General features: G+C 64.9%; 58 protein-coding genes and 1 pseudogene (2 of these 59 running past the window's edge). 25 read left to right on the top strand and 34 right to left on the bottom strand.

Annotated elements, in window-relative coordinates; genetic code table 11:
* The 7 genes from yajC to ABD687_RS02315 form a co-directional block, all read right to left on the bottom strand.
* A protein-coding gene (gene yajC / locus ABD687_RS02345) for a preprotein translocase subunit YajC (protein WP_310287594.1) crosses the window boundary here: on the bottom strand, window positions 1-232 show its 5' portion. The gene continues 224 nt to the left of window position 1, outside the view; only the first 232 of its 456 coding nucleotides appear in the window; it begins with the start codon at window positions 230-232; its stop codon lies beyond the left edge, outside the window.
* Window positions 233-407: 175 nt separating this feature from the next.
* On the bottom strand, window positions 408-1,466 hold the full coding sequence (ruvB, locus tag ABD687_RS02340) for a Holliday junction branch migration DNA helicase RuvB (protein WP_302266152.1): 1,059 nt from the start codon (window positions 1,464-1,466) through the stop codon (window positions 408-410).
* A gap of 9 nt (window positions 1,467-1,475) precedes the next feature.
* On the bottom strand, window positions 1,476-2,096 hold the full coding sequence (ruvA, locus tag ABD687_RS02335; RefSeq protein WP_310287597.1) for a Holliday junction branch migration protein RuvA: 621 nt from the start codon (window positions 2,094-2,096) through the stop codon (window positions 1,476-1,478).
* 122 nt (window positions 2,097-2,218) lie between these two features.
* Window positions 2,219-2,827, bottom strand: coding sequence for a crossover junction endodeoxyribonuclease RuvC (gene ruvC / locus ABD687_RS02330; protein ID WP_310287599.1), 609 nt, complete (start codon window positions 2,825-2,827; stop codon window positions 2,219-2,221).
* Between the two features lie 9 nt (window positions 2,828-2,836).
* Window positions 2,837-3,592, bottom strand: a complete 756-nt coding sequence (locus ABD687_RS02325; protein ID WP_264268990.1) for a YebC/PmpR family DNA-binding transcriptional regulator — start codon at window positions 3,590-3,592, stop codon at window positions 2,837-2,839.
* Window positions 3,593-3,594: 2 nt separating this feature from the next.
* Window positions 3,595-4,266 carry a pyridoxal 5'-phosphate synthase glutaminase subunit PdxT gene (gene pdxT / locus ABD687_RS02320; protein WP_310287602.1) on the bottom strand — a complete coding sequence of 224 codons (672 nt, stop codon included), beginning with the start codon at window positions 4,264-4,266 and terminating at the stop codon, window positions 3,595-3,597.
* Window positions 4,267-4,401: 135 nt separating this feature from the next.
* On the bottom strand, window positions 4,402-5,664 hold the full coding sequence (locus ABD687_RS02315) for a CapA family protein (RefSeq protein WP_310287604.1): 1,263 nt from the start codon (window positions 5,662-5,664) through the stop codon (window positions 4,402-4,404).
* A gap of 79 nt (window positions 5,665-5,743) precedes the next feature.
* Here ABD687_RS02315 and ABD687_RS02310 point away from each other — a divergent pair, with 79 nt between their 5' ends.
* Both ABD687_RS02310 and ABD687_RS02305 read left to right on the top strand, forming a co-directional pair.
* On the top strand, window positions 5,744-7,765 hold the full coding sequence (locus ABD687_RS02310; protein WP_310287606.1) for a M3 family metallopeptidase: 2,022 nt from the start codon (window positions 5,744-5,746) through the stop codon (window positions 7,763-7,765).
* The gene (locus ABD687_RS02305) at window positions 7,762-8,517 is read left to right on the top strand and encodes a GNAT family N-acetyltransferase (RefSeq protein ID WP_264268994.1); all 756 of its coding nucleotides are present in this window, start codon (window positions 7,762-7,764) and stop codon (window positions 8,515-8,517) included. Before ABD687_RS02310 ends, ABD687_RS02305 begins: the two co-directional genes overlap by 4 nt.
* A gap of 793 nt (window positions 8,518-9,310) precedes the next feature.
* Here the strand turns inward: ABD687_RS02305 and ABD687_RS02300 are convergent.
* Entirely contained in the window at window positions 9,311-9,580 is a 270-nt protein-coding gene (locus ABD687_RS02300; RefSeq protein WP_310287610.1) for a hypothetical protein, read from the bottom strand.
* Window positions 9,581-10,311: 731 nt separating this feature from the next.
* Window positions 10,312-10,737 (bottom strand): hypothetical protein, encoded by a 426-nt coding sequence (locus tag ABD687_RS02295; protein ID WP_310287612.1) that lies wholly within the window; start codon window positions 10,735-10,737, stop codon window positions 10,312-10,314.
* Window positions 10,738-11,533: 796 nt separating this feature from the next.
* Here ABD687_RS02295 and ABD687_RS02290 point away from each other — a divergent pair.
* On the top strand, window positions 11,534-11,707 hold the full coding sequence (locus ABD687_RS02290) for a hypothetical protein (RefSeq protein WP_310293556.1): 174 nt from the start codon (window positions 11,534-11,536) through the stop codon (window positions 11,705-11,707).
* 41 nt (window positions 11,708-11,748) lie between these two features.
* On the opposite strand, the pseudogene ABD687_RS02285 reads toward ABD687_RS02290, so the two are convergent.
* The 6 genes and pseudogenes from ABD687_RS02285 to thrS all read right to left on the bottom strand — a co-directional run.
* Window positions 11,749-11,874 (bottom strand): annotated as a pseudogene (locus ABD687_RS02285) (RHS repeat-associated core domain-containing protein); the annotation flags it as partial.
* A 228-nt stretch (window positions 11,875-12,102) separates the two neighbouring features.
* Window positions 12,103-12,297 (bottom strand): hypothetical protein, encoded by a 195-nt coding sequence (locus ABD687_RS02280; protein WP_310287615.1) that lies wholly within the window; start codon window positions 12,295-12,297, stop codon window positions 12,103-12,105.
* Window positions 12,298-13,327: 1,030 nt separating this feature from the next.
* Window positions 13,328-13,762 carry a hypothetical protein gene (locus tag ABD687_RS02275; protein ID WP_310287616.1) on the bottom strand — a complete coding sequence of 145 codons (435 nt, stop codon included), beginning with the start codon at window positions 13,760-13,762 and terminating at the stop codon, window positions 13,328-13,330.
* Between the two features lie 432 nt (window positions 13,763-14,194).
* Complete coding sequence (gene pdxS, locus ABD687_RS02270) at window positions 14,195-15,109, bottom strand: pyridoxal 5'-phosphate synthase lyase subunit PdxS (protein WP_264268996.1); 915 nt, start codon at window positions 15,107-15,109, stop codon at window positions 14,195-14,197.
* Between the two features lie 292 nt (window positions 15,110-15,401).
* Window positions 15,402-16,010, bottom strand: coding sequence for an HIT family protein (locus ABD687_RS02265; RefSeq protein ID WP_264268997.1), 609 nt, complete (start codon window positions 16,008-16,010; stop codon window positions 15,402-15,404).
* A gap of 5 nt (window positions 16,011-16,015) precedes the next feature.
* Entirely contained in the window at window positions 16,016-18,019 is a 2,004-nt protein-coding gene (gene thrS / locus ABD687_RS02260) for a threonine--tRNA ligase (protein WP_310287618.1), read from the bottom strand.
* A gap of 258 nt (window positions 18,020-18,277) precedes the next feature.
* On the opposite strand from thrS, the gene ABD687_RS02255 reads away from it, so the two are divergent.
* Together ABD687_RS02255 and ABD687_RS02250 are read left to right on the top strand one after the other, a co-directional pair.
* Window positions 18,278-18,529, top strand: a complete 252-nt coding sequence (locus tag ABD687_RS02255; protein WP_310287620.1) for a hypothetical protein — start codon at window positions 18,278-18,280, stop codon at window positions 18,527-18,529.
* Window positions 18,530-18,583: 54 nt separating this feature from the next.
* Complete coding sequence (locus ABD687_RS02250) at window positions 18,584-19,036, top strand: carboxymuconolactone decarboxylase family protein (RefSeq protein ID WP_264269000.1); 453 nt, start codon at window positions 18,584-18,586, stop codon at window positions 19,034-19,036.
* Here the strand turns inward: ABD687_RS02250 and ABD687_RS02245 are convergent.
* Both ABD687_RS02245 and ABD687_RS02240 read right to left on the bottom strand, forming a co-directional pair.
* Window positions 19,033-19,683 carry a LuxR C-terminal-related transcriptional regulator gene (locus ABD687_RS02245; RefSeq protein ID WP_264269001.1) on the bottom strand — a complete coding sequence of 217 codons (651 nt, stop codon included), beginning with the start codon at window positions 19,681-19,683 and terminating at the stop codon, window positions 19,033-19,035. The two genes, ABD687_RS02250 and ABD687_RS02245, sit on opposite strands and share 4 nt — an antisense overlap.
* Window positions 19,671-21,632 (bottom strand): sensor histidine kinase, encoded by a 1,962-nt coding sequence (locus tag ABD687_RS02240; protein ID WP_310287623.1) that lies wholly within the window; start codon window positions 21,630-21,632, stop codon window positions 19,671-19,673. The genes ABD687_RS02245 and ABD687_RS02240 overlap by 13 nt, the downstream gene beginning before the upstream one ends.
* Window positions 21,633-21,786: 154 nt before the next feature.
* Here ABD687_RS02240 and ABD687_RS02235 point away from each other — a divergent pair, with 154 nt between their 5' ends.
* Window positions 21,787-22,527: a hypothetical protein gene (locus ABD687_RS02235; protein ID WP_310287625.1), complete on the top strand. Its 741-nt coding sequence runs from the start codon at window positions 21,787-21,789 to the stop codon at window positions 22,525-22,527.
* Window positions 22,528-22,690: 163 nt separating this feature from the next.
* Here ABD687_RS02235 and ABD687_RS02230 read toward each other — a convergent pair whose 3' ends face one another.
* Entirely contained in the window at window positions 22,691-23,068 is a 378-nt protein-coding gene (locus ABD687_RS02230) for a glyoxalase superfamily protein (RefSeq protein WP_264269004.1), read from the bottom strand.
* 216 nt (window positions 23,069-23,284) lie between these two features.
* On the opposite strand from ABD687_RS02230, the gene ABD687_RS02225 reads away from it, so the two are divergent.
* Window positions 23,285-24,394 carry an ATP-binding protein gene (locus ABD687_RS02225; protein WP_310287627.1) on the top strand — a complete coding sequence of 370 codons (1,110 nt, stop codon included), beginning with the start codon at window positions 23,285-23,287 and terminating at the stop codon, window positions 24,392-24,394.
* 18 nt (window positions 24,395-24,412) lie between these two features.
* On the opposite strand, the gene ABD687_RS02220 is transcribed toward ABD687_RS02225, so the two are convergent.
* From ABD687_RS02220 to ABD687_RS02210, 3 genes are all read right to left on the bottom strand, one after another.
* The gene (locus tag ABD687_RS02220) at window positions 24,413-27,985 is read right to left on the bottom strand and encodes a DNA polymerase III subunit alpha (RefSeq protein WP_310287629.1); all 3,573 of its coding nucleotides are present in this window, start codon (window positions 27,983-27,985) and stop codon (window positions 24,413-24,415) included.
* Between the two features lie 258 nt (window positions 27,986-28,243).
* Window positions 28,244-29,608: a dihydrolipoyl dehydrogenase family protein gene (locus tag ABD687_RS02215; protein ID WP_310287631.1), complete on the bottom strand. Its 1,365-nt coding sequence runs from the start codon at window positions 29,606-29,608 to the stop codon at window positions 28,244-28,246.
* A gap of 142 nt (window positions 29,609-29,750) precedes the next feature.
* Complete coding sequence (locus tag ABD687_RS02210) at window positions 29,751-30,062, bottom strand: hypothetical protein (RefSeq protein ID WP_217387869.1); 312 nt, start codon at window positions 30,060-30,062, stop codon at window positions 29,751-29,753.
* A 204-nt stretch (window positions 30,063-30,266) separates the two neighbouring features.
* Here ABD687_RS02210 and ABD687_RS02205 point away from each other — a divergent pair, with 204 nt between their 5' ends.
* On the top strand, window positions 30,267-30,707 hold the full coding sequence (locus ABD687_RS02205) for a VOC family protein (protein WP_264269008.1): 441 nt from the start codon (window positions 30,267-30,269) through the stop codon (window positions 30,705-30,707).
* Between the two features lie 45 nt (window positions 30,708-30,752).
* On the top strand, window positions 30,753-31,475 hold the full coding sequence (locus tag ABD687_RS02200) for an AAA family ATPase (RefSeq protein WP_310287633.1): 723 nt from the start codon (window positions 30,753-30,755) through the stop codon (window positions 31,473-31,475).
* Window positions 31,476-31,525: 50 nt separating this feature from the next.
* Here the strand turns inward: ABD687_RS02200 and ABD687_RS02195 are convergent, their stop codons facing one another.
* Window positions 31,526-31,696: a hypothetical protein gene (locus ABD687_RS02195; RefSeq protein ID WP_310287637.1), complete on the bottom strand. Its 171-nt coding sequence runs from the start codon at window positions 31,694-31,696 to the stop codon at window positions 31,526-31,528.
* 86 nt (window positions 31,697-31,782) lie between these two features.
* Window positions 31,783-32,592 carry a DUF1206 domain-containing protein gene (locus tag ABD687_RS02190; RefSeq protein ID WP_344761014.1) on the bottom strand — a complete coding sequence of 270 codons (810 nt, stop codon included), beginning with the start codon at window positions 32,590-32,592 and terminating at the stop codon, window positions 31,783-31,785.
* Window positions 32,593-32,757: 165 nt separating this feature from the next.
* On the opposite strand from ABD687_RS02190, the gene ABD687_RS02185 reads away from it, so the two are divergent.
* On the top strand, window positions 32,758-33,153 hold the full coding sequence (locus ABD687_RS02185) for a VOC family protein (protein ID WP_310287640.1): 396 nt from the start codon (window positions 32,758-32,760) through the stop codon (window positions 33,151-33,153).
* 60 nt (window positions 33,154-33,213) lie between these two features.
* Here the strand turns inward: ABD687_RS02185 and ABD687_RS02180 are convergent, their stop codons facing one another.
* Both ABD687_RS02180 and ABD687_RS02175 read right to left on the bottom strand, forming a co-directional pair.
* The gene (locus ABD687_RS02180; RefSeq protein WP_310287643.1) at window positions 33,214-33,600 is read right to left on the bottom strand and encodes a VOC family protein; all 387 of its coding nucleotides are present in this window, start codon (window positions 33,598-33,600) and stop codon (window positions 33,214-33,216) included.
* Between the two features lie 71 nt (window positions 33,601-33,671).
* Window positions 33,672-34,892 (bottom strand): glycosyltransferase, encoded by a 1,221-nt coding sequence (locus ABD687_RS02175; RefSeq protein WP_344760955.1) that lies wholly within the window; start codon window positions 34,890-34,892, stop codon window positions 33,672-33,674.
* Between the two features lie 104 nt (window positions 34,893-34,996).
* On the opposite strand from ABD687_RS02175, the gene ABD687_RS02170 reads away from it, so the two are divergent.
* Window positions 34,997-35,707: a TetR/AcrR family transcriptional regulator gene (locus tag ABD687_RS02170; protein WP_310287649.1), complete on the top strand. Its 711-nt coding sequence runs from the start codon at window positions 34,997-34,999 to the stop codon at window positions 35,705-35,707.
* 98 nt (window positions 35,708-35,805) lie between these two features.
* Here ABD687_RS02170 and ABD687_RS02165 read toward each other — a convergent pair whose 3' ends face one another.
* Together ABD687_RS02165 and ABD687_RS02160 are read right to left on the bottom strand one after the other, a co-directional pair.
* The gene (locus ABD687_RS02165; protein ID WP_310287652.1) at window positions 35,806-36,294 is read right to left on the bottom strand and encodes an anthrone oxygenase family protein; all 489 of its coding nucleotides are present in this window, start codon (window positions 36,292-36,294) and stop codon (window positions 35,806-35,808) included.
* Window positions 36,291-37,133 (bottom strand): Rossmann-fold NAD(P)-binding domain-containing protein, encoded by an 843-nt coding sequence (locus ABD687_RS02160; protein ID WP_310287655.1) that lies wholly within the window; start codon window positions 37,131-37,133, stop codon window positions 36,291-36,293. The genes ABD687_RS02165 and ABD687_RS02160 overlap by 4 nt, the downstream gene beginning before the upstream one ends.
* A gap of 80 nt (window positions 37,134-37,213) precedes the next feature.
* On the opposite strand from ABD687_RS02160, the gene ABD687_RS02155 reads away from it, so the two are divergent.
* Window positions 37,214-38,227 carry an AraC family transcriptional regulator gene (locus ABD687_RS02155; protein ID WP_310287658.1) on the top strand — a complete coding sequence of 338 codons (1,014 nt, stop codon included), beginning with the start codon at window positions 37,214-37,216 and terminating at the stop codon, window positions 38,225-38,227.
* Window positions 38,228-38,278: 51 nt separating this feature from the next.
* The gene (locus ABD687_RS02150; protein WP_310287661.1) at window positions 38,279-38,476 is read left to right on the top strand and encodes a hypothetical protein; all 198 of its coding nucleotides are present in this window, start codon (window positions 38,279-38,281) and stop codon (window positions 38,474-38,476) included.
* A gap of 348 nt (window positions 38,477-38,824) precedes the next feature.
* Here ABD687_RS02150 and ABD687_RS02145 read toward each other — a convergent pair whose 3' ends face one another.
* Both ABD687_RS02145 and ABD687_RS02140 read right to left on the bottom strand, forming a co-directional pair.
* On the bottom strand, window positions 38,825-39,226 hold the full coding sequence (locus ABD687_RS02145; RefSeq protein WP_310287664.1) for a VOC family protein: 402 nt from the start codon (window positions 39,224-39,226) through the stop codon (window positions 38,825-38,827).
* Window positions 39,227-39,400: 174 nt separating this feature from the next.
* Entirely contained in the window at window positions 39,401-39,814 is a 414-nt protein-coding gene (locus ABD687_RS02140) for a helix-turn-helix domain-containing protein (protein ID WP_310287666.1), read from the bottom strand.
* Between the two features lie 159 nt (window positions 39,815-39,973).
* Here ABD687_RS02140 and ABD687_RS02135 point away from each other — a divergent pair, with 159 nt between their 5' ends.
* On the top strand, window positions 39,974-40,543 hold the full coding sequence (locus ABD687_RS02135; protein WP_310287668.1) for a winged helix-turn-helix domain-containing protein: 570 nt from the start codon (window positions 39,974-39,976) through the stop codon (window positions 40,541-40,543).
* Window positions 40,540-41,793, top strand: coding sequence for an MFS transporter (locus ABD687_RS02130; RefSeq protein WP_310287672.1), 1,254 nt, complete (start codon window positions 40,540-40,542; stop codon window positions 41,791-41,793). Before ABD687_RS02135 ends, ABD687_RS02130 begins: the two co-directional genes overlap by 4 nt.
* Window positions 41,794-41,809: 16 nt before the next feature.
* Here the strand turns inward: ABD687_RS02130 and ABD687_RS02125 are convergent, their stop codons facing one another.
* Window positions 41,810-42,379, bottom strand: coding sequence for a DapH/DapD/GlmU-related protein (locus ABD687_RS02125; RefSeq protein ID WP_310287675.1), 570 nt, complete (start codon window positions 42,377-42,379; stop codon window positions 41,810-41,812).
* A gap of 286 nt (window positions 42,380-42,665) precedes the next feature.
* On the opposite strand from ABD687_RS02125, the gene ABD687_RS02120 reads away from it, so the two are divergent.
* On the top strand, window positions 42,666-43,484 hold the full coding sequence (locus ABD687_RS02120) for a helix-turn-helix transcriptional regulator (protein WP_310287678.1): 819 nt from the start codon (window positions 42,666-42,668) through the stop codon (window positions 43,482-43,484).
* 600 nt (window positions 43,485-44,084) lie between these two features.
* The gene (locus tag ABD687_RS02115) at window positions 44,085-45,518 is read left to right on the top strand and encodes an exodeoxyribonuclease VII large subunit (RefSeq protein ID WP_310287681.1); all 1,434 of its coding nucleotides are present in this window, start codon (window positions 44,085-44,087) and stop codon (window positions 45,516-45,518) included.
* On the opposite strand, the gene ABD687_RS02110 is transcribed toward ABD687_RS02115, so the two are convergent.
* Window positions 45,515-46,270, bottom strand: a complete 756-nt coding sequence (locus ABD687_RS02110; RefSeq protein ID WP_310287683.1) for an SOS response-associated peptidase — start codon at window positions 46,268-46,270, stop codon at window positions 45,515-45,517. The two genes, ABD687_RS02115 and ABD687_RS02110, sit on opposite strands and share 4 nt — an antisense overlap.
* A 35-nt stretch (window positions 46,271-46,305) precedes the next feature.
* Between ABD687_RS02110 and ABD687_RS02105 the strand changes: the two genes are divergently transcribed.
* The 4 genes from ABD687_RS02105 (at window position 46,306) to ABD687_RS02090 (ending at window position 49,186) form a co-directional block, all read left to right on the top strand.
* Window positions 46,306-46,578 carry a glutaredoxin domain-containing protein gene (locus tag ABD687_RS02105; RefSeq protein WP_310287686.1) on the top strand — a complete coding sequence of 91 codons (273 nt, stop codon included), beginning with the start codon at window positions 46,306-46,308 and terminating at the stop codon, window positions 46,576-46,578.
* Window positions 46,579-46,693: 115 nt separating this feature from the next.
* Entirely contained in the window at window positions 46,694-47,779 is a 1,086-nt protein-coding gene (locus ABD687_RS02100) for an S-(hydroxymethyl)mycothiol dehydrogenase (RefSeq protein WP_310287689.1), read from the top strand.
* A complete protein-coding gene (locus tag ABD687_RS02095) occupies window positions 47,779-48,408 on the top strand; it encodes an MBL fold metallo-hydrolase (protein WP_302266361.1) in 630 nt (209 codons plus the stop codon). Before ABD687_RS02100 ends, ABD687_RS02095 begins: the two co-directional genes overlap by 1 nt.
* Window positions 48,409-48,652: 244 nt before the next feature.
* Window positions 48,653-49,186: a hypothetical protein gene (locus ABD687_RS02090; RefSeq protein WP_264269026.1), complete on the top strand. Its 534-nt coding sequence runs from the start codon at window positions 48,653-48,655 to the stop codon at window positions 49,184-49,186.
* Window positions 49,187-49,508: 322 nt separating this feature from the next.
* Here the strand turns inward: ABD687_RS02090 and ABD687_RS02085 are convergent, their stop codons facing one another.
* On the bottom strand, window positions 49,509-50,630 hold the full coding sequence (locus tag ABD687_RS02085; RefSeq protein ID WP_310287695.1) for a zinc-binding dehydrogenase: 1,122 nt from the start codon (window positions 50,628-50,630) through the stop codon (window positions 49,509-49,511).
* Between the two features lie 282 nt (window positions 50,631-50,912).
* On the opposite strand from ABD687_RS02085, the gene ABD687_RS02080 reads away from it, so the two are divergent.
* Window positions 50,913-51,200 carry a hypothetical protein gene (locus ABD687_RS02080; RefSeq protein WP_310287698.1) on the top strand — a complete coding sequence of 96 codons (288 nt, stop codon included), beginning with the start codon at window positions 50,913-50,915 and terminating at the stop codon, window positions 51,198-51,200.
* A gap of 9 nt (window positions 51,201-51,209) precedes the next feature.
* Here ABD687_RS02080 and ABD687_RS02075 read toward each other — a convergent pair whose 3' ends face one another.
* Window positions 51,210-51,947 carry a lipoate--protein ligase family protein gene (locus tag ABD687_RS02075; RefSeq protein WP_310287701.1) on the bottom strand — a complete coding sequence of 246 codons (738 nt, stop codon included), beginning with the start codon at window positions 51,945-51,947 and terminating at the stop codon, window positions 51,210-51,212.
* A 37-nt stretch (window positions 51,948-51,984) separates the two neighbouring features.
* On the opposite strand from ABD687_RS02075, the gene ABD687_RS02070 reads away from it, so the two are divergent.
* Together ABD687_RS02070 and ABD687_RS02065 are read left to right on the top strand one after the other, a co-directional pair.
* Entirely contained in the window at window positions 51,985-52,596 is a 612-nt protein-coding gene (locus tag ABD687_RS02070; RefSeq protein ID WP_310287704.1) for a uridine kinase family protein, read from the top strand.
* Window positions 52,597-52,699: 103 nt separating this feature from the next.
* Window positions 52,700-53,311 carry a hypothetical protein gene (locus tag ABD687_RS02065; RefSeq protein ID WP_310287707.1) on the top strand — a complete coding sequence of 204 codons (612 nt, stop codon included), beginning with the start codon at window positions 52,700-52,702 and terminating at the stop codon, window positions 53,309-53,311.
* Here the strand turns inward: ABD687_RS02065 and ABD687_RS02060 are convergent.
* Window positions 53,280-54,110 carry a thioesterase family protein gene (locus ABD687_RS02060; protein ID WP_310287710.1) on the bottom strand — a complete coding sequence of 277 codons (831 nt, stop codon included), beginning with the start codon at window positions 54,108-54,110 and terminating at the stop codon, window positions 53,280-53,282. The two genes, ABD687_RS02065 and ABD687_RS02060, sit on opposite strands and share 32 nt — an antisense overlap.
* 208 nt (window positions 54,111-54,318) lie before the next feature.
* Here ABD687_RS02060 and poxB point away from each other — a divergent pair, with 208 nt between their 5' ends.
* Window positions 54,319-54,555 carry the beginning of a ubiquinone-dependent pyruvate dehydrogenase gene (gene poxB / locus ABD687_RS02055; protein ID WP_310287714.1) on the top strand. The gene runs 1,488 nt beyond the window's last position, so the window shows 237 of its 1,725 coding nt (coding positions 1-237); the start codon lies at window positions 54,319-54,321; the stop codon falls past the right edge of the window.

Here is a 54,555-nt window from a genome sequence, read left to right as displayed (position 1 = left end):
TGTTCTCATCGGTGTCGATGCTCGAGATGGTGCCGAAGAGACCGAACTGGGTCATCACCTCGGCGCCCGGGGCAAGATTCGAGCGGATTTCCTCCTGAGCCTTGGCCGCCTTCTTACGGCCACGCATCATCATGAAGATCAGCAGGCCAAAGGCGGCGAGCATGATCAACATGGTCGGGTCGAACGGGGCCGCTCCGCCGGCAGCGGCTTGGGCCAAAACGTTTTCGGTCACGAGATAATACCTGTTTCTAAGTCATGGTCAACGGCGCGCACAATCGCAATTGCGCAGCCGGTGGGCTTTTCCATACTATAGGGACTTTCTGGCCAAACCCCGACCGCGCAGGCGTTTTGGCCTGCGAATGTCCTCTGAATCATGGCTCGCGCCGGCGCGGGGCATTGGCCGTCGCCTATTCCTCGTCGTCAGCGTCGAGCTCGAAGCTGGCCTGCCCGGCAAATACGGCATCGGCGGGCATCCGGAGTCCCAGGTGGCTCCAAGCCTCCGCGGTGGCGATGCGGCCCCGCGGGGTTCGCCCGAGCAGGCCCTCGCGGACCAGGAACGGCTCGGCGACGGTCTCCACCGTCTCGGTCTCCTCGCCCACGGCAATCGCGAGTGTCGAGAGGCCCACCGGTCCCCCGCCGAACTTGGTGCACAGGGCATGGAGCACTGCACGGTCCAGGCGGTCCAGACCGCGGGCGTCGACCTCGTACATGTCCAGGGCGGCGGAGGCTGCGCGGGCGTCGATGCTTTCGAGCCGGTTCACCAGCGCCCAGTCGCGCACCCGGCGCAGCAGCCGGTTGGCGATGCGGGGGGTGCCGCGCGAGCGGGAGGCGATTTCGTAGAACGCCGCGGAATTGACCTTCAGCGAGAGCATCATCGCCGAGCGGCGCAGCACCAGCTCGAGTTCCTCGACGCTGTAGAACTCCAGGTGGCCGGTGAAGCCGAACCTGTCGCGCAGCGGCCCGGGCAGCAACCCGGCGCGAGTGGTGGCACCGACCAATGTGAACGGGGGAAGCTCAAGCGGAATCGCCGTCGCACCGGCACCCTTGCCCACGATGATGTCGACCCGGAAGTCCTCCATGGCCATATAGAGCATTTCCTCGGCCGGGCGGCTCATCCGGTGGATCTCGTCCAGGAACAGCACCTCCCCCTCGGTGAGCGAGGAGAGGATGGCGGCCAGGTCGCCGGCATGCTGGATCGCCGGGCCGGAGCTGATGCGAAGCGGCGCGTTCATCTCGGCGGCAATGATCATCGACAGCGTGGTCTTGCCCAGGCCAGGCGGGCCCGAGAGCAGCACGTGGTCGGCGGTGCGTTCGCGGATCTTGGAGGCCTCGAGCACCAGCGAAAGCTGCTGGCGCACGCGGGCCTGGCCAACGAAGTCGTCCAGGTTCTTGGGGCGCAACGCCGCCTCGAGCACCCGCTCCTCGGGTTCCGAGCCGGCGTCGGTCAACGCACCGGTTTCTGCCATGGCCTACTCCTAGTTTCCCGGCCGGTTGCCGCGCCCCAGGGAACGCAGCACCGCCCGCAGGATTTCCGGCACGCTGCCGCTTGCAACGATTTGCGGGTCGTTCTTGGTCAGGGCGTCCAGGGCCTTTACCGCATCCTTCTCCGTCCAACCCAGGCCGGTCAGCGCCTCGAGGACCTGCGGTTCCCAGGACCTGGCGGCCACGGGGCTGCCTGCCGGCACCGGGGCCCCGGTGGGGACGAGCTTGCCGTTGAGTTCCAACACGATGCGCTCGGCGCCCTTGGGTCCGATGCCCGAGACCTTGGTGAAGGCCTTGGTGTCCTTGGTGCTCGCGGCAATGCGGACCTCTTCGGGGGTGTGCACCGAGAGGATCGCCAGCCCGGTGCGCGGCCCGATGCCCGAGACCCCGGTGAGAACCTCGAAGATCTCGCGCTCGTCCCCGCTGGCAAAGCCGAAGAGCGTCATCGAGTCCTCGCGCACCACCATGGAGGTGTGCACCAGCGCTTCGCGGCCCACCTGCAAGGTGGCCAGCGTCTGCGGGGTGGCTTGGATCAGCATGCCGAAGCCGCCGACCTCAATGACCGCATTGTTCAGGTTGACCTGTTGCGGCACTCCTCGCAGCGTGCTGATCATGTGGGTATTCCTCCGTGGTACCGGGCTGCGCGGTGGTTCCCGGACACGCAAGCCATGCGAATATATCTACGAACAGCTTACAGGTTCGGAGGGCGCCTCCCGCGGAGGCGCCGCCCTCCGGGCTACCGGGCCTTGACCGAACGGGCCTTCGCTTCGGCGGCAATCCATGCGCGCTGGGCGGGGGTCAGCCCCGAAGACCCGCCTGCGGGGCGTGAGCCCGAGGCGGAGGCGGCGGCACCGGCGGCGCCAAATGCGGCACCGCGCCAGCCGTGCGTGATGGCCAGGGCCGCGGCGTCTGCCGCGTCGGCGGGCGACGGAGGCGCATCCAGGCGCAGGATCTTGGCCACCATCTTGCCCACGGCGTCCTTGTTGGCTCCTCCGGAGCCGGTCACCGCGGCCTTGACCTCGGTGGGGGTGTGCAATGCGACGGGGATGTTGCGTCGTGCCGCGGCAACGATGACCACTCCCGAGGCTTGGGCGGTGCCCATCACGGTGCTCACGTTCAGCTGGCTAAAGACCCGCTCGAGGGCCACCACGTCGGGTTTGTGCTCGTCAAGCCACGCATCGATGCCATCGGCGATGGCCAACAGTCGTTGGTCCAGCGGGGTGCCCGGAGGGGTACCCACCACCGATACATCAATCAGCGTGGCGCGACGGTTGGGCTCGACGTCGACCACGGCCAGACCGCAACGGGTCAGTCCGGGGTCGACGCCAACCACTCTTAAGGGCATGGAAGAGGACTAGTCCTGTTCGAGTTCTGCCATGACCTCGGCACTGATGTCGGCGTTCGAGTAGACGTTCTGGACGTCGTCCAGTTCCTCGAGCGCGTCGGCCAGCTTCAGGAACTTGCGGGCCGAGTCGGCATCCAGTTCCACCTGCATCGAGGGAACGAATTCGATTTCGTCGCTCTCGTAGGCGATGCCGGCTTCCTCAAGTGCCGCAACAATGGCGCGCAGGTCGGTGGGTTCGGAGTGGATCTCGAAGGATTCCCCGGCTTCCTTGACCTCGTCGGCACCCGCGTCGAGCACTGCCATCAGCACGTCGTCTTCGGTCAGGCCGTTCTTCGGCAGGCCCACGACGCCCTTTCGGGTGAACATGTAGGCCACGGATCCGGGATCGGCGATTGATCCACCGTTGCGGGTGATTCCCAGGCGGACCTCGGAGGCGGCGCGGTTCTTGTTGTCGGTCAGGCACTCAATGAGCAACGCCGAACCCTGCGGGCCGCGGGCCTCGTAGATGATCTCGGTGTAGTCAATGACCTCACCGGTCAGGCCGGCGCCGCGCTTGATGGCGCGATCGATGTTGTCGCTGGGGACCGAGGTCTTCTTGGCCTTGGATACCGCAAGTTCAAGGCCCGGGTTTCCGGCCATGTCGGCGCCGCCCGCGCGGGCGGCGACCTCGATGTTCTTGATCAGCTTGGCGAAGGACTTGGCACGCCTGCTGTCGAGGATAGCCTTCTTGTGTTTGGTGGTAGCCCATTTGGAGTGGCCGGACATGCTTACGCGTCTCCTCTGATCATTTGGATAAAGAGTTCGTGGATCCGACGCTCTCCGCCCACCTCTGGGTGGAAGGAGGTCGCCAGCAAATTTCCCGAACGTACTGCAACAATTCTATCCACCCGAAGCCCATCCGCGCCCAAGGGCGTGTTTTCGGCGGGGACCTTGGCCAGTACCTGCACCGATTCGCCCACGCTTTCGACCCACGGTGCGCGGATGAATGCCGCCCGCACCGGTGCTGTCACCCGGTTCGGGTCCTGGCTTGGAAGTGATTCGAGCCCGCGGATCGCCAGGTCCACCTCGAAGGAGTCGACCTGGCGCCCGAAGGCGTTGCGCTTGACCACCATATCGATTCCCCCGAAACTTTGCTGGGGTTCGCCCTTGAGGTTGCTTGTCGGGTCGGCGATGGTGTCGGCCAGCATGATCATTCCGGCACACGACCCGTAGACCGGGAACCCGTCGGCGATCCTGGCCTTGAGCACCTCGGCCACGCCGTACATGCGCGAGAGCTTGTCGATCACCGTTGATTCGCCGCCGGGAATGACCAACCCGTCAAGGTCTGCCAGCTCGCGCGGGGACTTCACCGGCAACGCCAGCGCGCCCAGTGAATCAAGTGCGGCCAGGTGTTCGCGTACATCCCCTTGCAGGGCAAGAACCCCAATACGTGGCGCCATCGTGGATCACTTTCTGGTTCGTGGAAATCAATGGTGGGTGGCCGGCGCACCGCGATGGAGCACGTGGACAGCTCAGCGTAAACCCGGGCGGCCTTCCGGCAATATTTTGATGACGCTCTCGGGCGCGTCGGACGGCTACGGCTGTGGCAACGACCACATTTTCGCGCCATCGGTGCGTGCGTTCATGGAGTTCACGGTGTCGGTGGTGCGCTTGAGCGAGGCGCTGTCCTGGCGCTTGGTGGTGCAGGGTTCCCCGTCGGCGGCGGGCAGCGCGCACCACCGCAGCGGGTCCTGCTTCATGATGTGCGGTGCCCACGCCAGCTTCCCGGGACTCCAGCTTTTCCCGGTGCGCACGAATTGCATTTTCACCGTGAGGCCCTCTTGGTTCAGCACCGTCCTGGTTGCGTGCTTGGCCACCGAATTCCCCAGTCCGTAGACGATCCAGGTGCCCTGGTGCTTCTCGATCGGCAGTACCGAGTGGGTGTGGTGGGAGTAGATGAAATCGAATTCTCCGCTCTCGGCCAGCGAGCGATTCAGCGTGATTTGGGATGCGGTGGGCTCGCTGCTGTATTCGGCCCCGTCGTGGAGCGCCGCCATGACGATGTCGGCGCCGGCCGCACGTGCGGCCTTTGCCCGGGAGAGCAGCGAGGCCTTGGCGATGTCGTCCACCCGCCACGGAGCATCCTCCGCGACCCCGTTGAGCGAGAAGGTGCCGGCAATGACGGCGACCCTTGCGGTACCGACCTCAACCATCAACGGCTTCGCGGCCTCGGCTGCGCTGCGGTACGAACCGGTGGAGACCAGCCCCGCCGCATCGAGCGCATCCAGGGTCCGTTTGACCCCTGGCACGCCGGCGTCCATGGAGTGGTTGCTGGCGGTGGTGCAGCCGTCGTAGCCAACGTCCTTCAGTGCGGGGATGACCGATGGCGGAACGCTGAACATGGGGTACCCCTTGAACGGCCCGCCCGGGGCCGCGACCGGGGTTTCCAGGTTGCACAGCGCCAGGTCGCTGTCCGCCAGGTACGGTTCGATACCCTCCAGCAGCGGCCCGAAGTCCATGGCACCCTTCCCATCCTCCTCCGCCTGGTCCCACAAGGCCGGGTGCAGCAGGATGTCGCCGGCCACGGCCACCCCGATGCACTCATCCCCCGGGCAATCAGGGTCCTTCGGGGACGCCGACGCGGCATTGGGCGGGGTCCCCGGCGCGCTCGCAGCTGCGGTTGGCGCAGGCTGTCCGGTGGGAGCGGAGAGGCTTGAAGCCGTCGCCGCGGTGCTTCCGGAGGGCCCCGGCGAAGGCGGCGCCGGGGCGCAGGCACCCAACGCGGAGACGAGCAGCAACGCCGCGCACAGGGCTGCGCGTCTTCGGACAACGGTGCCGCGCACGAATCGATGAGACATAGCCAAAAGCCTAACCCTGCGCCGGGTCTTGCGGCGCGGGAAACGGACAGCACCGCGGGCTTATGACAGGGTTAACAGCATGCATAATCCGTTGCTTGAGCGAAGCACCTTGCCGTTTGAATTCCCAGATTATTCAGCCCTGGAAGCTCCCCACTACCTGGACGCGGTCCGGCACGGCGTGGACGGTCAGCTGGAGGAACTCCGGGCCATTGCACAAAACCCCGAGGCACCAACCTTCGAGAACACCTTCGTGGCCATGGAACGCAGCGGCGCGCTGCTGCGCCGGGCCCTGATGGCGTACTGGACGGTGTTCTCGGCACACGGCACCGATGAGTTGCGCGAGATCGACCCCCAGCTTCAGGCGCTGGTCTCGGCGCACGAAGATGCCATCCACCTGGACGAGGAACTTTTCGCCCGGTTGGTCTCCCTGGATGCCGCCGGGCTGGTGGGCGAGGATGCCCGGCTGGTCTCCGAGACCCTGCGCACCTTCCGTGCCGCCGGCGCCGAACTTGATGCCGAAAGCAAGGCACGACTGCGTGCCCTCAACAGCGAGGTCACCGACCTATCCAGCGAATACTCGCGCAGGCTGCTGGCCGCCATGAACGAGGCAGCTTTGCACTTCGCCGATGCCGCGGAACTGGCGGGGCTCAGCGACGGGGAACTTGCCTCAGCGGCCGATGCAGCCCGGGCCGCCGGCCACGCTGACGGCTACCTACTGACCCTGGTGCTGCCCACCTCCCAGCCGTTGCTGGAGCGGCTGGAGCGTTCCGGTTCCCGCCGCCGCCTTTTTGAGGCGTCGCTGAACCGCGGGCTGGAGGGCGAGAACCAGACCTTGGAGCTGGCGTCCCGGATGGCGTCGTTGCGTTCGACCCGGGCCCGGCTGCTGGGCCACGACACCCATGCGGACGTCGTGCTGCAGGAGGCCACCGCCCCGGGCCTGGACGCGGTGCGCGCACGTCTTGCCGAACTCATTGCCCCGGCAGTGGCAAATGCCCGCGCCGAGGCCGAGGAGCTGGAAAAGATCTCCGGCTCCCCCATCATGCCCTGGGACTGGGCCTTCTACTCGGCCGCCGTGGCGCGCGAACGCCACGCGCTGGACACCGTGGCGCTGCGCGAATACTTCGAGCTCGATGCGGTGATCGAGCGCGGCGTGTTCGCCGCCGCCACCCGGCTGTACGGGCTGAGCTTCACCGAGCGCTTCGACTTGCCGACCTACCACCCTGACGTGCGCACCTGGGAGGTCTTCAACGAGGACGGGTCGACCCTCGGCTTGTTCCTGGGCGACTACTTTGCCCGATCCACCAAGGCCGGCGGCGCGTGGATGAACTCCATCCGCGAATCCGCGTCACTGCTGGGCGAGCTTCCGGTGGTCACCAACACCCTGAACATTCCCAAGCCGGCGGCGGGCGAGCCTGCCCTGGTGAGCCTGGACGAGGTCAACACGCTTTTCCACGAGTTCGGGCACGCGCTGCACGGGCTCTTTTCCAATGGCGTCTACCCCTCGCTGGCCGGTACCAGCGTCCCGCGGGACTTCGTCGAATACCCCTCGCAGGTCAACGAGATGTGGGCCCTGCACGCCGAGGTGCTGCCAGGCTATGCCGCGCACACCCGCACCGGGGACCCGCTGCCCGACGGCACGGTCGAGGCGCTGGAGGCCGCTGCCCTGTGGGGCGAGGGCTTTGCCACCACCGAGTACCTCTCCGCCGCCGTCCTGGATCTGGCCTGGCACTCGCTCACGGACGGCGAACTCGTCGAAGATCCGCTCGCATTCGAGCAGCGGGCGCTCACCGAGGCCGGGCTGATCCCGGACTTGGTCCCTTCGCGCTACCGCACCGGGTACTTCAAGCACATTTTCGACGGCGGATACTCGGCCGGGTACTACTCCTACATCTGGTCCGAGGTGCTCGACGCCGACACGGTTGAATGGTTCACCGAGAACGGCGGGCCGAAGCGGGAGAACGGGGAAAGGTTCCGCACGGAGCTGCTCTCGCGCGGCAACACGCGGGACCCGCTGGAATCCTATGAGATCTTCCGCGGCCGCCCGGCACTGATCGAACCGTTGCTGCTTCGCCGCGGCCTGGCAAAGGAAATCAAAGCGTGACAACCATTAGTTTTGCCCAGGAGGCGCTCTCCCACTGGCACCAGGCGGTAGCCATTGCCACGGGCGGCAAGCTGTTCACCACCCACGGATGTTCGTGGGCCTGGCAGCCGGCCCGAGCGCGGCTGGTTTTGCTGTTCCCAGCCCACGCGCAGGAAGCCGGACTGCGCCCGGGCCTGGCCGAGGGAACCCGCCTCGGTGCACGCCGGGTGGATGCCTGGGTCAATTCCGGTGCACCCTCGGGCCCGCTGGAGGCAGCCGGCTTCTCCGATGCCGCACAGATTTCCTGGCATGCCGGGGAACTGGTGGGACCCGAGGAGCCCTGGGACGGGCGCGTGCGCCTGGGAACGGACATCCCCGAGGCCGTCGGTCCCGATGCGAAGGAACTCCAGGTCGCCAACCTGTGGCGCGATCCGGCCACCGCGGGCCTCAGCGCCGGACACCCGGCGTTGCGCCGCGTCGAGCAAGCCACCGCACGCACCCTCGAGGGCGATCTGGTGGGCCGCGCCTTTGCCCAGCAGGCATTCGGCGGCCAGTTGGCCATCCACGGACTGGCTGTCTCGCCTGCGCATCGCCGGCTTGGCATTGGATCGGCCCTGCTCAATGGGCTGGCCCGCGGCATGGTCAACCCGCTGGGGCTGGACGAGGAATCAAGCATCGAACTCATAGCCGCCGCTTCCCCGCGCTCGGCACCGTTCTTTGAGGCCAACGGCATGCGCCTGCTCGGCCGCGGACGGCACCTCGTGCTGCGCTGACATCCAGCCTCGACAAGTGGTACACGAAGAACGGCTCCGGGCGCAACACATGGGCCCGAAGTTCGTTCTTCGTGTACCGCTGCGGCGGGGCTCAGAGACGTCTGCTCGGTGACAAGGCCAATGCGCCGATGGGCTGCCGCAAGATGGCCTTTGATCCGGAAGAAACCGGGGTCTGGGAGCGGGCGTCGCCTTCACAGGTGTTTAAGCTTTGCAAGGTGCAATCCCGCGTTCGTTTCTCGAGGAGCCCCCTCGCTTCCGGCTCATCACTGACACCACCTTCGCCTGCCCGCGCTTGAGAGGAATCCGCGAAATTCTCGGCGGCCGGAATATGGAGCAGGAGTTCATCCACCCGTACTTCGTGGGCCAACCGAAAAGTCGATCGACCGCACTGCACCTGGACCAACGAATGTATCTTTGCGTGCTCCCGCACATCGAACCCAGACGGCACAGCTGTCCCAGTCAACCTGGCTTGACCACCACAACACCCCAGACAGAACCTACCTCAGCATCGGCGGCGACGGGGCTGCCCGATTAATTGGACCACGTCGGCAACTGCGAAAAGGCCTCGAAGGAATCGCTCTCCTTCTTGCCGCAAGAAAGCGCCTTCACAACAAGGCCTGGGGCACTCGCGAGCAATTTTGCGAATAGCATTCGTATACCAAATGACCGGACCTTCCACCTCAGCATCCGCAATTGTGCCATGAACGGTTGGTCCCAATAAATATCGAGTCTTGAAGAACCGAGAACCCTTCCGTCGCGGCCGAACCGAAGCTGCCACCTATCCGTTCAAGCGTTAAGAAACAAAAAACACCGGACCCGAATTTCCGAATTTACGTTCCTCAGAGATTCCGTCATGCGGCCACCAGGAAAATGATCGATACCTGTCTAGTTTCAAAGCAGGAAACTTTTCAAAGCCCGTCTTGACAATATCCAAGTCGCCTTGAAAAATCAGCTGTCGCCCGCCTTCAAGCTCAATCCTCAGACCATTTGCCGTATCTTCAGCAAGCGTTAGTGAAAAGAGCGAATCGAAAGGTCGCCCGTACCAACCGTCCGGCAGGACCAAACTGGCTCTTCTATGCTTCGAAAAGTAGCCCTCAACCTTTTTGGCTGGTGATCTTAAAATCATCGTACGCACCGAGTCGTCAGGAACTGTACCGTCAATGTACAGATGGTCATCCCCTCTCTGCAGGGTGTTCTCGTCGTCTCATTTCTTGGTTATCGCCCGGATTCATGGTGCACGATGCACACCTCGCTACAGCTCCCGAAATGACCACACCGAAACGCTCCATCCAATTGATCCGGCAATTGACATTGCCGCCTTGGAAATCTTCCCGACTTGAAACTCATAACGGCTATCAAGCTCGAGATTCTCTGCCACGGATTTCCAATTTTCGAATGTCACTCCGTCCGAGAATCTAAGTTGGCCACACTCTTGTGTGTTGATTAGGATGGAAGTTCCTGTGCGAGGACCGACCTCTTCTTCGACACTGGAAACGGTGCACACTATAGAGTCCAGATTATTCCGGTCATACGCGAATAATGCCGGCAATCCCACTATAATTAATAGTCCAAGAAGTACGATTATTCCCAAAATCGAGAAGAACGTTATCTTGCTCTTCACACTTGGTCGCTCACCGCGTCTGGAAGGGTTGACCACTTTCCCTCATTTCGTAAAAACCATCTTGAAGTAAACCGGGCATCGACCTGATTCTGCGATACGCCATCAAGGAAGGGTCTTGGGGTGAGCCGAGTTACTTGGGTTCAAACCACCGAGGTCCGGACCCCCGAATCATTTCACCCCGCGAGATATCCCCCCTCGACGAGAATCCCTTCCGCAAAAACGAAATGATAATAAACACATACGCCTACCAATATGGTTCCAATAATATATGCAGCCACCCTTGCGCCCTTGCCCATATGATGCGCGTCCGGTTTCTTCCCAGTTCGCCACAGAAGGATGAGAGCGATCGGGAACAGAACCAGCGTGATAGGCATTGGAACCCCACCCCCACCACGGTTGTATTTCCCGTCGTAAGGGACTGAAGTATCCAGTGGAACGCTAATAAAGACAAAAACTGCCACTGCCATGCAAACCGTAAAAGCGGCAACGCAAATCGTCCTCATATATTTCGTGACTTTCTTACCGAGAATCAAGTCCTGCTCAGTAAGAACGTCTTCCGAAGCCTCATTTTTCTGCCCAGAATCTTCGCTCTTGCTCACCACGGCTCTACTCCTGTCCATCTCTCAATAACTTCTCCACCCACGAATTTCGCGCTTTCAACAATAGCGCCCGCGTGGGCCCCACCGTACGCAGCAAACGAGTGCGTCATCCAACTCGGGTTCGAGCCCAAATTCGAGCCCAAATCGGAAGCACCCGGGAACCGTGAAAGAAGGAGTCCACCAGCAATGTCGTACCCTTTTTCCATCCCGTCGTAATCTTCCCCCGTAATGGCATGCTCGAGGTACCCGCCGGCCCAGCTTCCCCCTCCGCCCGTAACGTATTGGGCAGCGCGCAGGATTCGACCTGTTGCGCGAGGGAAGAGATACCCGCCTTGGCCACCGACCGCACCGCCTAGGAACCCGCCCGCAGCGGCTCCCAAACCGCCCCGCGTCGACCAATCCTTTCGAGGTGTGTGTCCCGTAGTACATTCCCGTGTTGACCGCGCCTCCGCCGATGCCGTTGGAGACCGCAGACCTGACCATCTGCCGTCCCGGCAACCTCGCGACGTAGCCCCCAACACTCGAACCGACACGCGAGACACCCGAAGCCACCGCAGAACCAGCCCGCGAGGAAACCGCCGAGACGGCCGCACCCGCCCGGCTTGCCCCCGAAACCGCTGCGGAGCCGATGCGGCCCGCAGCCGGCAGCAACCGCGAGGTCACCGCGGTCCCGGCACGTCCGACTCCGGAAGCGACAAGGCCATCCACCCGTCCGGCCAAAGGGCCGGCAACCAGCCCGACAGCTCCCGTCAGGGCCACCTGCCCCCAGTTCACATCGCCGGTCGTGGCCTTCTGAATGATCGTGTCCGCACCGGCACCGATCAGCATCATCCCCACCGGCCCCCCAACACCGGTGGCCATGAGCGCGCCGCCGGCAACCACCATCGCACCCCCGGCGACATACTCCCAGTTGCCCTTCCACCAATCCCCCACCGCGGAAACCACACTGCCGCCGACCGATCCGTCGTAGGCCTTCAACTCAGCGTCGGTCAGCGGACGCTGCCCCGTCGGATCCGTCGCATTCAGCGGATTATTGCCCGCATAGGCATACGGGTTGCCATCCCACCCCGCACCCAGGACCGGCGCCAAGGGATCAGTCGACAGAAAACCGCGAACGGACGGGTCATACGCACGCACCCCCTGGCACCAGGCCGCGCTCCGAGGTTCCTCGCACAATAACGAACGTGCGCCCGGCGGATCAGTAACGGGACCGTGCCGGGGGTCGATGGGTCATCAACCCCGTCCTTGCCCGTAGGGATCGGCGGGCGGCTGCCAAAACGGCAGATCCGTCTGTCTCTGATGGCCACCGCCGGAATCATCCACGGGGTCAGGGTCGACCACGGGGCTTACCCTGGTTGCCCTCGCTCAGGGCACCAGGCGATACTCCTGTGCAGACAGGCCTTGGTCGAAGCTTCCCTCCATAATGACCCGGGAGAACCATCCAATGTCGAACTCATACTCATCACCGGCCGTGAAGGAAGCCGCAACCTCCTCCTGGTTATCGAAGTTGACGCCGCGGTCGACGTAGATATCCCCGCAATTCGACGTGTTGACCAACACCCCTGCCCTCGACACCGAACCCCTCGAGCCCCGAGCTCGTCCGCGGCTCCGCAGACACCACCTCGCACTGAATTGCCTCGACCCCAATTGAGTTCCACAGAGGGATTAACAGAACGCCGGCAGCGCCAAAAATCGTGAAAATTGCAGCGATTTTCCAGAACCACTTGGATCGTTGCCCGCCCGCCTTTTGAGCCGGCCTCTCGCTAGTCATCAATATCCCTCTACAACTCGTTTCACCAACCGCTAGAATGACGGCCAGTCGCTGGCCCGCTGCCTCCCATGACAAATCCCTGGACTCCACCGTTCCAGAGATCCTCGCGTTCCGGGACACCAGGATGCAACTCGGTATTCACCCGACCAACAGCAATGCCTCCAACTCGGTCTGCCCCTTGCTCGGTCAGGAATCGCGTGTCAGCACGAGTGCTGGGCGCTACATCGCGAGGTTGCCGGGACGACAGATGGGCAGGTCTGCGGTCTCCAACGGAATCGGCGGAGACACTGTCAACACGGGAATGCACTACGGCACCACCCCTCGCAAGGACTGGTCGACGCGGGACGCCTTGGGAGCGCTAGCGGGCGGGATTCTCGTCGGTTCGGCGGATCCTCACAGCAACCGGCGACATCGATCCCACTGCCCCGGGCTTCCTGACGACCCCCTGGCCGCGGCGCCCATGGGCCACGAGATGGCGCGGTCGCCGAGCCATGCCGAAACCTGACCGAGACCCAGACCCGCTACGCCGGCACCGGCCGGGTCCTGCGCCACACCATCCGGGAACGGCCGTGCGTCGACACGAATCACTTCGACCCCGCCACCCAAGTCCAGACCCTGGGCCGACTGACGATCACCCTGGATCCGATGACGACGAAGCGTGAATCTCCTGCTTTCGAGGAACCATGCCTGAGCCTCACCGTGACCCACACCCGATACCCGGGCATCGACCTGATCCTGCGACACGCCATCAAGGAAGGGTCTTGGGGTGAGCCGAGTTACTTCGGTTCAGACCACCGATGCCCGGACCCCAGAATCACTTCACCCCGCAAGGTATCCCCCTTCAACGAGAATCCCCTCCGCAAAAACGAATTGAAAATAGACGCTTACTGCCATCAAGGCCGGCCCAAGGATATACAAGCCAATTCTTGATCCTTTACGCATATGATGAGCGTCAGGTTTCTTGCCTGTTCGCCAAAAAATAACAATGAATATCGGAGACATAACCAACGCAATCGGCATGGGAATTCCACTTCCACTGCGATCATATTTTCCATCGTAAGGCATTCTGGTGTCCAATGGAACGTTCATAAAAACGAAAATTGCAACTAATATGCTTACGACAAAAGAAATGATACAAATAATGTCTACAAATTTCGAGGCCTTCCTTCCAAGTAGTAGATCCTGCTCAGTGAACTCAGTATCCGGATCCGGATCCCGCTTATCCGCACCCGCACCATCATTTTTTGCTACCACGGCTCTACTCCTGTCCGTCTCTCAATAACTTCTCCACCGACAAATTTCGCGCCTTCAACAATAGCGCCCGCGTGGGCTCCACCGTACGCAGCAAAGGAGTGCCTCATCCAATTCGGGTTCGAGCCCAAATTCGGGCCCAAATCGGAAGCGCCCGGGAACCGTGAAAGAAGGTCACACCGGCATCCGAGGTAGCAAGAACGGTCACACCGGACATCCTCGCAGCAGCAGCGTTTCGCACCAAGAATCAAAGTACTCGGCTCGAGTTCGCCGTCGTACTTCAGTGGTGCGATGAGGTAGGCAGGAAGGCCTGTGAACGGTGCATGGGGTGAAATCCTTACTTAAAAGCGAAAGTGGCCGGGCCCGCCGAGACAAAGGTCTCGACAGGCCCGACCACCGGCAAAACCGGATCTACCAACAGGTGAGCGTCAGGTGTTACCAGCCGCGCTCGGCCAGGCGGTGCGGCGCCGGGATGTCTGAGACGTTGATGCCGACCATGGCCTCGCCCAGGCCGCGGGAGATCTTCGCCAACTCGTCCGGGTCGTTGTAGAAGGTGGTGGCCTTGACCACGGCGGCTGCACGCTGTGCCGGGTTGCCGGACTTGAAGATGCCCGAGCCCACGAAGACGCCGTCGGCGCCCAGCTGCATCATCATCGCTGCGTCGGCCGGGGTGGCGATGCCGCCGGCGGTGAAGAGCACGACCGGGAGCTTGCCGGTGGCCGCGATTTCCTTGACCAGCTCGTACGGGGCCTGCAGTTCCTTGGCGGCCACGTACAGCTCGTCCTTGGGCAGGGCCGCCAGCTTGGCGATCTCGGCGCGGATCTTGCGCATGTGCCCGGTGGCGTTGGAGACGTCGCCGGTGCCGGCCTCGCCCTTGGAGCGGATCATGGCAGCACCTTCGTTGATGCGGCGCAGTGCCTCACCGAGGTTGGTGGCGCCGCAGACGAAGGGGACCTTGAACGGCCACTTGTCGATGTGGTGCTCGTAGTCGGCCGGGGAAAGGACCTCGGACTCGTCGATGTAGTCGACACCCAGGGACTGAAGGATCTGGGCCTCGACGAAGTGGCCGATGCGGGCCTTGGCCATGACGGGGATCGACACGGCATCGATGATGCTGTCGATCATGTCCGGGTCGCTCATGCGAGAAACGCCGCCCTGGGCGCGGATGTCGGCCGGGACGCGCTCGAGCGCCATGACGGCGACGGCGCCTGCGTCTTCGGCGATGCGGGCCTGTTCGGCAGTGACAACATCCATGATGACGCCGCCCTTGAGCATTTCCGCCATGCCGCGCTTGACGCGGTCGCTACCTACGGTAGTTGCGGGGGTCGAGACGCCTTCGTTTTCAGACACCTTGGTTTCCTTTCAATAAGGTGAGCAGTATGCGAATCATCGTAGGACGGGGACGTAATAAAGACCTCGGTCATGTCGTCACAAATGAATATCAGTAGATAAGTCCCCTATATTTTTCGGACTGCCCGCCTACCAGCAAAACATCGTTTTCCGCTGGATCATAGGGTTTTGTCGGCGGCGCACAGGAATCCCGCCGAGCGCAAGACCAAGTCCACTTAGGGGCGCCCGGGACTTAACTGAATGGACCGCCGCGCACACGCACGGCAGTCCATTCATGGATTTCTATTCGTCTTTAGTCGATCTCAAGCCAACCGGCGGCCAGGTCCTCACGGATGTCGCTCAAGGTGGCGGGGATCGCCTTGGTCTGGGCGATGATCGGGAAGAAGTTCCCGTCCCCCGCCCAGCGCGGCACGACATGCTGGTGCAGGTGTGCGGCGATGCCGGCTCCTCCGGTGACTCCCTGGTTCATGCCCAGGTTGAATCCAGTGGGACGGGAGACGTGGCGCAGCACCCGCATGGACTTTTGCGCCAGGGCCGCCATCTCCGCGGTTTCCTCCTCGGTGATGTCCGTGTAGTCCGGAACGTGCCGGTACGGGCAGATGAGCAGGTGCCCCGGGTTGTAGGGGAAGAGGTTCAGGATCACATACGCGGTCTTCCCGCGGTGCAGGATCAGCGCATCCTCGTCGCTGCGGGTCGGCCCAACACAGAACGGGCAGGCCTCCTCGCCCTTGTCCCGGTTTTGGCCGGCCTTGATATAGGCCATCCGGTAGGGAGTCCACAGGCGCTGGAAGGAATCGGGCACCCCGGCGATCTCGAAATCGTCGGTGATGGCCGCGTCCTGTTCCTCCTGCGAAATACCGCGCGGTGCTTCGATGGCGTGTTCGCGTGTGGACTCCCCCATGGGTTCTAGGCTTCCCGGTTCTTCACCGCGGCGACAATGCGTGCCACCGCTTCGTCCACCGGCACGCCGTTGTCAGTGCTGCCGTCGCGGAAGCGGAAGGACACCGCACCTGCCTCCGCGTCCTCGCCGCCGGCAATGAGCACGAACGGGATCTTGTCCTTGGACGCGGTGCGGATCTTCTTCGGGAAACGATCCGAGGAGATGTCGGCCTCGGCCCGGATGCCCGCGGCCTTGAGCTTGTCGATCACATCGAACATGTACTCGTTGAAGGCCTCGGCCACGGGGATGCCCACGACTTGAACCGGGGAGAGCCAGGCCGGGAAGGCGCCGGCATAGTGCTCGGTGAGCACGCCCATGAAGCGTTCGACCGAGCCGAAGAGCGCACGGTGGATCATCACCGGGCGCTGGCGGGTGCCGTCGGCGGCCTGGTATTCGAGCTCGAAGCGCTCGGGCAGGTTGAAGTCCAGCTGGATGGTGGACATCTGCCAGGTGCGGCCAAGCGCGTCCTTGGCCTGGACGGAGATCTTCGGACCGTAGAACGCCGCTCCTCCCGGATCCGGGACCAATTCCAAGCCGGAGGCCTCGGCGACCTCGGCGAGGGTGCGGGTGGCTTCGTCCCAGATGGCGTCGTCGCCGACGAACTTTTCCGGGTTCTTGGTGGAGAGCTCCAGGTAGAAGTCGTCCAGCCCGTAGTCCTTGAGCAGCCCCAGCACGAAGTTCAGCGTTTCGGTCAGCTCATCCTTCATCTGCTCCTTGGTGCAGTAGATGTGCGCGTCGTCCTGGGTCATGCCGCGCACGCGGGTCAGCCCGTGGACCACGCCGGACTTCTCATAGCGGTAGACCGAACCGAATTCGAACAGGCGCAGCGGCAGTTCGCGGTAGGAGCGTCCGCGGGAGCGGAAGATCAGGTTGTGCATCGGGCAGTTCATCGGCTTGAGGTAGTAGTCCTGGCCGGGCTTGCGCACCGTGCCGTCTTCATTGAGCTCGGCGTCCACGTGCATCGGGGGGAACATGCCGTCGCGGTACCAGTCCAGGTGCCCGGAGACCTCGTAGAGGTGGCCCTTGGTGATGTGCGGGGTGTAGACGAACTCGTAGCCGGCCTCGACGTGGCGTGCACGGGAGTAGTCTTCCATTTCCTTGCGGATGATGCCGCCGCGCGGGTGGAACACCGGCAGGCCCGAACCCAGCTCGTCCGGGAAGGAGAAGAGGTCCAGCTCGACGCCGAGCTTGCGGTGGTCGCGGCGCTCGGCCTCGGCGATGCGCTCCTGGTAGGCCTTCAGGGCATCCTTGGTCGGCCAGGCCGTGCCGTAGATGCGCTGCAGCTGCTGGTTGTCCTGGTTGCCCAGCCAGTAGGCGGCCGAGGTGCGGGTCAGCGCGAAGGCGTTGGAGATCAGCTTGGTGTTGGGCAGGTGCGGGCCGCGGCACAAATCGCACCAAACCACGTCGCCGGATTTGCGGTCGACGTTGTCGTAGATGGTGATTTCGCCGGCACCGACCTCGACGTTGACGCCCTCGCCGGCGGAATCTGCCTCGTTGGCCTTGTTCAGCAGCTCGAGCTTGTACGGCTCGTTGGCCATGGCCTTGCGGGCCTCGTCCTCGGTGACGACGCGGCGGGCGAACTTCTGGTTCTGGTTCACGATCTTGAGCATCATCTTCTCGAGGGTCTTCAAATCCTCGGGGGTGAACGGCTCGGCGACGTCGAAGTCGAAGTAGAAGCCATCGGTGATGTACGGGCCGATGCCCAGCTTGGCGTCCGGGCGCAGCTGCTGCACGGCCTGGGCCATCACGTGCGCGGTGGAGTGGCGCAGGACCTCGAGCCCGGCGGGGGAATCGATGGTGACGCGTTCGACGGCGGTTCCGGCCTCCAGTGGGCGGGCCAAATCGCGCAGCACGCCATCGACGTGCATGACAACGACCTCGCGGTCGTCAAAGTACAGCTCGGCCCCGGTAGTGCCGGCATTCACCTCGCGTTGTTCCCCATCGACGGTCAGTGTGATTTGCTCAAGCACTACGGTTCCTCGTTTCGTGGTTCGGCTTCAGGGCTTGTGGCGTACGGTGGCCACAGCCAGCCAACCACCAGCTTAACCGACGCCCGCGCGTGCCAACCAATCGAAAACCGTGCATGTCATCGTGTCCTGGCAGGGCAGTGCGAGTCGCGGGCACGCTCCCGATGCACGGGCGGGACAAGGTTGGGGAGCCAACCTTGGTCAACACAGCCGCTATCCAATGGAGTCAGCCAAGGTTAGGGCCTGAACCCTGGCCAACCCTTGCTCGCGGTCGGAACGACCGCGCGGCTCCTGAATCCCAGCGAAACCGCCGCCAACTCGGGGATCCAGAAGCTCGTTGATGCGGGAGCCCTCAAATTCGGTGGGCGCGGGAAACGCGATCAAGCGTGGAGCCCCGCCGGCGTCACCGCGGAGGCAGAGGGCCTCGTGCAGCGCATCGGCGAATATCGCCAGGACCTGTTGATGCCCAATGTACGGGCCCATCTGTCCAAACGCGGGCTGCCGGGTTCCTGAGGCCGGCATTCAGCCCCTCTACTACTTGTCGACAAGCCGGGCTAGCATCTAGGCATGGAACCCAGGGTTAATCTCAGCAAGTCCGATCCTGCTGCGTATGCGGCGCTGCTCGCCATGAACAAGGCCGCCAGCGATTCCGCCGATGCCGCGGGAATCGATCCCAAGCTTCGCGAGCTGCTCAAGGTGCGGGCCTCGCAAATCAATGGCTGCACCTATTGCCTGCGCATGCATACCCGCGACGCCCTGAAACTCGGCGAGAGCACCGACCGCCTGGCCTTGGTCTCGGCGTGGGCCGACTCCGAATACTTCACGGCGGTGGAACGCGCGGCCTTGGCATTGTGCGAGTCCATCACCTTGGTCTCGGTGGACCACGTCCCGCATGGGGTGTACACCATGGCCAGGGCGGTGCTGTCCGACGAACAGATCTCCGCGGTCGCCTGGCTGAGCGCGGCGATCAACATGTTCAACCGGGTTGCGATCACGTCCCGCTACCCGGTCAAGCCCTAGGTGCGTCCCTGCGCCTGCAGGTAGGCGATGACCGCCAGGACCCTGCGGTGGTCCTGCGCGGCCACGGGCAGCTCGAGCTTGGCCAGGATGTTGCCCACATGTGTCTCCACGGTGCGTTCGGTCAGCCACAGGCGCTGGGCAATGCCCAGGTTGGTGCGCCCCTCGGCCATCAGCGCCAGCACCTCGCGCTCGCGCAGGGTCAGGGATTCCACGGTGCGGTTCGTGCGTGCCGCGCCGATGAGTTCGAGAACCAGTTCCGGATCCAGGGCACTTCCACCCTCCCGCACCCGGCGCAGGGTGTCCAGGAATTCATTCACGTCCAGCACCCGGTCCTTGAGCAGGTAGGCAAAATATCCACCGGGGACCAACCGTGCAGTGTGTTTGGTTTCGATGCGCTGGGACAGCAGCACAATGCCAAGCCGGGGAAACTCGCCGCGCAGCACCACGGCGGCGCGCGCGCCGTCGTCGCTGAGATCCGGCGGCATGCGCACATCGCAGATCAAGACATCGGGTCCCAGGGCCCTTGTTTGCAACACTGCCGCCTCGGCATCGCCGACGGCCGCGAGCACCTCGTGCCCGGCATCCACCAGCAGGTTCGCAAGCCCCTGGCGAAAGAGCGCGGAGTCCTCGGCAATCACCAGCCGCATGGCAGCACCGCCTCGATGGTGGTGCCGCAACCGCTCTCGCTGCTGACAACCAATTTTCCGCCCAACGCGTTGACCCTGTCGTCCAGCCCGGCAAGTCCCCCACCCGGGGTGCTCCGGGCTCCGCCGCGGCCATCATCACTGACATACAGCCTGATGGCCTGCCCCTCCGACCCCAGTCGCACGGTGATGCGCTGCGCCGCGGCATGCTTGTTCGCATTGTGCACCGCCTCCGCGGCCACGAAGTAGGCCGTCGCGCCAACAACCTCCGGCACGTCGGCCAGGTGCCCGTCAATGTGCAGCGACACGGGGGTCGGGGACCTGCCGCTGAGTTGGCGAAGTGCGGTCTCGAGCCCCTCGTCCAGGGCGCTGGGCCTGATGCCGTGGGCAATTTGCCGCAATTCGGCTACCGCGGTGGCCAGTTCGGCGACCGCGGCGTCAAGCTGGGCGGCAAGTTCCTGGCCGTTGGCCGGCAGCCGCCGCTGCATCAGCCGAAGTCCCATGCCCAGGGCAACCAGCCGTTGCTGCGCGCCGTCGTGCAGGTCTCGCTCGAGGCGCTTGCGTTCGGCGAGCGAGGCCAAGAGCAGGCGCGTGCGGCTGGCATCAACTTCGGCCAGCGCCCCGGAAAGTTCAACCTGCTGCCGCCCCATCTCCAGCATCAGCGCCAGCGCCCTGGTGGCCTCGGCGTTGAACACCCGGCCGCGCCCCGGACCCGGAATGAGGATCCCGGAGACCTTCCCGGACAGGGCCACGGGTATCCCGGAGTCCGCCCCAAGCCGGGAACCGCTCGCATCGCAAAAACCGTCGCCGGACGAGAGGGCATAGCCGATCCGCAGCAGGGGGTCGGCGGTGGCGGCGCGCAGGATCCCCTCGAGGTCCGCAGGCCGTGCCGCATTGGTGAAGACCCGGTTTTCAAACGCCTTCAGGGTCTCGACGAGGCGCTCGTGCTCGGCGTAGACCAGGCGGCCGATCAGGCGTTGGATGCGTGGCCGCAGCGCCATCAGGACCACTGTCCCCGCGGCGGTGCCGGCCACGACCAGTGCCATGGCCGGCCGGGACCCAGTCCCGGGCCACCACATCAGCAGCACGGCCAAGGCCACGACGGCACCGAGCACCGCACCCACGCCCATCGCCGAGACCAGCACGCGCCCGGCGTCAAAGAGGTCCTCGTGCAGAATCGCCAGGCCGATGGCAGCGGGGATGAACAGGTACATGGCCGCCAGCCCGACCATCACGATGGATTCGTTGCGGTTCACCAGATACCCGGCCCAACACAGCAGCAGGGTTGCGGGAATGCCGGTCCCGGCCAGCGCCAGCCAGCGGATCTGGTTTCTTTCGGCGGGATCGGCCCGCCTGAATCGCCTGCCTAGGTCTACGACGCTGAGCACCAGGAGGGCCAGAAAGCCCGGCAACAGGGCGACGGCGGCAATGTCTGCACCGGGCACCGAACCCAGCCCCCGGTGCTGCTGAAATGGATCTCCATAGGGTGCGGGGCTCAAGGCTGCCAAGACCCCGAAGACCGCGGCGACTGCCGTAAGCCCGGCAGCCAGTCGCCGGGCGGACCGATCACCCAGGATTCCAGAGGGAAACACCAGGAGCATCAGCGCCCACGGCAGGTAGAGCAGCATCCAGGCACCCTGGGCCAAGGAGATCCACAGGCCGTTCACCGGGAGGGCACTGGATGCTTTCGCGGCCGCGAGATAGGTGTCGGTGCAGCCCACGGCGAGGATCACCAGCCCTGCGCAACCCAGGAGCGCGCCCACGCCCTGGCGCGGCAGGCGACGGGTGATGAGGTGCCCCAAGACGAGCGCGGGCAGGGACATGAAGATGCAGAGCCCCAGCCAACGTGCGGCGGGCGCATCCACGCCGGAAGTCAGCGCCCATGCCGCCAACGACAACGACACCGCCGCCAGCGGAAGCACTGCAATCGAAACCGCGCGGGCCCATGCCATGGGCACAGCATAAGCCCGGATCCATGGTTGGGCCCTCCGTGCCAGCACCGAGGTTTTTCAGGTGCCCTCCACGATTCGTGCTGCTCCGCATCCGCCCATGCTGGGGTTGTGGCTGACGAACCCATCGCCGCCCCCTATCAAGGAAGGCAAGACCATGACACGGATGAACGAGGTGCGCGCCGAGTCTTCGTCGCTGGCTGCGGCGCGGGACATGCGCACCTTTTGGCGGATCGCCGCCGCCCTGGTCATTACGCTCGGCCCGCTGGGAATCCTCGTGATCCGAGCCATCATGCCGTACTGGACCACCGATGCCCCGGCGTCGGTGGTGGCCCAGTCCCTGGCCCATGGGTCGACGTTGGACTTCATGGTGTGGTCCGGACTCTTCTTCGCCCCGGCATTGCTGTTTGGCGTTGTGGCGATCGCATATGTGGCCAGGCGGGGATCGCCTGCCTTGGCCACCATTGGCGGCGCGCTCACGTTTGTTGGATGGAGCATGGGTGCGACCACGGTCAACATGGACTATTTGGTCTCGCAATTGGGTGCCAGCGGTTTCGGCCAACCGAGCATTACCGCGATCGGTGTCGCACTCCAAGACAGCACTTTCGCGGCCGTGGGAGGAATCATCTGGCTCATTGGACACATCGGGGGCATGGTGCTGATTGGCATTGCGCTGGGGCGGGCCGGAATCATCAAATGGTGGGCGGCCATTGCCCTGATGGTCTCCCAACCGTTCCATTTCATTGCGGCAGTGGTGATTCCCAGCAGGCTGCTTGACGTGACGCTAGGCTGGGGCTTGACGACCGTGGCGAGTTTCATGGTGAGCCTGGCCGTCCTGCGCATGGGCAACGGCGAATGGGACCTGCCGCCCAGCAAGCGGGTTACCGGCCGACGCTAAGTTGGACGCGAAATTGACGGATCGCCCCGGTCTTCACCGTCCTGGTGAGGAATCGGGGCCTTCCTATTGCTGCGGCTCGTTCCTGCGAAACCGCAGTTCCCGCTCCGTCCCTCGAAGAACCCGCAACAAGGGCCTGACCGGCAATTTACTGCCGGTTGAGTGGCTATCCGTTCGGCCGCTGCGGCAGGTATTGCACCGCCCACTTGTTCCCGTCCGGATCGGCAAAGTGAACGAAATGCCCCCACGGCTGGATGTCGATGTCGCTGACATCCACGCCGTTGGCCTTGAGCTGGTCGTGGGCGACCTGGATGTCGCTGACCACCATCTGCAGGCTGGGTGCGGTCCCGGGCGCAGCATCGTTCAGTCCCTCGCCAATGGTGATCGAGCAGGCCGACCCCGGCGGGGTCAGCTGGACGAAGCGGATCGACTCGGTGGGCCGCTCGTCGTAGTCGGCATTGAACCCGACCTTGTTCACGTAAAAATCCTTGGCGCGGTCCACATCGGACACGGGGACAAACACAAGCTCCAGTTTCCAATCCATGCTGCACACGCTAACGCCGCCACGAAACCCGTGTAAAGAGGTTGCGGGATTCACCGAACCCGTGCGCGGCGAAGCACTCGATGGCGGCGTCGCGCAACCGGGCCCATTGGGTCAGATCCTCGCTGCCCGGTTGTATGGTCAGGCTGGCTGCGTTATGAATAGATGTGTAAAGTGTGAATAAATAGAATTCACACCATTTCACCGGCAGGAGATCCGATGTCAGGCTTGCAAAACCCGTTCCGGCCGACCTTCGGCAGGACTCCCCCGGAGCTGATTGACCGAAACGACACCTTGGAAGAGTTCGAATACGGTCTGCGCATCCGGTCCGGCGTCCTGGGTTTGCTGAGCATCATCACCGGGGCCCGCGGCGTGGGGAAGACCGTCATGCTCAACGAGGCGCAGGGGCTGGCGCAGGAGCAGGGCTGGGCCGTCATCTCCGAGACTTCCACCGCAGGCTTCCTGGCAAGGATCGCAGACTCCGCACTCCTCATCGATGAGGAATTGGGTGACGGCCCGCCACCCAGGAAAATTCTTGCGTTCTCGGCCGCCGGCTTCGGGGTCACCACGCAGCTTCCCCGGGAGCGCCAGGTCGAGTTCCGCAATCTCGGGGCGAAGCTCTTGCATCGCCTGGATGAAAATGGCACCGGGCTGTTGATCACGCTGGATGAAATCCAGGACGCCGACCGCAGTGAATTGCTGCAGCTGGCCGCCGTCATCCAGCACTGGGTGCGGGACGGGCTGCCCATCAGCTTCGTTTGCGCCGGCCTGCCGGCTGCGATCTCCGACATCCTCAACGAAGGCGTGGCGACCTTCCTTCGCAGGGCCGACAAGATCGACCTGCACTCCGTCGAGGTTAGGGATGTCAGGGATTCCTACGCGCGGCAATTCTCGGCGGCCGGGATCCGGTTTCCCGACGGGTTCCTGGAAGAGGCGGCCGAGGCGAGCTTCGGCTACCCGTTCCTCATCCAGCTGATCGGCTACTTCCTGTGGAAGGAAGCCGAACGGGGTGGGGGCGCGGTTGACCGGGAATCAGCGGACAAGGCAGTTGCCGCGGCCCTGAAGCGAAACATCCGCATGGTTGTCGGCCCGGCCATCTCCAAGGCCTCCGACCGGGACATGGACTATCTCCGGGCGATGTCCCGCGACAACGGCCCGTCCAGCACCGCCGCGGTGGCCCAGCGCATGAAGGCCTCGCTGCAATTGGCCGCCAACTACCGCGCCCGCCTCATTGAGGCCGGGCTGATCGAACCGGCCGGACGCGGCGAAGTCAGGTACTCGATTCCTGGATTGCGCGAACACCTGCGCAACGGGGAACGTCTCGGCTAACCAATAACCCCGGCGCAATCAGGCACCCAGATAGCCGCGGGTGTCCAGGTCCTCGGCGGCCATGCGTTGGGCCAACGACATCCCGGTGTGCTTCACGGCAGGCCCGGCGGCGGAGGACCCGAAGTCCTCGTTGCGCGCCCTGGCGGGGTCGGTCAGGTAGCCCGGAGCCGGCAGCGTGCCCTTTTCCGACAGGTCCCAGGCATCGAGCGCCTGCAGGCTGATGCCGCGGGGCCCGGTGCGGCGGGTGAGCCCGTGGATCAGCAGCAGCCGGGTGGAGAAGAGCAGCGGGCCGCAACGCCGCTGGGCCTCGTGGAAGAACGTTGCATCGACGCAGCCGGTGCCGTCGTCCACCGAGATGAACACGACCCGTCGCCCGCCGCGCATCGGCGGGGTCTGCGTGGCCACCCGCACCCCGGCCACCAGGACCTCGGTGCCGTTGCGCATGCCCAGCAGGTCCTGCGCGCGCGAGACGCCCAGGGAGTCCAGCAGCGGGGCGTGGGATTCCATCAGGTGCGCACTGACATCGATGGACATCAGGTCCAGCTCGGTGCGCACCACCTCGTCCAAGGGCGTGTGCGCCGCCCCGATCGCCATGTTGGAAAGCTCCACGTCCCCCAGCGGCAGGGCAAGCTGCCCGGGAATCGGCCGGTAGCGCTGCGGCAGGGCCTTTCCCGGTCCGGCACGCAGGTGCTCAACCAGGTCGGCACGGTTCCCGCGCCCGACATCGGCCTGCAGCGAATCGAAGGCGCCCAGCGCGGCAAAGTGGTTCAGCGAGGTGCGGGTGAGCCCGGAGCGGGCCCGCACGTCGGCGATCGAGTCGTAGGGCTGTCCGGCCGCCACCCGGGAAACCTCGCGTTCGGAGACCCCGCGGATCCCGCGCAGCGAGATCCTGATGCCGTACCGCCCCGGGGGCGCCGCCCCCACGGCCCGCGGCACCACCGGCAACTGCGCCGGAGGCAGCAGCCCGTCGAGCCTTTCCACCTTGTAGCCGGGCGCGGAGCGGTTGATGTCCAGCGGCAGGATTTCGATGCCCATGCGCCGGGCCTCGGCCACCAGCAGGCGCTTGGGGTACATGCCGGGGTCGTGTTCCCAGATGCCGGCCAGGAAGGCCTCGGGGTGGTGGGCCTTGAGCCAGGCCGAGTGGTAGGTGGGCACGGCGAAGGCCGCCCCGTGGGCCTTGCAGAACCCGAAGGACCCGAAGGCCGCCAGCGTGTGCCAGACCTCGTCGATGACTTCCAGGGAATAGCCGCGCCCCAGTGCCCGCGAGCGGAAGAGGGACTCCACCGCCGGCTCCGCCTTCGGGTTGCCCAGCAGCCTGCGGTAGACATCGGCCTTGGCCAGCCCGCAGCCTGTCATCACGTGGAAGATCCGCAGCACCTGTTCGTGGAAGACGGTGACACCGTGGGTCTCGGCGAGCGCGGGTGCCAAATCCGGGTGGGGGTATTTTTCGGGTGCGAATCCGTGGCGGTTTTCCAGGTAGGGCTTGACCATGTTGGATTTCATGGGTCCGGGGCGGAAGAGGGAGATGTCGATGATGAGGTCGTTGAATTCCCTGGGCGCGAGCTTGCCGATGAGTTCGCGCTGTCCGGGTGATTCGATCTGGAAGCAGCCCAGGGTGTGGGTGGAGCGGATGAGTTCGAAGGTGGGTTCGTCGTCCAGTGGGACCAGGGCGAGGTCGATGGCGCCGTTGGGCAGGATGTAGTCGGGGATTTCCCCGGGCTTGGCTCCCTGGTGTCCCCCCGCCTTGGCGACTGCCTGTGCGTCGGGGTGGAGGCGCTGGATCTCTTCGAGCGCGTAGGTGATGGCCGATTGCATGCGCACCCCCAGCACGTCGAGCTTGAGCATGCCCATGGGGTCCATGTCGTGCTTGTCGAATTGGCTCATGGGCAGCCCGATCCCGCTGGGTTCCACGGGGGTGCGTTCGAGCAGGTGCGCGTCGGAGAGGATGACGCCGCAGGGGTGCATGGAGATGTGGCGGGGCAGCCTGTCGAGGCGTTCGGTGAGGTCCACGAGCAGGTCGAGCTGTTTTTCGGTGCCGAGGCGGTCGGCGAAGGGGGCGAGTTCGGGTTTTTCCTCCAGGGCTTCGCGGAAGGACGAGGCGGAGAAGCGCCAGAGCTGCTTGGCGATCACGTCGATGTCTTCCTCCTCCATGCCAAGGGCCTGGCCGGCGTCGCGTACAGCCCCCCTGGCTCGGTATCCGTTTTGCATGCTCATGAGGCTGACGCGTCGGTGCCCGAAGCGGTCGAAGATCTTTTGGTAGATGTTGTGGCGTTGGGCGGATTCGACGTCGATGTCGATGTCGGGCAGGGTGGCGCGGTCGCGGGAGAGGAAGCGTTCGAAGAGCAGGTCGTGGGCCAGGGGGTTCACCTGGCTGATGCCGATGAGGTAGTTGACCAGTGAGGAGGCGCCGGACCCGCGGGCGGCGGAGCGTATCCCCATCCCCGTGATCATGGAGCTGACTTCCGCGACGGTGAGGAAGTAGGGGGCGAAGCCGAGGTCGGAGATGGTGGACAGTTCGGCCTGGAGTCGGTGGCGCAGCGCGGGGTCGTTGGCATCGGCGGGGAGCAGCCGGGTGATTCCGGCTTCCGCGCGGGCGGCGAGTTCGGCGTTGGGTTCGGCGGTGATGCCGATGATGTGTGCCTCGGGGACCACGGGGATTCCCCATCCGGTGTCCGGGACCGGGTCGATCCGTGCCCAGTCGGCGAGCGCGGCGGTGTTGCGCAGCAGGGTGGCAGCCAGGGTGGAGTCGGAGGCGTAGCGGGCGATCTCGGTGGCGAGGTGGTGCATGTGCCCGGCGGGCTTGAGCCAGCCCTGCCCGTTGGGTTGGATGTCGTTGAGGGTTTCCAGGGAGCTCAGCGCCCGCGCGGAGTCCAGGACGTCGGCGGTGGCCGCCCCGTCCGGGTCCGTGTAACGCACGGCGTTGGTGAGGATGGGGGCGATGTCAGCGGAGGCGGCGCAGCGCAGCATGCGGATGGCGTGTGCGGTGCTGAGCCTGTCCCCTGGGTTGTTCAGGTGGGTGGTGATCTCCACCCGCAGTGCCTCGGGTCCCAGCAGGGTGCGCCAGGTGTGCAGGGCGGTGCGTGCCTGGGAGTAGTGGCGGTGTCCGGTGGCCAGACCGATGTCGGAGCCCGGCCCCAGCAGGATGGTCAGCAGCGCCTCCCCCTGCGGGCCCAGTGCATGGGTGGCCAGTTCTTCGCGGGTGATGCCGATGTGTCCCTTGGGCGCAGCCGTGGCCGGGGCTTTTTGGTGTGCTGCGGTGACCAGGCGGCAGAGTGCCGCGTACCCGGCGCCGCTGTCATGCCCCCTGGCCAGGGCGACGATGCGCCCGGCCGTGCGCATGGGCAGGGGCTTGCCGTGGGCGGCACGTGGCGGTGCGGGTTCAAGGATGGCAAGGTCCACCCCGAGGATGGGGTCGATTCCGTGCTCGATGCAGGCCTTGAGGTGCTTGACGCTTCCGTAGAGTCCGTCGCGGTCGGTGATGGCCAGGGCATCCGCCCCGTCGGCGAGCGCCGCGGCGACAAGGTTCTCGGGCCAGGAAACCCCGTAGTGTGCGCTGAAGGCCGAGGCGACGTGCAGGTGGGTGAAGCCCATGCCAGTGTGCCCTCCTTGCCTATTCCCGCTCCTCCACCTTTGTTCCATGCGCCCCGATAGGGGCCTGGGTGTGTTTGGGCTTGGGGTCCGGGTGGGCACCGCGCCCGTTGGAGGGATGACACCATCATATTAGAACATGTGTTCGATTCAAGCCCCGGAACGACCCCACTGCGCAATCATTGTGGATAGGCAACCGGATCCCGCAACTGACCTGTGGCGGGATTCTTCCGGTGAGAATGCCCACCCCGGTCCCGGGGGCTAGATCCCTTCGGCGGCCCCGAGCCTGTCTAGGGCCACCAGATAGGCTTCGGAATAGCTGGGGAACTGCGGCACCGCGTCGCGCAGGACCTGCAGCGGGGTCTCGCCCCTGATGGCCATGGACGCCTGGTGGATCCATTCGCTGGCCTGCGGGGCAATGGCCCAGGCTCCGACCAAGACCCTCCGATGCCGATCCACCAGGATGCCAAGATCCCCGTGCGGGTCTTGTTCGTAGGTCCACGGCCGGGCGATCGCCTCGGGCAGGTTGACCTGGATGGACACCGCGTCAATCCCGCGCCCCTCGGCCTGTTCGCGGGTGAGGCCCACGGCGGCGATCTCCGGGGCGGCGAACACCACGCGCGGGATCCCGTCATAGCTCGCGTTTCGGTCCCTGCCCAGGATGCAGTCGGCGACAATGCGCCCCTGGTACTTGGCGACGTGGGTGAAGGGCATGATCCCGGTGACGTCCCCGATGGCCCAGAGCCCCTCTGCCGCCCAGCAATGCTCGTCCACCCGAACGTTGCCGCGGCCATCGAGGGTCGCCCCCGCCCTGGCCACATCCAGGCCCTCGGTGCGCGGGGTGCGCCCGGTGGCGAAGATGACGGCGTCGGCCACGACCTCTCCGCCTTCGCGCAACGCCAGGATGCTGCTTCCGCCATCTCCACGCCGCCCGACGGCCACGGAGCTGTTGGCCATGACCTTGACCCCGCGCTCGCGCAGGTACCCTTCGGCGAGCGCGGAGACCTCGGGCTCCTCGCGGCCCAGCAGCCGTGCGCTGCGATTCAGCACGGTGACCTCTACCCCGAATCCGGACAGGAAGAACGCCGTTTCCAGGGCCACTGCGCTTCCGCCCACGATGGCCACCGACTGGGGCAGCGTGTCGAGCGTATAGACCTCACGGTTGGTCCAGGCGGTGATGTCGCCGATCCCGGGGAAGTCGGGAACCGAGGGCGAGGTCCCGGTGGCGATGATGATGTGGTGCGCCAGGTATTGTTCCCCGTTGGCCACCACGTGCCCGGGACCCGAGATGAAGGCCTTCCCGCGCACCACCGTTGCCCCGCGCCGGGCGTACCCCTCGGCCTGGGCGCTGTCATCGAGGTGTCGAGCCATGTAGTCGCGGTAGTCCCTGGCCTTCTCCCAGTCCAGGGTGCTCGAGGAGGCACCCGCGGCGCCGTCGGCCTCGATGTTCACCTCAGGTCCACGCAGGATCGTCTTGGAGGGAATGCAGGCCCAGTAGGCGCATTCCCCGCCAATGAGTTCGGATTCGAAGACCACGATCTTCTTGCCGGCGGTCAGCAGGCGATCGGCAACGACCTCGCCTCCGGGGCCCATGCCGATGATTGCCGCATCGAATACTTCTTCCATCTGAGCACTCCCGTGGTTGGGTTCCTCGCGGCCGCCATCCAGGCGCCTGCTCCCTAGCCTTGCACCTCACCCCTCCAACAACCAGAGTCCACGGCCGCGAACCCGGTGACCGGCGCGGGGTCTTGTGGTCCGATCCTTCGCACTAGGCGCTCTCCCGGTAGGCCTCGGGCATGCGAATGATGCGCCAACGACCGGTCTCAACCTGCCGGGAAACCTCAAAGGTGCGCAGCGGCCCCACGCCGGCGAGCTTGACCTGCAATTGCCAGACCTCATAGTCCACGAGCCCCGGCCCGCGTCCGCGTTCGGCGCGCAATTCCTCGGTCCACCATTTGCGCCGCTCGAACCAGCGCACCGGCTCGGCCGCCAGCTTGTATTCCCGACCCTGCCAGCGCAGGCGAATCGGCACCCCCGCCGGCGTGCAGTCAACTTCGATCGACTGGGTAAAGATTCCCATTCGCTCGCCACCTTCCCCTCGCACAAACGTGCCCGTTGCCGCCACACCCCGAAGAGGTGGGCGGCGGCAGCGGGCCGCACCCATGCACTGAACCATTTTATTAGAAACTTTGTTCTATACAAGGGGAGACTAGAACGCATGTACGACGATTTGTTGTTTCGGGGCCCTATTGCCCGGGTCTCACGTGGGCCTATGCTGGTGAGCATGACTTCAAACACGCCTCCGGCCATCACTGCGCTCACCCTTGGCGTGCGCGACGTCCAGCGCTCACGCGACTTCTACGTCACAGGCCTGGGCTTCCGCGAAATCAACTACATCCCCGGCGAGATCCTGTTCGTCCAAGCGGGGTACGGGCTGATGCTCGCACTGTGGAACGTCGAATCCATGCCCGGCGAATACGGGGAAGTCGGCCACGGCCCGCTGGCTCCGCCGCTATCCGTGGGGCACAACAGCGCAAGCGTCGAGGAGGTCAACGAGCTCTACGCCAGGGCACTTGCCGCCGGCGCGACCTCGATCGGCGCACCGACCCTCCGGGAGTGGGGCGGCACCAGCGCCTGCGTGGCCGACCCCGACGGGTTCCGCTGGGACTTTGTGCACAACCCGTCCTTCGCCATCGACGACGACGGGACCGTCACCGGTGTCTAGCCGGCACCGATGCACCCCCCTCACCGCTGAAAATCCCGGCCGCCCGTGAGACTCTGCAACCTGCCGATCCGCCGCATCGCCGAAGACGGACTTTCCCCCGCGCCCCGCGACCAATGGCCCCACACCCTCCCGCCGGTGCGCCAGCTTCTAGACCAGGGTCTGGACTTCGGACCGGCCACCATATTCGTGGGCGAAAACGGCTCGGGAAAGTCAACCCTGGTGGAGGCCATCGCCCTCGGCTACGGACTCTCGCCCGAGGGCGGCTCCACCGGCGCACAGCACAGTACCCGGGTCACGGAATCGGGCCTGGAGCGGCACCTGCAACTGGTCAGGAACGCCGGCGCGAGCCGGCGCGGCTACTTCCTTCGCGCCGAAACCATGCACGGGCTTTACACCTATTTGGAAGACAATCCCTCCATGCGGCGCAAGGACCCGGAATTCCACACCATGAGCCACGGCGAGTCGTTCCTCGAGCTCATGGTGGACAGGTTTCGCGAGGGCGGCCTGTGGGTAATGGATGAGCCCGAGTCGGCACTCTCGTTCTCCGGATCCCTGGCCTTGGTGGGCATCCTGAAGGACCTGATCGCCGAGGGAAATTCCCAGGTCGTCATATCCACGCATTCGCCGCTGCTCGCGGCCCTGCCAGGAGCAGACATTTATGAAGTCGGCCCATGGGGATTGCGTGCCGGCGAATGGGAAAGCCTCGATCTGGTCGCCAACTGGCGATCCTTCATGAACATGCCGGGACGCTACCTGCGGCACTTATAGAAAAGGGGTGCAGGGCACTTGGCCCTGCACCCCGGAAAAGCAATCGGCGGCTACTGCTCGGAATCGCCCTCGGTCCGGTCCGGGTCGAAGTCGGCCGGCAACGCCCCGCCTTCACTCTTCCACTTGGAGAGCTGCTTCTCGCTCACCATCCGTTCGTCGGTGTTGGGTGTCAGGTTGTTCTCAAACTCTTCATTTTCAGCGTTCGGTGTGTCTGCACTCATGTGGCCCACGCTATCGCCTTTCGCCGGGTTTCCACAGCATCGGTTTCAGATAGGGCATGTCCCTGCGGACAAACGGGGGCAAGTCCTCAGTCCATCTTCGCCAATCGCGACTTGAAGATCAGGAAGATCCCATAGCATCCCAGCCCGACCCCGATGAAGGCGAGCACGTAGACCCCGAAGGGCTGGGCCCGCACCGACTTGAGCGCGCCATCCAACCCCGTGGACTCCTCCGGGTTCGCCTGCAACGTCGCCACGATGAACAGAAGCCCGAGCAGGAAAAGCGCAATGCCCTTCGCCACGTAGCCTGCAACGCCCACGACCTTGGTGACCCTGCGCAAGGTTCTTGAGGCGGGCAGATCCACCTGCTTGGTGAAGGACTGCATGAGGCCCCGGACGACAAACACGATTCCGGTGATGGCAATGCCGGCGCCCACGGCCATCAAGAGCAGCGGACCGCCGGGCATCTGCATGACTTGGGCCGAGGCGTCACTGGTGGATTCGCCACTGTCCTTGCGGTTGCCCAAGGCAAAGGAGGCAAAGCTCGCGGCCAAGGCAAGGAACACGACTCCCCGCCCGGCGGCAGCCAGCTTCTTGCCCATTCGTTTTTTTGCCGGCGCGTTCCGGTAGCCAAAGACCACACCGCTGGCTTCCCACAAACCCAATGCAAGGCACGCGGACGCCCCGATCCAGAGCAAGGCGTACCCTGCAGGCTGGGCGGCAAGCTGCGCAAGCGCCCCATCCTGGTCGGCTTCCCCGGATTCCCCGAAGGCCAACTGGATGGCGATGACCCCAATCAGCAGGTGCAAGATGCCACTGACCACGAAGCCGGCTCTCGCGACCGCTACAAAGGCCCGGGAATTCGAGGCCTGTTCGGTCGCGTCGACGGCACCCTGAATGTTTTTTTTGATGACTTTCCTCTTTCATGCGAAGCCGCCCAAGAAGCTTTCCGGTGATAACCACATCCTGCCACCCTTGCGGGCAACCGCATACGCATCTGCACCCTGTGCTTTTGCCGCCTGCGGACATATCGTGGAACTGTCCGCCGACGAAAGGTCAAGCCCATGAATCCCGAGGTTCCCGAACTTGACGGAGTGCACCACGTGAAGCTTCCGGTGACGGATCTGGAACGCAGCCGCGCTTGGTACGAGAGCCGTCTGGGGTACGAACAAGTCATGGAATTCCGCGACGGTGACAACGTCACCGGGCTGCTGATGAGTCATCCACGGGGAGGTCCGGCGCTTGGGCTGTGGCTCGACCCGGAGCGGGCGTCCACGGTGGCGGGTTTCGACTACTTTGCCTTCGGCGCGCCAAACCGCAAGGCACTGGAAGAACTCGCCGCCCGGCTGACCTCCCTGGGAGAACTGCATCCCGGCGTCCACCCCGGGACCATCGGCTGGGTGCTGTCCCACGTGAAGGATCCCGACGGGCACGAACTTCGCTTCCAGTGCGCGACGTAGAAAATCGTGGCTCTCCTGCCACCCATCATCGGCGGCAGGAGAGCCAGGACAAGGTGAGGACTACGCGGTGTTCTCGTGCAGGCAGAGGATGTTTCCGTCGGGGTCATTGAACCAGGCCGCCTTCTCCGAGCCCAGGTCGCAGATGTGGCCGGTGGTCTTCAGGTCCGGCAAGTCGTAGTCCTCGAAGACCACGCCGCGGCCCTCGAGTTCGTCAATGACCTTGGGGATGTCCTTGACCTCGAAACTTGCCGCGGTGTGCGGGGAAGGTTTCGCCTCGGGGTCGCTGAACAGGGCCAGCGCTCCGGAGCCGTCAAGCGCGAAAACAAAGTTGCCGTCCGGACCCTGTTCCCGGAAAGGCAGACCCAGCGAGTCTTCGTAGAATTTCCGTGCCCGCCCCGCATCGGTGACGGGAATCATGGTGGTCAACGGGCTGTTTGAAAGTGACATGGGAACCATCCTTGGTGGGCTTCTGGCCCTCCCATTTTACGTCCACACATACGGAAAAGAGCCCTGTGGAGCTACCCCTGTTTGCCGGCAGCCCGTAGTGCTGCCACGACTGGCGCGGTTCCGTCTTCCGATGCGAGCACTGCCGCCAGGTGGCGCGCGCGTGCGGCATACGCCGGCGTCGCGGTGGCCTGCGTGATGGCAGCGGCCAGACGTTCGGTGGTGAGCTCCTTGTAGGGAACCGGTTGCGGGCCCGCGCCGAGGGACGTGATCCTGGCGGCCCAGAACGGTTGGTCCGTGTATATCGGCACGCTGACCGTCGGTGCACCGGCGCGCAGACCCGCCGCGGCGGTACCCGCACCTGCGTGGTGGACCACTGCAGCCATGCGCGGGAACAACCATTGGTGCGGGACGGCGCCCACGCCGATGACACCGGATCCGGAGACACCTTCGACACCTTGCAACACCGCGCGGACGCCGGAGCGGCGAACCGTGTCGAGCATGAAGTCGGCGTCCAGTGCGGCGCTGCTGCCGAAGCCGATAAAGACCGGGGGCGGTCCTTCCGCAAGGAATTCGAGCAGCTCCGCGGGCGGTTGCCAACCCGGCTCCGCTTCCGGCCACCAGTAGCCGGCCAGGGAGAGTCCGGATCGCCAGTCCGCCGGGCGCGGAAATATGGTCGGGCTGATGCCGTGGAGAACGGGGCTGTTGTCTTTTCTTCGCAGCCGATCGGCGGCGGCCCTGGACTTCTTGCCCAACCCGAGGGCTTTGCGGATGCGGGCGCTCGGGGCATCGTAGGGCGCCTTTCCGGCGGATACCAGCGAACCGAGTAGCTTGTTGCCAGCCGGGCCGAGGCTGCGGGCTGTCCCCAGGACCACGGGCGGGTAGGCGGCGCTGGGTTCGGTCGGTTGCAGATGGGCGCCGATGGCGGGGATCTCGAGGGCTTCGGCCACATCGTAGGCATAGGGTGCAATCGCATTGGCCAGGATCACCTCGGCACCGCTCTCGGCCGCCGCCAGCGTGCCGGTCGCAGCCAGGTCCATGTAGTCGCCGAGTTCGTCCATGTACCTGCGCAGATCCGCGCCGGTGGGCCTCTTCCCCGGGGCTGCGGGACTCACCAGATGGCTCATGTCCCCGGGCAGCTCGCGGTGCTCGCACCCCGCCGCGGTGATCAACGGGGCATAGGCGACATTGGCCGCGATGGCCACGTCGTACCCCAAGGATTGAAGCCTGCTGCCAAGTCCAGCCATGGGAGCTACATCGCCCCGGGTACCGGGCGTGATCATGAGTACTCGCATGGGGCTCCTCATTCCGATTGATTGCGATCACTGTTCGCAATCAAGAATATAGTGAAATGGGTACAGGACCTAACGCAAGCGACCGAAGGAAAGCCGGAGCAGCCATGACCTCGCATGACCCCCATGATGCCTGGCGGCGGCCGGAGCGTTCCGGCGTCGGGCCTAAACCAAGGCACTCACGCGCAGAGATCGTCACGGCGGCAATCGCCATCGCCGACCGAGACGGCATGTCGGCGGTCTCCATTCGGCGCGTGGCCGGCGACATCGGGGCAGGCGCGGCCTCCCTGTACCGGTACCTAAGATCCCACGACGAGCTCGTTGAGATCATGGTTGACACCGTTAGCGGCGAATACGACCTCGCACCCTCCGATGAACCGCCGCGAGCCCAGTTGCTGAACCTGGCGCGGCAGGGCCGGGCCATCATGCACCGCCACCCGTGGCTGGCCCCGCTGCTTCTGACGCGACAGCCAGTGGGCCCCAATGCCCTCGGATACCTGGAGCACGCCTTGTCCGCACTGGAATCGGCCAACATGCCCGGCCCGGCCAAGCTGCAGACAGTGGCCATGATGACAGCCATCACCTCCGCCTTCGTCCAAAATGAGCTGGCCCGGCCCGCCGGCTCCGGCGCGGTCGACGACGGAGCGAAGGAACGCCTGCGGTATCTCACCGAGGCAATCCAGTCCGGTAAATACCCGCAGCTGGCCGGCGCTATTGGCGGGCAGCACGAGCCCGAAAGCCCCGACGAATTATTCACCGGCGTCATCGGCCACTACCTGGCGGGTGCGGGGCTACCGGTGTCCACCGGTTTGGCCTGAGGGAACGCCAACCGGGACTGGGCCAGCCGCCGCGCTTCACCGCATTGGCCGTGCGGAATGACCCAAGGGCCTTCGGCGGATAACGACACGGGTGTTGGTCATCCAGTTCTTGCCAGGGAATCCAGGAAAACGACAACTGCCGCTAGCGAGGCCGCTGCCCGTACATGGTTGGCCGGGCTCCACCCCCGGTCGAATGCGCTCCATCGTGCCGCGGCGTCCACGCCCTCGGGCACGTTTCGGGCAAGTTCATTGTTGAGCGGGACGTTGCGCACGATGGTGATGCCGAAGGCGGCAAGTGCCAGTCCGGCACCGGCCATTCGATGTGCCGCTCCCGGGGCGGACGCGTCCGAGACGAGTTCCGCGACTACCACAGCGGCCGAGACGGCGGCGCCCCCGAAGAAGACGACCATGAAGGGCAGCCGGACAGCGCTGGTGTTGATGCGCCGCATCGCTGCAACGCCGTGGTCGGCGGGAAGGGCACGCAGTGCGGGCATGACGATTGCGGAGAAGGCGAAATACACCCCGCCCGCCACCCCGGCGCAGACGGCCGACGTGGCGGTAGCCGCGGTGATGAGTGTGCCGCTCACGCGTGGGACTCGATGTGTGGGTTCCAGATTCCGCTGGCAGCAGTTCGGCGGGCATAGTCGGCGAAGTCCGTCGCGGGCCGGCCCAGGGCAGATTCCGCATCTGCGGTGACGGAGGCATTGCGCCCGTCGAGGATCGACTCGAAGAGTTCGGCCAGCGGCCGGGCATCATCGTGCGGCACTCCGTCGCGGGCGACGTCGGCAACGAACTCTTCCGCCGTGCTTGGCGCATATTCGATGTTTCGTCCCGCGGCAGCGGAGATCTCGGCCGCAACATCGTGCATGGACAACAGGCGCGGACCGGTCACCTCATGGACGGCGCCGGCATGACCGTCCCCGATGAGCGCGGCGGTCGCGATCTCGGCGAGGTCATCGATGTCGATGAAGGGTTCGCGGACATCCCCCGCGGGGAGCACCAGCCGTCCGCGCAGGGTGGGGCCGAGGAGGAAGTGTTCACTGAAGTTCTGGGCGAACCACGAAGAGCGGATGATCGTCCACTCCGCCGCCGTTTCCTGGACCGCCTTCTCGCTGGCGCGGGCCCCCTCCTCCCCGCGGCCCGAGAGCAGCACCAGGCGATTCACCCCCAGGCCCCGTGCCCGGTCGGCGAATTCCCCGATCATTTCGGCCACGCCGGGAAAGGCCAGGTCCGGCGAATAGCACACATAGGCGGCCGAGGCCCCCCGCAGCGCGGCATCCCAGGTTGAGCGGTCGTCCCACAGGAACGGACTGCCACCCCGCCGCGAGGCCACACGGGTCGGGATGCCGCGGTCGCGAAGGCGGCCAACGATGCGGCTTCCGGTGCGACCGGTACCGCCGAGGACAAGCACATTTGTATTGGTCATGGCACCAGTCAACGGCACCCGGTTCACACTTTGAATAGTTCTACGGCGGAGATCCATACGCGATCGTCTAGAGTGGGCGCATGGATCCACTCACCCACCTGCTCGACGGCCCCCGGGCGCGCCGCGCCTTTGCCCTCCGCGTGGTCATGGCCCCGAACTGGTCCATCAACGTGCAGGACAGGGCGCCCTTGACTGTCATCGCCATGATGTCGGGCAATGCGTGGCTGGAAGCCGGGAATGAACGATTCGAATTGCGGCAGGGCGATGTGGCAATCGTTCGTGGCCCGGACCCCTACACGGTGTCGGATGATCCGTCCCGCACCCCGGATGTCCTCATCCATCCCGGCCAGCGGTGCACTTCCCCGTCCGGAAGGGATCTCCAAACGAGCATGAACCACGGGATACGCACCTGGGGCAACGCCTCTGCCGGGCAGACCACGATGCTGATCGGCACCTATGAAACCGAAGCGGAAATCGGCGCGGCGGTCACCACCGCCCTGCCCCGCATCGCCGTCGTTCCGGCCGGCCACGTCAGTCCGTCCCTGCTGGGGTTCCTGGAAGGTGAAATCACCAGCGACGCGCCGGGGCAAGGCAGCGCCATCGACCGACTGCTCGATGTGCTTCTGGTGCATTCGATCCGCGCGTGGGCGGCGCTCCATCCCGACACCGCACGTGGCTGGCTCGCCGGCGGCACGGATCCGCTGATCGCCCTGACCCTGGAATTTTTCCACGAATTCCCCGCCGAGGCCTGGAACCTTGAGTCCCTCGCTCAGCGCCTTAACGTGTCCCGCGCGACCCTTGCCGCCCGGTTTCGCGCCGGCGTCGGCGAACCACCGATGACCTACCTGACGAACTGGCGGATGCTGCTCGCCAGCGAGCTGCTCGCCGACCCGCGGCTGACCGCGGCGCAGATCGCCGCCAAGGTCGGCTACGGCAGCCCCTTCGCCCTGAGCACGGCCTTCAAGCGACGGTTCGGGGTGAGCCCCACCCGGTACCGGGAACGCACCTACCTTGCGCATGCCGCGGCGCCGGGCCCGACTCCGCACGGCGGCAACCTGCCCCGGCCAATGGAGGCCGCCCGGGCCGTCCCATAGCCTTCTACGGGTCAGGGCGCGCTTGAGGTTCCTTCCGCCCATGGCGGCGACGTGACTCGCCTCCGGGAACTTTTCGCCCAAAACCTCTTCGGTGCCCTGTCCGACACCCCCACCGGCGCACGACCCTCCCGAGCACCTGCCGGGCGCGTGCTGGCCGGCGAAGCGGCCATCGAGTTTGGTGTGCCGATGGGGCTGGTCTTCGTGCTGGTGCTGCACGATCGCCGCAGCGCATTGGCCGCGACGCGGTGATGCTCCATGCCGTTCCGGGGGTTACGCCGGCACCGGCGCTCGCCATACACTGGCCTTGACTCCACTATCGGAAGAAAGTGAGTGACCATGACAATCCCACAGCCTCCCGAGCCCCCGGTCAAACCGCCCGAACCCGACGGCGTTCCACCGGTTCCGCCGAACGAGCCGCCGCCGGACCCGGGCCCCGTTCCACATCCGCCAGCGCCTGAACGCCCCTACCCGCCGACCGAACCTGAACCCATCGGGCCGTACCCGCCGATCCGGTAGGCACACAGGCCACGGCAACGGGCAGTGGCATCGTCAGCACGACGATGCCCCTGCCCGTTGCGGTTCCCAGACGGAGCGTGCCTAGCGCTGGGAAAGGCGGATCATGTTGCCGGAGGGATCCCTGAACGCGCAGTCCTTCGGGCCCCACGGCTGGTCAATGGGTTCCTGGAGGACCTCGGCCCCGGTGGCGCGAACCTGCTCGAAGAGTCCGTCAAGGTCGCTGGTGCTGAAGACCGTCATCGGCAGCACACCCTTGGTGAGCAGCTCCTGCATGGCGTTGCCGTCGGCTTCCGAGCGCCCCGCGTGCGGGTCCGAGAGCACGATTCCGAGCCCCGGCTGGGTGTCCGAGGCCAGGGTGACCCAGCGGTGCTCGCCCGAGGCCACGTCGTTCTCCACCCTCAGGCCCAGCCCGTCGCGGTAGAACGGGATCGCTTCGTCGACGTCGTTGACGGTGATGTGTGAGTATTGCAGTGAAATATCCATGGCTCCACGATAGGCACCAAGCCCCCGGGTGCGCTTCTTGGATCCTGCTCGATATCGAAGAACGGCCAAGGACTCCGCACTGTCGACCGGGCGCGGCCGGTCAAGGTGCCCCTCGGCGAGCGCCGGTCCATTCGGCCATCCGCGAGCGTCCGGCGCCGGAAGGGATGAAAGCTGCTAGTACCGCTGGACCCTGGTGCTCTTGGGGCGGGTCACGGACTTGGCAATGCAGGCAGGCATGGCTTCCACCGCGGTATGTTCCCGGTTCCGGTATCCGCTGGGACTTTCGCCCGTGATCTGGGTGAAGCTGGTGCTGAAGGATCCCAGAGAGGTACACCCCACCTCCATGCAGGCATCGGTGACGCTCATCCCGGACCTGAGCAACGCCATGGAACGCTCGATGCGCCGGGTCATCATGTAGGCGTAGGGGCTCTGCCCGTAGGTGGCCTTGAACTGCCGGGAGAAGTGCGCCGGGGACATCATGGCCTTGGCCGCCATGGTGGGGACGTCAAGGGGCTTCGCGTAGTCGCGGTCGATCATGTCCTTGGCGCGGCGCAGCGCGGTGAGCACCTCGAGCTCGTACGGCTTCATGGGTTCGAGGCTATCAGCGCCATTCCCATGCGGCAGCAGGGACCTTCCCGCCACGGACCGGCGGCAAGCCGTTTGGCCGGAGGCCGTCAATGAATCCGTACGGGATTTGAATCGAAAGAACTATTGCGAAAGAGTTCTTTCGACAGTAGCGTGTGGCCCATGGACATCACCGATCCCAAGGCCATGCGGGCTCTGGCGCATCCCCTGCGCATCCGGCTTCTTGAGGTGGTTGCCGCCCACGGCCCGATCACCGCCGCCCGCGCCAGCGGGTACGTCGATGAGAGCCCGTCCAACTGCTCATTCCACCTGCGCACCCTGGCCCAACACGGCTACATCGAACGGGCATCCGAGGCCACCGGACGCGACAAGCCGTGGCAGATCACTGACATCACGCAAAATCTGGGAAGGGACCAGACCGGGCAAGAGGCGCAAACGGCCGCCGTCGCGCTGGGTGAGATGCTGCAGACCTGGGAATTCGAACGCATACGCGCCGGCAGGCGCCTCCCGCTGCCCGATGGCTGGAAGGGACACCTGTTCGAGGCCGGTTCAACCCTGTTCCTCACCCCGGAAGAAGCCGACGCCATCTCGGAAAGCTACCGACAACTTATTGCCCCCTACCTCGGGCGCATCACCGACCCGGCACAGCGGCCGGCGGACGCCGCCCCCGTCCGAGTCTTCATGGCCACGACCCTGGCCCACGACCTCATGGCCAAGGAAGCGGATTCTTGAAAGCCCTGCTCTCCATCCCGATGTTCCGCAGGTTCACCGGCGCGTGGACCATCGGAAACCTTGCCGACAGTGCCTTGTTCCTGACGCTGTCCATCTGGGTCAAGGACATCTCCGGCTCATCCAGCGCCGCAGGCCTGGTCTTCCTGGCGTTGGGACTACCCATCGTGTTTTCCCCGCTGATCGGCGCGCTCGCCGACAGGCTCCCCCGCCGCAGGCTGCTGATTCTTGGAAACGCTGTTTCCGGCGCCGGCGCGTTGCTGCTCCTGCTGGTCACTGGCCCCGGCGATCTCTGGCTGATCTATGCGGTGGCCTTCATCTACGGGTTGTTGGGGATCCTCAATGGAGCCGCGCAATCAGGGTTGGTGCGCGACATGCTCAGCGACGAACACCTGGACAGCGCCAACGGGCTGCTGTCCACCATCGACCAGGGGTTGCGAATCTTCACGCCACTGCTGGGCGCCGCGCTCTACACGCTGTGGGGCGGCAGCGCGCTGGCCCTGAGTGTCGCCGGCGCCCTGGCGCTCACCGCGGTGCTGCTACTCACGGTGTCGGTGCAGGAATCAGCCCCGGAACCGGCCTCCGAACGCGGCGGCTTCTGGCACGAGCACTCCGCCGGCTTCCGCCACCTGAACGGCGTGCCGCTCCTGTGGCGCATGGTTCTCGTCACGGCCGTGGCCCTGGGCGTCATCGGCCTCTTCGACTCGGCGCTCTTCGAACTCATCGACAAGGGGCTGGGCCGGGAACCGGGATTCTTCGGGGTGCTCATGAGCCTGCAGGGAGCCGGAAGCATCCTGGGCGGCCTCACGGCGGCAATCCTTCTGCGCAGGGTGGGCCCCGGACGGGCGGTCGGCCTCGGGTTGGCGTTGATCGGGCTTGCCGCCTTTGGCGCCACGGCGGACCTGGTGCCGTTTGTCGCCCGCCACGAGCTGCTGACGGCGGTCGTGATCCCCGCACTCTTCCTGGCCGGGGTGGGCATCCCGTGGATCTTTGTTGCACTCGTGACCACCCGCCAACGGCTGACCCCTGCCCGATTGCAGGGCAGGGCGGCCGCGGCAACCAACCTGGTGCTCAACGTCCCGCAACTGGCTTCCATCGCGGCGGGCGCGTTGCTGGTGTCGGTCGTGGATTATCGCTGGCTGATGCTCATTGCCGGGCTGGTGATAGCCGGCTGCGCCTGGTCCATGCTGAGGAGCCGACGAGAACCCGAGCCGGCTGCGGAAGAGCCGGCTGCGGTCGACGGAGCCATGTAGCGCTCGAACGGTGGCCTCAGTCGGCCACCGAGCGCACCACCCTTGCGGGCGATCCCACCACAACGGCTCCTGCTGGCACGTCCTTGGTGACGACCGAGGCTGCGGCGACGACGGCATCATCCCCGATGTGCACCCCCGGAAGGATGGTCGCGTTGGATCCGATCCACACATTCCTGCCGATCACGACAGGTGCCGGGATCATGTCCGCGCGTCGGCTCGGTGCAAGGTCGTGGTTCAGCGTCGCGATGACCACGTTGTGCCCGATGAGGGTGTCATCCCCGATCCTCACCCCGCCCTGGTCCTGGAACTTGCACCCGGCATTGATGAAGATCCGCTTTCCGAGGGTGATGTTTTTCCCGAAGTCGGCGTTGAAGGGCGGAAAGAGCGTCACGGATTCGTCAACCGGCCTTCCGGTCAGCTGCGCAAGCAGCTCCCGAACGCGCTCCGGCTCCCGGTAGCCGCTGTTGAGCTCACCGGTTATGTGCAATGCTTCCTGGCTGACCCGGTGCATCAGTACATGCAACGGCGAGTCCCCCGTGATGGTGCGGCCCGCATCCAATTCCTTCAGGAGGTCATTGAGTTCCATGATGTCCCTTCATTCGGGTGCCGGCAAAATCTGCACCCACCAATTCAACTGCTGGCTTACCAATACATAGGCACTCTTGAACCATAACCGCGAAGCGCGCTGGCGGAGCCTTGCGGCGCAGTGCGTGTCTTCAAGTCCCAGCCCTGTCCACTTCTCATGGCCCCATCGTTTCCCCGGTCCATCTCGTCTGATCCCCGCTGGCCCCCTCCCGTCCGGGCGCACGGGGGCGTAACCTAGCACCAACGTGTACTTCCGTCGCGGCTTACTGGGGGAAAGGAAAGCCTGCATGGAGAGCTCCGACCGGTTGCGGGACCGATGGCTCGATACTGCCGCCGGGATCCTACAGGAAAGCGACCCGGGGATTGCCCGTCAACAATTGCACGAGGCTCTGCTGGATTCGTTCCGCGCCTTCGCGGCGGTCCGTGCGCCGTTGGCCATGAACGGCGGAATCGGCGGGCCATCCATCTTCGGCCAGTACGCGGCGCTTGACACCTCGGACTGGCCACTGGCGGTGGAACGGGCCGGTAGTGACCACCCGGTGTTCGCCTACCACAACACCACCGGCGACCCCACGCCGGTGACGCTTCGCCAGGCAGCGGAGCGAGGCTGGCCGGTCTCCGAGTTCGCAGCATCCATGATCGACCGGCTAGGTCTCAGCACCCACCAACTCTCACTGCCGCTGGCCACCATCGGGCCGGAATCCGCAACCTACGGATTTGTCAGCGACGGCGCCTACCTTGAGCGCGACCAAGAGTCTGCCCGATCCATCCAGCCGATTGTTCGCGGCCTGGATGCACACATCCGCATGCTCGAGTCGTTGTTGACCGCACCGGTGTCCGCACCAAAGCACCCGCTGACCGCGCGCGAACAGCTGGTTCTGGCCCTGGTTGCCCAGGGGTGCACGGCAAATGGCATCGCTGCCCGTCTCTGTGTATCACCGCGCACGATCCACAAGCACCAAGAGAACCTATATAGAAAGCTGGGCGCGGTGGACCGTCTGTCGGCGGTCCTCCGCGCCCAGGAATGCGGGTTGCTCCCCCAGCGGCCCGACGGTTCCTACGATTTTCCCGGCTACCACGCCGGGAAAATGTTGGAGTTGTTGTAGATCAAATGCCTTCCTCTTCCATCCACGGTTTTAGGGAGGGGACGAGATCTACCTTGCCCACGCAGTCCGGGGCGACCCCCTGGATGATGAACCGGTTCGCCGGATCATCCAACGCGATCCACCGCCCCCCCGTTGCAGCCGCTTCGCATTGGCCGAATCCGACTACTGCTTCTTGAAACATTCGTGGGCCGGCGCCGCCGGGGCCGCCAGCACCGACAGAAGTGCAACGGCTCCGACGACCGAAGCGGCACGGATCCCCCAAGTCTTGATTTCCATGCCCGATTCCTCCGAGTTTGGTGGCGCGTTCCCTTCGCGCCGACACGTCCCAGTGTTCACCACGGTTCCGGTGTGTGCCATACGCAGTGGTGCGTAGCAGGGCCCGGACGTCGTCACGCCGGCGGCCGGGGCGTTACCCCCGGTCGGCGGGGTGCAAAGCCGCGGTGCCCTGGTGACCATGGCCGCCGGTCGCTGACCTCCGTCCAACAGGTGATATCGCCAAGCCCCGGGCAGTGCCGAATCTGCTATCTGTCCACCCTCTTCGGTAGCCTCTGCCATACACTCGCAGCATCCGTCAGCAGCCACCGGCGAGAGGACCCGGACATGAACAATCCACTTGATTTTCCGCCCGAAACAATATCCGCGGGAGACCTCAGCAAGTTCATTCAAGATTCGATTAAGGGGAGGGTTTACTCGATCACCGGAGAATGCAAGGATGCACGACAGTGGCCGGACTCCTCCTGGAATTTCGATCTGGTCACCAAGGATGCAGTCACCGGGAGCGTCCACTTCCTTCCATGTCGAATATGGCCTGACGGACAAAAACGCATTGACAAAGGCTTCACCGAAGGCGGTTCATCCCTCGAGAAGGTGTTGACCGACGGAATGAGCTTGACAGTACGAGGCGAAACCCGGATGTGGAACAACCGACTCCAACTGCGAACTCTCGAAATCAGTTCACCCTCCATACGCAACGGCCAGTTCCATCGCGACCAGATGGAACTGCTTACACGATTCAGGGACCGCTATCCCGGCCGTCCTCGTCTTCACCTCGAGCACGATCTGGTCCATATCGATTCGACCTCCGGAGTTCCCGTCCCGCATGCCAATCTTGAACGGGTAATGGTCATTGCTCCCGAGAACGCCCGTGGGACAAATGATTTCAAACGCCAACTGGTGCGCCACCACTCCCAGCGCTCAAAAATCACATACCAAGCGATAACGTGGAGCACGGACAAGGCACCGGACCGTTTGCGCTCGCTGATCCATTCAGCTCATGAACACCGTTATGGAATGATCGTTCTGCTGCGCGGAGGAGGACATTGGTCCGAGCTGCAGGTGTTTGACGATGAAATTGTCGCTGGACTGATTGCCGCCTCCGAAGTTCCCGTTATTACGGCCATTGGCCACAAGGACGATGTCTTCCTGGCAGATCGGGTGGCGCGGGCATCATTCGTGGCACCGAGTGCGGCAGCTTCAGCAATATCCAAGTCGCACGATATGCAATTCAGTAATAGATTGAAAGCCAAGGCTGAGCAAAAGGCAGCAAGTTCCCTGGCCCACCTTCAAGAAATCACGAAGCAGCTTGCCGACGCACGAACGGAACTGGATTCAACCAACAACAAGTGCCTTACCTTGCGTAGCGAAGCCGCAACGCTTGATGGCCGTTACAAACATGATCTTCTGGAGATGGCGCGGCGACGGGTACGGGGATATTCGCGGCTTGCCACTGGTCTCACTGTGGGCTTGGCTGTTGCCGTTTTCTTTGGGGCAAGCGGACTTCTGGACTTTTTTGGAGTGGAACCGACGTTTCCAGCTGTCCTGATAACCCGGTGTACGGCAATCGTGGTGGCTTGGATCATCACTTGGAGGCTCGATATCGCGCGAGAGAGGATCAAGTGGCCTGCAGCAAAGCCCCTGCGCGTCCCGCTTACGGAGTCGGAGTGGATGTCGGAGATCAAGACGGTCCGCACCGTCCACCGTCTGCGGAAACTTCAGCGTCACCCGCCGTTCAGCGCGAAGGAAGCTGAAGTCTAGAAAAGTCCCGAGTGCGTCTCGATGAGTTCGGGCCCGTCGTTGCGCACGTTGCCCACCGCCGGATCGACCTCGCGCAGCTCCCAGCTCGAGGCCACCGTCGCGGCCCCGGCGCGCACCATCTCCACCAGCTCGACGGCGTTGTTGTTTTCCGGGTCCAGCCATTCGGCCAGCGAATCCTTGGCCAGCGGGATGGGCAACCTGTCGTGCAGACCATGCAATTCCTGCAGGACCGGCAACTCCGAGTCCGCTTCCGGGGAGGGTGCGGTGAGGATCGTGGTGGAGAGCAGCCACCGCTCGGGGTCCCCGTCGTCCTTGGACGGGTCCTTCCACCATTCATAGAGCCCGGCAAAGAAGATCAGCGAGTCGTCGGCAGGATGCACATAGAACGGGCGCTTCTTGGCCTTGGGGCTGTCCCCGGCCAGCCATTCGTAATAGCCCTCGGCCGGCACCGCGCAACGCCTGGAGGCCACCGCGGACCGGAAGGTCGGTTTCTCGACCACGGTCTCGCTGCGGGCATTGAAGGCGCGCACTCCCACGGAGGGGTCCTTCGCCCACCCCGGCACCAGACCCCACTTGGCCACATGCACCTGCCGGCGCACCGCCCCCTCGACGAGCCGCTCGAGCACGATCGGCACGTCGGTGGTCGGGGCAACGTTCCAGGATTGCCGCAGTTCCAGGTTCGCATCCGCCTCGGCCTCCGCTTCGGCCACCAGGTCGCCAATTGCCTTGGCCATCACAAATCGTCCGCACATGGAATAAGACTCTCACGTCCTCGGTTACGTGGGGTATGAGCGAAAATATAAAACTTGCCCCGTACATTCCCGAAGCCGGTGCCGTCACGATGTTCACCACCTCGTGGTGCGGCTACTGCCGGAACCTCAAGCGCCTCATGGATGCCAAGGGGATCGGCTACACCGAGGTAAACATCGAGGAAGTGGAGGGGACCGCCGAGCTGGTGGAGGCCTTCAACGGCGGCAACCAGACCGTGCCGACCTTGATTTTCCCCGACGGAACCGCCGCAACAAATCCGCGGATAGAGGAAGTGCTCGAGCGCGTCTAGTCGGGCTGTGCTTGGATGGAGGGGTGCCACTTGCCGAAAGGCAGGAGGCACCCCTTCCGCGTTAAGCATTCTTTTGTCGCGCATGCGCGCGACCGTCCGCAAGAATTGGAGTGACATGTCACAAAAAGTCCAGGCCGTTATCGTCCGCGCCAAGGATGCTCCCGTTGAGACGGTGACCATCATCGTTCCCGACCCGGGGCCCGGAGAGGTCGTCGTCGACGTACTGACCGCCGGTGTTTGCCACACCGACTTGCACTACAAGCTCGGCGGGATCGGCAACGACTACCCGTACCTGCTGGGCCACGAATCCACCGCGGTGGTCAGCCAGATCGGTGAGAACGTCACCAACGTCGCGGTGGGCGATCGCGTCATCCTGAACTGGCGGGCCGTCTGCGGCCAGTGCCGCGCGTGTGCCAAGGGCACCCCTCAGTACTGCTTCAACACCGCCAACGCCACCCAGAAGATGACCTTGGAGGACGGCACCGAGCTCTCGCCGGCCCTGGGCATCGGGTCCTTCGCCCAGAAGACCCTGGTCGCCGCGGGCCAGTGCACCAAGGTCGATGAGGACGTCGACGCCGCCGCCGTGGGCCTGCTGGGCTGCGGCGTGATGGCCGGCATCGGGGCGGCCATGAACACCGGCGAGGTCAAGCGCGGGGAATCCGTGGCAGTCATCGGTTGCGGCGGCGTCGGCATTGCCGCGATCGCCGGAGCCAAGCTGGCCGGCGCCACCACCATCGTGGCGGTGGACCTGGATGACGACAAGCTGGCCATGGCCAAGAACATGGGAGCCACGCACACCGTGAACTCCAAGACCAATGACGCCGTCGAGGGCATCAAGGCCGCCACCGGCGGCTTCGGCGCCGACGTGGTCATCGATGCGGTGGGCCGCCCGGAAACCTACAAGCAGGCGTTCTACGCCCGCGACCTCGCCGGACGCGTGGTACTGGTGGGTGTGCCGAACCCTGAGATGAAGCTGGAACTGCCGCTGCTGGATGTCTTTGGCCACGGCGGATCGCTGAAGTCCTCCTGGTACGGCGACTGCCTGCCGTCCCGCGACTTCCCGATGCTGGTCGAGCAGTACAAGCTCGGCCGCCTGGACCTGGACGCGTTTGTCACCGAACGCATCAAGCTGGACGACGTCGAGGCAGCCTTCACCAAGATGCACGAAGGCAAGGTCCTGCGTTCGGTGGTGGAACTCTAATGAGCGCGCAGATTGAAAACCTGGTCACCTCCGGTACCTTCTCCCTGGACGGGGGAACCTGGGACGTGGACAACAACGTGTGGATCATCGGGGACGAGAACGAGGTCTTCGTCATCGACCCCGCCCACGAGCCGTCCAAGATCAAGCAGGCCGTCGGCAACCGCGCGGTCAAGGCCGTGTTGCTGACCCACGGGCACGACGACCACATCCGCTATGCCCGTGCGTTCGCCGATCTGGTCGAGGCACCGATCCACCTGAACCCCGCCGACACGATGCTTTGGGAAGCGATTTTCCCCGGCACCACGGCGGATCACGAGATCAATGACGGGGACACCTTCGAGGTTGCCGGGACCACCCTGGTGGCGCTGCACACCCCCGGGCACTCCCCCGGATCGACCTGCTTCTACGCCGAGTCGTTGGGAACCCTGTTCTCCGGCGACACGCTGTTCAACGGCGGACCGGGCGCCACCGGGCGCAGCTATTCGAGCTTCGAGACGATCATCGACTCGATCCGCGAACGCCTGCTCGCCCTGCCGGCCACCACCGTGGTGAACACCGGGCACGGGGATGCCACCACCATCGGCGCCGAGGCACCAAACCTGGACGAATGGATCAAGCGCGGTAACTAAGTCCGGTTTGATCTGTTGTTTCCTGTGGGAGTCGCGCGTGTGCGTGGCTCCCACATACCTTTAACCGGTGCCGTAGCGACGCCTCGCCCACGCTAAAGCACCAAGTACCCCATGAGGCTTCTGCGAACCATTGCTACACGAGGCCTTTCGGCGAAGGCGACTCGTTGGACAATCACACGCTCATCGCTTCTAACCGCCAAGGCAATAAGAAAGTACTCAGGGAGATGGAAAAGCTGGTGAACAAATGAATCCGTTGCGACTGACCGTCGGTGCGGTGCTGGTGCTGGTTGGTATTACTGGGTGCGCACCCAGTGATCAGTTTGGTGAACCGTCCAAATCGACGACAACGAAAGAGGGCGCACCTGTGGGGAACGGGTTGACGTGGCAGGAGGCCAAGGCCCAGACACAAGACCTGGAACTGGAGATCGCCCGGCTGATTCCCGAAGACAAAGTGGTGAAGATCGACCAGGGGAAAACCGGTACTTTATTCAGCTGCAGCGAGACACAACATAATTGGAATGGGGCGACAACCGTCACTCTGAGCAAGGGGACAGAACCAGAGCCTCTCGTCAAGGCGATTGAAGCGCAGTACCAGGACAGCCGCTTCACCATCGAAACAGATCTCAGCATCACTGGAAATTATCGGGTGCAGCTACGCTCTCCACACACCGCAGCGTCCTACATCATCGTCAGGGATGACCCGAATGCAATTCGTATTGCATCTGGCTCTGCATGCTTCACCTTGCCTGAAGGAGTGTATCCGGGTGGTGATTTCTGAGCATTGACGGCAAAGGCCCGCAACCTGGTCCAGGATACCGGCTGGAACCCTCTAATGCTTACCGCGCTTGACTGCTGACCACCTTGGTCGACCAGCTGTTGGGCATCCGCCGCGTCCGCTCCGCGACTTGTCCTTCGGGAAAGTCATCCACGGCCGTTCAGGCCGAGGTGGAGAGTTGGGCGACAGCAACTAAACCGGAACCATGCCTGTCACCCAGCCCGCCATGGCGTGTCGCTGAACAAGACGCCGGCCGGTACCGCAGATTCCCGGTTGGCCAGCGCAGCCGCCTCCGACCCCGGGCCTAAGGCGGCGCACGACCCGTTCAGGGCTTGAGCAGCCGGCGGATAACCCGGCCCTCGGCCAGTGCGTCCAGGGCCTGGTTGATTTCCTCCAACGGTCGGGTGTCACTATGTAGCAATTCCACCGGGAGCCTGCCTTCGCGCCACACTTTGACAAAGTAGGCAATGTCCTCGGCTGGCTTGGCATCGCCCATGTAGGAACCCAGCAGGCGCTTGCCCGCCCCGGCGAACGTCAGCGCCGGCACCGTGAGCTCGGCTTCCGGATGCGGAAGCCCGACACAGATGACCGCCCCGCCGCGGGTCAGCACCTGAAGCGCCTCGCCGATCACCCGGGCCGATCCCGATGCCTCGATCGCGACGTCGACCCCGTCGCCGGTGGCCGCAGCAACCAGCTCCCGTGCCTGTTCGGGCGTCCCCACGGCGGTGGCCCCGGCGGCAAGCGCCAGGTCATGCTTGGCCGTGTTCGGATCGATGGCAATGATGCTTCCCGCACCGACAAGCACCGCGCCCATGATCGCCGCCAACCCCACGGCGCCCAGCCCGTAGACGATCACCGACTGGCCCGCTTCAAGCCGCGCGGTGTGCCTGATGGCCCCGATGCCAGTGAGCACCGCGCAGCCGAACATGGCAGCCACCTCATCGGGGACATCCTCCGGCACTGGCACCACGGATTCGACGGCCACCACCGCGTGGTCTGCAAAGGCGGAGACGCCCAGGTGGTGGTTGATCCGCTCGCCGCCGAGCCCGCGCAGGAGCGCCTCTCCGTGCAGCAGGTCCCCGGCGGTGTTGCTCACCGCTGCCCGGTGGCACAAGGCGGGGCGCCCGGCGGCACAGGCACGGCAGGTGCCGCAGCCGGGGACGAAGACCAGCACGACCTTGGTGCCGACTTCGAGGTGGTCCACTCCCGGGCCCAGGGAGGCGATGCGTCCGACCGCCTCGTGGCCCAGGGCCATGGGCAGCGGGCGGGGCCGGGACCCGTTGATGACCGAGAGGTCCGAGTGGCACAGCGAGGAGTAGATGATGTCCACGCCGACCTCCGCGGCCCGCGGCCCGGGTGTGGCAAGTTCCTCGATGGCCAGCGGCCGGCTTTCGGCATAGTTCCCGGAGCCGTCCCCCGGCAGCTCGCGCAGGATCGCCGCGCGCATCAGGCGTTCCATCCGCTCTCAAGGGCGGGGGTGTCCGGGGCGGGCCGCGGCGGACAATGGGCGGGTGCCGGCTCTTGGGCCATGACAGGTACCTCCGGGGATCGGGCAAAGCGCGGTGCAATAGGGACGAGTATTGCCCGCTCCGGCGCGCCGCGCAATGCACACCCCTGCACACGGTGTGTGCGTGCCACGGGAAGGTCCCACGGGGCCCGCAACGGCCGGCACCGCGTAAACCGGCGTCCTACCACCACTTTCAGGTTTACCACGTGGCATACTCGTCCCATGGACGATCCCAGTCACCCCCGGAAGCATCCTCGGCGCAGACCGGCGGCGCTCGCCGGAACCATTGCCCTGCTCGCATTGGTTGCGGGCGTCGCGACACTGGTCGCGGGCAGCGGGCAGGTGGCCGAATTCGGCTGGTTCGCCTACGCGCCCCTGAGCGAAGGCGCCTTCGCCCCCGGCATGGTATTTCTCGGCCCGCAGCAAATCACCGGCTGGCTGCTTGTCGCCCTGGCCGCCTGCGCCGCCGCATTTTGTGCGGGCCTGGTCATAGGAAGGCGGAAGAGCTGAATCCCGGGACTACGCCCCGGCCAGCTCCGCGTGCTGCGCGTATTCGGCCAGCAGATCGGCGATGAACGTCTCGGTCGAGTAGCCGGGCAGCAGGTCGTCGGCGGCGCCGACGGTGGCCGCGTCCATCGGGATTTCCATCGCCCGGTAGACGTCGTCCAGCAGCGCGCGGATGGGCGCCGAATCCTCGATCACGAAGACGCTGGAAAACAGCCATGCCCCGGACACCACGCGCTGCGCGGTGCCCACCAGCTTCACGGCGTTCGGCGTTCGGGAGGCGGCCCCCGGCACCCCGTGGACGCTGAACTCCCCGGCACAGTACTCCCCGGCGATTTCCCCCACCCGCGCGTCGATGCCGCCGCGGCGCAGGGCCTCTGCGTAGAGGGCACCCAGGACCTTGAAGCGGTGCTGGTGCCCCATCATGGCCTCGTCGGCCGGTTCTACATGGTCCACGATCACCGTGCCGCGGTGGTAGGCCGCCGCCCGACCACCGGCCTTGCGCACCACCGGGGCAAAGCCATGTTCCAGCGACCGCGCCACCGCAAGCGGATAGCCGGCCAGGCGCACATCGCGCTGCCCGAAAGCCAGGGTCGGATCGGGCCGATAGATCCGCAGCGCCGCCGGCACTTCCCCGTCGCGCACCGCGGCGAGTAGCCCGATTCCTGCCATCAGGTCCGCCTCCGGGTCCCCGGAGGGCTCCTCGATGCGAACGTTCAGCCGGTGATCGACATCGGGATTCCAAAGACTCATGGGCACGATTCTAGGTCCGGATGCGCGGCAGTGAATAATGGATGTCGTGCCGAAACAACTTTCCCCCCTGATCTTGCTGGGAGGGGCCTCCGGATCCGGAAAGTCCTACCTGGCCCACCGCTTCGGCCGACCCCATGTGGAACTCGACAACTTCTACCGCGAGATCTCCGAGCACACCCCCGAGACCCCGCTGCCGCAGACCGGCTACGGCGAAATCGACTGGGACCACGCCGGAACGTGGAACTGCGCCCTGGCTGTTGACGCCCTGGTGGACTTGCTCGAAAGCGGCGCGACAGAGGTCCCGAACTATTCGATCAGCACCTCAAGCTACGACTCGATGCGCCGGATCGAGCTCAATGGCGGCCCGCTGGTCGCCGAGGGAATATTCGTTTCCGAGATCCTGGCCCCGCTGCAGCGCCTGGGGGTTCCAGTGCGGGCGTACTACATCGAGGTCTCGGCCCTGGGCACCGCGATCCGACGGCTCGTGCGCGATGTGCGGGAGCGGCGCAAGCCGCTGCCGTTCCTGCTCAAGCGCGGCTACGCGCTTTTCCGTGCCGATCGGGACATCCGTGCCCGGCACCTGGCCGCCGGTTTTGAACCCGTGAAGAAAAAGGCGCTCAAGGAAACACTGGCCTCAATCACATCCTGAGCAGGTTCTTCGACCACCCCTTGACCTCCGTTTCGGAACGGGTTGGAATGGAGCATGAGGTCCGGATTTTTGCGGCATCGGGCCCCGGATCCGGAGGTGGAGCGTGTTGTCCCCGATACTTGGCTTGCTGGCCATGCTCTTGGGCATGGCCACAGCTTGGCTCATGGTTTCCGGCCCATCACTGGAACAGGATCCCGACGCCCGGTTTTGGTACGGCTTCTGCGGTTTCTGCGTGCTGGCACCGTTGGCACTGGGTGCCGCGCTGGTGAACCCCTTGGCCGGTGTGGCGGTGTTGGTTGCTGCCTGCGGCGCCTGCCTTGCCACCCACCGCTTCCTGGTGCACGAAGTCGTGCAGCGGACGGCCGTGCAGACCGGTTTCCGGCTGCTTGCCGAGCACTCGGCTTTCGAATCGCGGCATGACCAGGTTCTCAGGCAGTGGAGCCGCTACGAACTGGACCCGGCCGCGGCCATTGCAAGCCCGGGGATGAACGATGTCGACGTCCCGGAGACTGCGGCATTGGCCAAGGCCCTGGCGCAGGCCGAACGCCTGCGCGGCCGCCAACCCAACGGCGCGGCCGTTGGAGTTGGGGTTGACTACCGGCGGGCAGTGATCGAACTCGAATCGGCATTCACCAGGGCCGAGCAGTCCCTCGCGGGTTCCTCCAGCCGAGTGGTTCCGGGGGCTAGGATCCCGCCGGGGCCGGACGCACCGTGAGTATCTGCTCGCTGCGCCCGAACGGTCCGTGCACGTCGTGCAGCACCGCGCTGGTCAGCCCGATGCCGTCGGTTCCGTAGGTCTGCTGCGCCTGGATCCCCAGCCACTGCCCCGCGGGCTTGCGGTGCATGTGGATCTGCAGGTCCACGTTCGGGAACATCCAGGACTCGGGCCCCGGCTCCACGCGCGGCGCCACGCCGTTGGCGGTGTCGACCATGCCCAGCAACCGGACCAGGTCCGAGGTGTGCGTACCGGCCACCATTTCGAAGTTGTTGCGCATCCACACGATCCCTTTGCCCGGGCGATGGCCGTCGGCACCACGGAATTCCAGTCCGCGGATGTACCCGCCGGGCCATGGCGACATGCCGTCAAAGGTCACCAATTCCTCGGGGTGGATGACGCCGGCGTCCTCGCTGGCCGCCACCGCGGAGCTGTCAAGGGTCCTCAGGCGCCAGCCGCGGGCGACGATGCAGGTGCGCCCCTGCGAAACCATTTCCGCCTCGATGAGTTCGATGGTGCGGCCCGGGCGGATCATCCTCGTGGTGATTTCGAATTCCCCGCCGTGGATGATCCCGTGGATGTCCAGGCTCACCCGGGCCATGCGCATGTCTGGCCGTGGGGCGAAAAGCTCCAGGGCGTGCACCAGCACCCCGGTGGCCGGGGCCATGTGTTGCTCGTGCGGGTTCCAGGCCCCCTGGGCATGCACCGTGGAACGGTAGGTGCCCACGCCGGTGGGGAGGTAGTAGAAATCCCCCACCGCGAGTTCCGGAAGATTCTGTTCGGCCGCCGTTTGCGTCATGGTCTCTCGTCCCTTGTTCCCGTGGCAACCCTGCCACCGTGTATCCGGGACCCAGCTTAGCGAGCAATGCGACCCGGGCCACAATTCGGCCGCGGAACCGTCCGGTGACCAGTAAAGACCCTTGGCGGGCCGCGAGACCCCGGCGTAGGGTGGGGAACAATCGTCCCGACCCGCCAGGAACGTCCCGACCCGCCAGGAAGAGATACCGATGCCCACTGTCGCCGAAACCATGATCGCAACCCTCAAGGCCAACGGAGTCAAAAGGATCTACGGGGTGGCGGGAGACTCGCTCAATGGGCTCACCGATGCCATGCGCAAGGACGGGTCCATCGCCTGGCTCCCGGTGCGGCACGAGGAGACCGCCGCATTCGCCGCCGGTGCCGAGGCGGAGATGACCGGCAACCTCACGGTGTGCGCCGGAAGCTGTGGCCCGGGAAACCTGCAT

Origin of the sequence: Paeniglutamicibacter sulfureus (genome assembly GCF_039535115.1) — a bacterium.
Taxonomy (GTDB): Bacteria; Actinomycetota; Actinomycetes; order Actinomycetales; family Micrococcaceae; genus Paeniglutamicibacter; species Paeniglutamicibacter sulfureus.
The sequence above is the reverse complement of the archived record's forward strand: the minus strand, read 5'-3'. Positions and strand labels throughout refer to the sequence as shown.

Excerpts from the sequence above, each read along its gene's own strand:
- ABD687_RS02085 (WP_310287695.1), bottom strand. The coding sequence starts at position 50,630 with ATGCGCGCGGCGATCCTGCGCGAGCTGCCGGGGGACGGCTCCGGGAAC.
- ABD687_RS02220 (WP_310287629.1), bottom strand. The coding sequence starts at position 27,985 with ATGGGCTTCACCCACCTGCACGTCGCCTCGGCCTTCAGCGCACACTAC.
- ABD687_RS02075 (WP_310287701.1), bottom strand. The coding sequence starts at position 51,947 with ATGAGTCTTTGGAATCCCGATGTCGATCACCGGCTGAACGTTCGCATC.
- ABD687_RS02100 (WP_310287689.1), top strand. The coding sequence starts at position 46,694 with ATGTCACAAAAAGTCCAGGCCGTTATCGTCCGCGCCAAGGATGCTCCC.
- ABD687_RS02115 (WP_310287681.1), top strand. The coding sequence starts at position 44,085 with ATGAACAATCCACTTGATTTTCCGCCCGAAACAATATCCGCGGGAGAC.
- ABD687_RS02195 (WP_310287637.1), bottom strand. The coding sequence starts at position 31,696 with ATGAGTGCAGACACACCGAACGCTGAAAATGAAGAGTTTGAGAACAAC.
- ABD687_RS02170 (WP_310287649.1), top strand. The coding sequence starts at position 34,997 with ATGACCTCGCATGACCCCCATGATGCCTGGCGGCGGCCGGAGCGTTCC.
- ABD687_RS02155 (WP_310287658.1), top strand. The coding sequence starts at position 37,214 with ATGGATCCACTCACCCACCTGCTCGACGGCCCCCGGGCGCGCCGCGCC.
- ABD687_RS02160 (WP_310287655.1), bottom strand. The coding sequence starts at position 37,133 with ATGACCAATACAAATGTGCTTGTCCTCGGCGGTACCGGTCGCACCGGA.
- ABD687_RS02315 (WP_310287604.1), bottom strand. The coding sequence starts at position 5,664 with ATGTCTCATCGATTCGTGCGCGGCACCGTTGTCCGAAGACGCGCAGCC.
- ABD687_RS02325 (WP_264268990.1), bottom strand. The coding sequence starts at position 3,592 with ATGTCCGGCCACTCCAAATGGGCTACCACCAAACACAAGAAGGCTATC.
- ABD687_RS02175 (WP_344760955.1), bottom strand. The coding sequence starts at position 34,892 with ATGCGAGTACTCATGATCACGCCCGGTACCCGGGGCGATGTAGCTCCC.
- ruvA (WP_310287597.1), bottom strand. The coding sequence starts at position 2,096 with ATGATCAGCACGCTGCGAGGAGTGCCGCAACAGGTCAACCTGAACAAT.
- ABD687_RS02145 (WP_310287664.1), bottom strand. The coding sequence starts at position 39,226 with ATGGATATTTCACTGCAATACTCACACATCACCGTCAACGACGTCGAC.
- ABD687_RS02125 (WP_310287675.1), bottom strand. The coding sequence starts at position 42,379 with ATGGAACTCAATGACCTCCTGAAGGAATTGGATGCGGGCCGCACCATC.
- ABD687_RS02105 (WP_310287686.1), top strand. The coding sequence starts at position 46,306 with ATGAGCGAAAATATAAAACTTGCCCCGTACATTCCCGAAGCCGGTGCC.
- ruvC (WP_310287599.1), bottom strand. The coding sequence starts at position 2,827 with ATGCCCTTAAGAGTGGTTGGCGTCGACCCCGGACTGACCCGTTGCGGT.
- ABD687_RS02080 (WP_310287698.1), top strand. The coding sequence starts at position 50,913 with ATGGACGATCCCAGTCACCCCCGGAAGCATCCTCGGCGCAGACCGGCG.
- ABD687_RS02215 (WP_310287631.1), bottom strand. The coding sequence starts at position 29,608 with ATGGAAGAAGTATTCGATGCGGCAATCATCGGCATGGGCCCCGGAGGC.
- ruvB (WP_302266152.1), bottom strand. The coding sequence starts at position 1,466 with ATGGCAGAAACCGGTGCGTTGACCGACGCCGGCTCGGAACCCGAGGAG.
- ABD687_RS02210 (WP_217387869.1), bottom strand. The coding sequence starts at position 30,062 with ATGGGAATCTTTACCCAGTCGATCGAAGTTGACTGCACGCCGGCGGGG.
- ABD687_RS02265 (WP_264268997.1), bottom strand. The coding sequence starts at position 16,010 with ATGGGGGAGTCCACACGCGAACACGCCATCGAAGCACCGCGCGGTATT.
- ABD687_RS02245 (WP_264269001.1), bottom strand. The coding sequence starts at position 19,683 with ATGCGGCTGGTGATTGCCGAGGACTCCGCGCTCTTTCGCCAGGGGCTT.
- ABD687_RS02235 (WP_310287625.1), top strand. The coding sequence starts at position 21,787 with ATGACACGGATGAACGAGGTGCGCGCCGAGTCTTCGTCGCTGGCTGCG.
- ABD687_RS02240 (WP_310287623.1), bottom strand. The coding sequence starts at position 21,632 with ATGGCATGGGCCCGCGCGGTTTCGATTGCAGTGCTTCCGCTGGCGGCG.
- ABD687_RS02140 (WP_310287666.1), bottom strand. The coding sequence starts at position 39,814 with ATGAAGCCGTACGAGCTCGAGGTGCTCACCGCGCTGCGCCGCGCCAAG.
- ABD687_RS02135 (WP_310287668.1), top strand. The coding sequence starts at position 39,974 with ATGGACATCACCGATCCCAAGGCCATGCGGGCTCTGGCGCATCCCCTG.
- ABD687_RS02090 (WP_264269026.1), top strand. The coding sequence starts at position 48,653 with ATGAATCCGTTGCGACTGACCGTCGGTGCGGTGCTGGTGCTGGTTGGT.
- ABD687_RS02060 (WP_310287710.1), bottom strand. The coding sequence starts at position 54,110 with ATGACGCAAACGGCGGCCGAACAGAATCTTCCGGAACTCGCGGTGGGG.
- ABD687_RS02180 (WP_310287643.1), bottom strand. The coding sequence starts at position 33,600 with ATGTCACTTTCAAACAGCCCGTTGACCACCATGATTCCCGTCACCGAT.
- ABD687_RS02070 (WP_310287704.1), top strand. The coding sequence starts at position 51,985 with ATGGATGTCGTGCCGAAACAACTTTCCCCCCTGATCTTGCTGGGAGGG.
- ABD687_RS02120 (WP_310287678.1), top strand. The coding sequence starts at position 42,666 with ATGGAGAGCTCCGACCGGTTGCGGGACCGATGGCTCGATACTGCCGCC.
- ABD687_RS02095 (WP_302266361.1), top strand. The coding sequence starts at position 47,779 with ATGAGCGCGCAGATTGAAAACCTGGTCACCTCCGGTACCTTCTCCCTG.
- ABD687_RS02110 (WP_310287683.1), bottom strand. The coding sequence starts at position 46,270 with ATGTGCGGACGATTTGTGATGGCCAAGGCAATTGGCGACCTGGTGGCC.
- ABD687_RS02225 (WP_310287627.1), top strand. The coding sequence starts at position 23,285 with ATGTCAGGCTTGCAAAACCCGTTCCGGCCGACCTTCGGCAGGACTCCC.
- ABD687_RS02205 (WP_264269008.1), top strand. The coding sequence starts at position 30,267 with ATGACTTCAAACACGCCTCCGGCCATCACTGCGCTCACCCTTGGCGTG.
- ABD687_RS02230 (WP_264269004.1), bottom strand. The coding sequence starts at position 23,068 with ATGGATTGGAAACTGGAGCTTGTGTTTGTCCCCGTGTCCGATGTGGAC.
- ABD687_RS02310 (WP_310287606.1), top strand. The coding sequence starts at position 5,744 with ATGCATAATCCGTTGCTTGAGCGAAGCACCTTGCCGTTTGAATTCCCA.
- ABD687_RS02250 (WP_264269000.1), top strand. The coding sequence starts at position 18,584 with ATGGAACCCAGGGTTAATCTCAGCAAGTCCGATCCTGCTGCGTATGCG.
- pdxT (WP_310287602.1), bottom strand. The coding sequence starts at position 4,266 with ATGGCGCCACGTATTGGGGTTCTTGCCCTGCAAGGGGATGTACGCGAA.
- ABD687_RS02290 (WP_310293556.1), top strand. The coding sequence starts at position 11,534 with ATGATCGTGTCCGCACCGGCACCGATCAGCATCATCCCCACCGGCCCC.
- ABD687_RS02185 (WP_310287640.1), top strand. The coding sequence starts at position 32,758 with ATGAATCCCGAGGTTCCCGAACTTGACGGAGTGCACCACGTGAAGCTT.